Source organism: Allosphingosinicella sp. (assembly GCF_035626655.1).
Classification (GTDB): domain Bacteria; phylum Pseudomonadota; class Alphaproteobacteria; order Sphingomonadales; family Sphingomonadaceae; genus Allosphingosinicella.
Window position 1 is genome coordinate 107674 of record NZ_DASPNF010000002.1, and the last position, 55829, is coordinate 163502.

Below are 55829 nucleotides of genomic sequence, written 5' to 3' on the forward strand. Positions count from 1 at the left end.
TGCCGAGCGCTTCTCCATTTCCAGACGAGCCAGCGGCCTTTACTGGGCGCGTGTTGGATACGTCGGACGGGACCTGCTGCCGGAAGCCGAGGGCCAACTGTTCTCACCGGATAGCCGAATGATCCTTGAGGCTGCCGATCCCACTGCTGAACGAGCTGCTACGCTGTCGCTCTCGTTCGGAAGCGGGAGGAATGTGGCCGAAAGGATTGCTGATTGAGCCGCTCAACTTACTAAGTGGTCGTTAGCGGACCGACTGCTTTTGATCTGATCTGCGGGAGACCTGCCGTCACTCGACCGTCCGCAATGGGTGGAAAGCAGACGCTGTGAAGTAGCAAAACTTGCGAGGGATACTGACGTGGGTTAGCTGGCTCCATGACCCACTACACCCGGGCCGACCTTGATATGGCGGACAGACACATTGCCGAGGGAGAGGCTCATATCCTCCGCCAGGAGAAAATCGTCACCCGACTTCACTCGAACGGAGCGCCCACCGGCGAAGCCGAAAACCTGCTGCGGTTGCTCAACGAAACTCAGGCTGAACATCGCAGGCATCGGAGGGCTATCGTGGAGGCCCTTGAGGGTACAGGGCGCTAAGTCACTTTCCAGGAACCTTGGGTAACGGGTCGCGGACACGCGCCGCGCGATGTGCTGGCAAAATCGTACGCTAATTCATGCGGCTTGCAGCCTTCGCGAGCCAGAGATAAGTCGGGTCGAAGTCCCCCGCGCGGGTCATGCCCGCCCAGTCGCGGACGTGTATCTGACGGTTGTAAAGGTCAACGATCCCCTCCTGGCTGAGCGATTGGAGCGTGCGGTTGACGTGGACCGACGTCAGGCCGGTCATGTCGGCGATGTGCGTTTGCGTGGCCGGGAACGGAATGCTCGACCCGTCCTTGTTGGCCATGCCCTGAGATCGGCATGCAATCTCACACAGGAGATGAGCGATCCGCGCTCTCGCGTTTCGCCGACCGACATTGACGACCCACTCCGACAGCACCGCGGCGTCCACGACACATTCGCGCCAGAACGCTTCGGCGATGGCCGGGAACCGGTGCGCGGCAGCACGAAGGGCCACATGTGGGACCCTCAGGATCGTGGTCACCGACAGCGCTTGCAGGGCCGAGCAGGCGTCCGGTGCCACGACAGAATGAAGGTCGACCATGTCCGCCGGTATATGGACGGCGGTTATCTGCCTGTTGCCGTTGCGACTCTGGCCGAACCTGCCCACGAGGCCCGCGACGACGAAACAGGCATGGTCTGTCCGCTCGCCAAGGCGGACGAAATCGCGATTGGTCTCAATCTGCTCAGGCCGGGCAGGTAGATCGAGGATGGTCTGCTGTTCCTCGGCGCTAAGGTCTGAGCGTGAGAGCAGCTTGTCGAGAAAGGGGTGCAGTGGGGTGGGGTCGGCGAGGCTCATAACGTTGCTCCGGCTGCGCAAGCGGGAGCATGACGATTTGCCCTCGGCCGCCGGTGCCTGCGGGGTGGAACTAACCGGCGATAGGGCGTGAACAAACTAGGTTAGTAAATGTTCCCGCGATCCGACATGGGGTCCAAGCTTCCACCTTGCCCATGTTAGGCCGAGGAACTCGCGTTGCCTAAAATCGTAGTGGCGAGGTTGTGCCCCGATTCTATTTCCATCTCTGCGAGGGGAATGAGCTTCGTGACCTGGAGGGGAGAGGAGCTGCCCGATGCCGAGACAGCGACAGCGAGGGCGTTCCATTATGTCCGCGAAATCGCGGCTGCGGATGTTCGCGCCGGCCGCCTGACCCAGAGCCACAGCATCCGGATCGAGGGGCCGCATGGCGAAGACATTGGCAACATCACCTTTGACGAAGCGGTGGCGATCTCGGATTGATCGCGTAGAGAAGACGACAGCTATCGCTACGGGTCCGTAACGGCTATTATGCTTTCCAGGAGGGCAGCGGGATGGCCGATTACCGGCTCTATCTGCTGAACGATGATGGCCACATCTTCTGGGCCAGGGACATCGATGCGGATTCCGATGAAGCCGCCCTCGAGATGGCCCGGGCGGAAGGGCACCAGCACGATGTCGAGGTGTGGCAGGGGAGGCGTAAGGTGGGCGCGGTTCACCCGGAGGGCTGATCTCCCGATACCTGTCGCCGCTGCGCAAGATCGGCTTCGGCCGCTTCCTGTTGAGCGGCCTCGATCTCCAGCCCTTCCGCCAATTCGATCATGGTCCGCGATATCTCGTCGTCAAAGCCAAGCGCGCACTCGCGGATGCGCTGAGCCCGGGCCCGCTTGTTTGCTGGCGTCACGTGCACCTCCGGCGTCGGCTCCCGCCCTGATGGGAGCATGGGCGGAAAGCCTGTCCCTTCGATAAAATGCGCGTCCTCTATCCGCAACTGCCTGGGTCGAGACGTCCTTTTCCCACACAGGTTTATGTTGCACCAACTGGCTGAGGCCCGGCTGATACTCTGCCGCGAATGTCTGCAATGGGTGATAGCGGCGGGTCTGCAATGGATGGAAATCGGACGTTCAGCGTCCCGGCGCGAGTTCGATATACCGCACCTCTTCGAATGCTCTCGGGCGCCGTCCGGGTTGCTCTACGCGGCCATTCCTGATTCGCACCCTGCCGAGGGTTCGGGCGTCGTCGACCCACACCACGACGTCTTCCGCGACACGAGGATCGGCGAAATGCCCGCCGTGATTATCGGAATGCCTGATGAATCTGACTTGGTTTCTGGGGACAGGCGCTCGCCCCTGGATGGTGAGCAGGCTGTCCGTCAAGGTGATCCACGGCTGGCGGAAGACGACATATTGGCCGCTGACCTCGGACTGTCGGTTCAGTTCGCCGCCGGAAATGCTGATCAGCCCGGGTCGAAGGCTGGCCGCGGTCCGCGCATTCGCACGACCGTAGCCGAATTCAATGCGATCCATATCGAGGAGGGGCCCGACCCTAACCCCGTTCTGCCCCACGGCGCCGCGATAGACAGCGACGACGCCAACGGTATGGCGACCGTCGCGCCAGTAGACCGTGTCTTGGGAGGGGCGTCGCCCCGGCAGAGCGGCGGGGCATCGCGACCTGCAAAAGGCACGGACCTGTCGCCGGTCCAGTGGCGGTCCATTGATCGCCAACGACTCGCCCAGCAGGCTGATCCTCAGGACATAGCTGGTGGCGAGGGTCTGCCTGGTGCCGTCGGCCCTAACCACCTCGAAGCTCGTCGGCGCCTGAGCTGGTTGCAGGAGGGCCGCAGCGGCTGCGAGCAATACCGAAAGCAAATGCATCCATCTGACCTCCACTGTGGTAATTGAGAATGTCGCCCCAAGGCCAGCTGCGCAACATCCGCGAAGTCCGCAGTGGGTGGAAAGCGGACATTGCCCGCCCCGGCGACCTCGGCGGGTGTAGATTTCAGAGCGGCCTGGGCTCTGGCTCCGTAACGGATAACGGCCCCCAATAGGAGCTAGAGATAAATGACGCCGACGACACCCATTGCCAGCAAGCCGAAGGTGAGCAGGACAGGCACTATCAGCATCTGGATGAGCGCATCCTTGCCGCTGGTGTGTCCAGTCAGGGTGTCCATGCCCTGGTGCAGGAAGGCGTCGAGAGTCGGCCGGCGGTTTGCATCGGGCTCGATCGCGAAGAAGATGCGCGGCACCGTAAAGAAGACAGCCATGAACACGGCGCAGATGCAGACTGCAAACAAGGCGAGCGCCGATCCCGCAAAGAAGGTGAAGAAGACGCCGAGCAGTGCCGTATACGCAGTGACGATCAAGCCACCGACTCCCTTGGCCACATCTGGCGCGGCTGGGGTAGGCCCGGCAATTGGCTCAACCATGCTGGCCGGAGCCTCGGCCTCACAGGGCTCGCTCAGCACGAGGCCCTCGAACATCGTCGGCCACGCCGCCGCGATCCTGTCCTGATTGATCCGTTCGTGACGCATTTGTCGCTCCCTTGGTTGAGGCCGCCGACCGGCCCAGATCACGCCTGGAAGCTAGGCCAGCGTGGAAGCAGGTGCGATTTGGATATTCCCCCTAAGGGTTCTTACGGAGGCTCAGCGTCCGGGTGCGGCAATCGCCATTCTGACCAATTCGGAGAGGCTTCGCGCCTGCATCTTCGCCATGACATTGGCGCGATAGACCTCGACCGTGCGCGGGCTGATCCCGAGATCGAAGGCGATCACCTTGTTGGCATGGCCTGCGACGAGCCCGTCCAGCACCTCGCGCTCGCGCCCCGAGAGGCTGTCGAGCCGGGCCGCGATCTCGCGCGTGGCATCGTCCGCCTCCGCCGGCGCCTGCGCCAGCGCGGCGCGGATGGCCCCGATCAGGCGCTGATTCTCGAACGGCTTCTCGATGAAGTCGACAACGCCGGCCTTCATCGCTTCGACCGCGAGCGGGACGTCGGCATGGCCCGTGATCACGATCACCGGGGTGCGCACGCCCCGCGCCTTGAGCTTCTGGACGAGCTCGAGCCCGGTCATGTCCGGCATGCGGATGTCGGTGACGATGCAGGCTTGGTCGAGCCCGTCGATGGCGGCGAGGAAGGGGAGGGCGGAGTCCCAGGTGCGCACGGCGAGCCCGGCGGCATCGAGCATGAAGTCGAGCGAGTCGCGCACCGCCTCGTCGTCGTCGATGACATGGATAACCGGTTCATTCGCCATCTTCGGGCTGCTCCCTTTCGGCCATGGGCAGGGTGAAGGAGAAGGTCGCGCCGCCGTCCGGGTTGGAGTCCGCCCGCAGGCGGCCGCCATGCGCCTCGACGATGGTCCGCGAGATGGAGAGGCCGACGCCCATGCCGGTCCGCTTGGTGGTGACGAAGGGCTGGAAGAGCTGATCGGCGATCTCCGGGCTGATCCCCGGGCCGGTGTCGGCGACTTCGATCTCGGCCAGATCGGGCGCCGCGCGGCGGACCGCGATGGTCAGCCGGCGCGTCGCCGACTCCTCCATCGCGTCGATCGCGTTGCGGATCAGGTTGAGCACGACCTGCTGGATCTGCACCCGGTCGGCGAGGACGAGGTCGACCTCGGGGTCCATCGCATAGCGGACGCTGACGCCATGCTCCTTGGCGCCGACGAGAGCGAGCGCGCTCGCCTCCTCGATCAGCTTCGGCAGGCTCTCGACGTGGCGGTCGGCCTCGCCGCGGGCGACGAAATCGCGGAGGCGCCGGATGATCTCGCCGGCGCGCACCGCCTGGTCGGTCGCCTTTTGCAGCGCGCCCTTGAGCTTGTCCTTCGGCACCGGCTCGCGGTCGAGCAGGTCGCCCGAGCCCTGCAGATAATTGGCGATCGCCGAGAGCGGCTGGTTGAGCTCGTGGGCGAGCGCGGAGGCCATTTCGCCGAGCGCGGTCAGCCGGGAGACGTGGACCAGCTCGCTCTGCAGCTCCTGCAGGCGGGTCTCGGTCTCCTGCCGCTCGGTGAGGTCGCGGATGAAGCCCGTGAAGAAGCGGCCCGATTTGCCGCGCATCTCGCCGACGGCAAGCTCCATCGGGAAGGTCGAGCCGTCCTTGCGCTCGCCGACCACGACCCGGCCGATGCCGATGATCCGCCGCTCGCCGGTGCGGTAATAACGCTGCAAATAGCCGGCATGCTGCTCGCGATAGGGCGAGGGCATCAGCATATCGACATTGCGGCCGATCACCTCCTCGGTGCGCCAGCCGAACAATCGCTCCGCCGCCTGGCTGAAGGACTGGATGAGGCCGGCCTCGTCGATCACGATCATCGCGTCGGGGATGGTCTCGAGTATCGAGCGCAGGTGCGCCTCGCGCTCGGCGAGCTCGGCATGAGCGGCGGCGGCTCGGGCGCCGGCCCGCCGGAACCACCAGAAGCCGGCCGCGGCGGCGAGCGCGGCGAGGAAGATGAGCAGGATGAGCAGGCCCGCGTCCATCGCGCCGCCATAGCCTCCGTCCGCCCGCGATGCGACCTCCGGGAGATTACGTAGGGGGAATATCGGAATTCAGCCGCGGGCGGCGCTGGCCTATCTGGCTCCCACAACAGAACGTGGCTTTGAGGAGTAAGAGAAATGACCGCCCCGCTTGTCGACCTGAGCGTCCATCACCAGCCTAAGGGCCTATCCGACCGCGTGGCGTTCGGCTTCACCAAATTGCTGCGCTTCTGCGCCGACACCTTCTTCGCGAAACGCTACGGCCACCGCGCGGTCGTGCTCGAGACGGTCGCCGCCGTGCCCGGCATGGTCGGTGCGACCATCAATCATCTCAAGTGCCTGCGCCGGATGTGCGACGACCGCGGCTGGATCAAGACTCTGATGGACGAGGCCGAGAATGAGCGCATGCACCTGATGACCTTCATCGAGATCTCGAAGCCGACCCTGTTCGAGCGGCTGGTGATCGTCGGCGTGCAATGGGTCTTCTACGTCGCCTTCTTCGCCCTCTACCTCATCTCCCCGAAGACCGCCCACCGCGTGGTCGGCTATTTTGAGGAGGAAGCGGTGATCAGCTACACCCACTATCTCGCCGAGATCGACGAGGGCCGCTCGCCCAACGTGCCCGCGCCGGCCATCGCCAAGCGCTATTGGGGCCTTCCCGAGGAAGCGACCCTGCGCGACGTGGTGCTCGTCGTCCGCGCCGACGAGGCCCATCACCGCGACGTCAATCACGGCTACGCCAACGAGCTCGGCGGCCTGCCGGAGATCGCGGTGGCGCCCTGCCCGCCCCATGCGGCGCTGGAGCCGACCTGGAAGCAGGCGGCCTGAACGGCAAGAGCGGGCGCGGGGGCTCGCAATCCGCCGCGCTCCGCTCCATATCCATCTGATGAGCAACGGGAATGTCATGGCCGAGGACGAGATCACCGAGGATCGGCTGCAGGCGCTGGTCGCGCTCTTCTACAGCCGCGTCCGCGAGGACGAACTGCTCGGCCCGGTGTTCAACGATGCCATTCAGGACTGGCCGGAGCATCTCGACAGGCTCCAGGCCTTCTGGTCCTCGGTGATGCTGACCAGCGGCCGCTACAAGGGCCGCCCCCTCCCCGTCCACATCAAACATGGCGACCGGATCGGCCCCGCCTCCTTCGAGCGCTGGCTGGCGCTCTGGCGCGAGGCCACCGACGAGCTGCTCCCGCCCGGCGCCGCCGCGGCTATGCAAGAGAAAGCAGCGCGGATCGCTGAAAGCCTGACGCTCGGCATCGCTGTTGCAGCCGGACGATTTACACTGCCGGCCTGATCACTCAGGAACCCTCAGGAGTATCAGACGATGAACCGGTGGGCGATGTTCAGCCTAGGAACGCTGGCTGTCGCGGGGAGCGCCGCGGCAATATGCTTCAGAGCATATCGCAACGCCATGGCCGAAGCCGAGGAGGCCTACGCGGGCCTCGCAGGAAAGCCGCCCCCGCCGCCTACAGAGCGGTTCGATCCCGCTATGATCGCGGATCTTCCCAACGTCGCGCAGTGCTATTTCCATCACGCGATCGCACCGGGGACACGCTCTATTCGACCGCGAAGCTCGAAATGGAGGGCACCTTCCTGCTCGGCGACAAAGACCGGTATCAGACTTTTGCCATGTCGGCGCGGCAAGTGCTTCGGGCGCCTGACCAATTTGTGTGGATGCCCCGGATGCGCTCGAGCGCAATGTCAATTACCGGTTCCGATGCCTTGGTCGATGGTGAGGCGTGGACACGATTCTGGGTGCTCGGCGTGGTTCCGGTCGCGCAGGACCACACATCGCCTGATCTTGTCCGCTCGGCGCAATTTCGCGCAGTGGTCGAGGGCGCCCTGTCTCTGCCGACGAGTCTGCTTCCGGCGAACGACGTCGACTGGGAGCAGCTCAATGAGCACCGGGCTCGTGTCACGTTCCGACGCTTCTCTCCGGCGATCATTCTTGAGATGATCCTCGACTCGTCCGGGGCCGTCCGCGAGGTGGTCGGACAGCGCTGGTCCAATGCAAACCGCGACAGGACGTTTCGGCTCCAACCGTTCGGCGGCACGATGGGCGCAGATCGCACGTTCCAAGGCCTCACCATCCCGACCGAGATCGCCGCCGGCAACCACTACGGCACCGCTGACTATCTGCCTTTCTTCCAGGTGAGGCTAATCAATGCGACCTACTCCTGAAGGTGAGGCTAGGGACCCACGCCAACCTTCTCTGCGGGAACAGCCTGCGCTGACGTGAATGTCCTAAGGGTTGCTTGCCGCTCGCCCCAAACAGGCGCGCATCCCGCACAGCCGCCAAGATGAATACGGACTGCCGGCGAGAATTGGACGCATCGTTGAACTCGCTCGGGCGCACGCCTAGCGGAGACGCGTGAAACCTAAGCTGCTCACCACCTTGCGGGATTATACGTGGCGCGGATTTGCGGCCGACTCCCTCGCCGGCGTCACCGTCGCGCTCGTCGCTCTTCCGCTTAGCATCGCGATCGCGATCGCGTCCGGGGCAGATCCGAAGGCCGGCCTCGTAACCGCGATTGTTGCCGGCTTCCTGATCTCGCTGCTGGGCGGCAGCAGGGTGCAGATCGGTGGTCCGACCGGGGCCTTCATCGTGATCGTCTATGACGTAATCCAGCAGCACGGCTTCAATGGCCTGCTGGTTGCGACGATGATGGCAGGCCTGATCCTGGTCATCGGCGGTTTGCTGAGGGCTGGCCGCCTCATCTCGTTGGTGCCGGAGCCGGTGATCGAGGGCTTCACCGTCGGCATCGCCCTGATCATCGCCGTCAGCCAGCTGAAGGATTTGCTCGGCCTCTCGGCGACCACGGTCCCGGCCGACTTGGTCGAGGCGGTGCCCGCACTCTGGGCCGCGCGCGATGCCGTCAATCCGGCCGCGCTTGGGGTCGGTCTGTTCTCGATCGCCGGGATCGCGCTGTTGCGGCGGCTCGCCCCGTGGTTTCCGGGTTCGCTGCTGATCATCGCCGCGGCGTCGACGGCGGTCGCCCTGCTCGTCTTGCCTGTGGACACGATCCAGTCGCGTTTCGGCGCGCTGCCCGCCGGCCTTCCGATTCCCGCTCTGCCGGAGATCAATATCCAGCTTGTCGGCGAGCTGTTGCCCTCAGCGTTCGTCATTGCCTTCCTGGCCGGGGTGGAGTCGCTCCTCTCCGCAATCGTCGCTGACCGTATGATCGGCGCTGCCCATCGCTCCAACGCGGAACTGCTGGCGCAGGGGGCGGCCAACATCGCGTCGCCTTTGTTCGGCGGGCTGCCTGCCACCGGTGCCATCGCCCGAACGGCCACGAACGTGCGCGCCGGCGGACGCACCCCCGTCGCCGGGATCGTCCATGCGCTCGTCATCCTGTTCATTACGCTGGTTGCGAGTCGCCTCGCAGGCTATCTCGCCATGCCGGCGCTCGCCGGGCTCCTGATTGTCACCGCGTGGATCATGAGTGAGCCGGCCCGCTGGCGCGAGCGAATGCGGCTGCAACGGGTCGACCGGGCGCTTCTATTCCTGACGATGATCCTGACCGTCGTCACCGACCTTACGATTGCGATCGCCGTCGGGACGATCGCTGGACTTGCGATGCGGCTGAGGCGCAGGAAAATCCAGCCGGAGGATTGGTCCCCGTCCGACCGGTCAGAGCTCTAGTGAATGTCCGTAATGGGTCGGTTTCCGCCGGGCAGCTATCGACCCGTAGCGGACATTCTCTGGAAAGCTCCGGGCCCCCCAAAGCTGACATTTCGCGCCAGCTTGCTGGCCGCCGTTTGATTGATCAGAATTTCGTGCTCAGATTCGTGAGCGTGTTTCTGCTGATCATGATCGTGTCCGCGCTGCGGAGGCGCGAATCGGCTAGGACTTTCCCAGTAACCGCCGCACCTCGTCCGCGCTCACGCCGACCTCGGCAACCGCGGCCCTCAGCTGTTGCTCGTTCACGCCGAGCGCTTCAGTCCAGTAACGGACCTCATGCTCCTCGTTGATATTGATCCGCGCCCGGTCCTGGGCGCCTCGGTCCTTAAGATCATCAGCCATTGGTGATTCCTCCCTGCGTGCCAACGGCGACGGAGCTACCCGGTTCCCGCACTGCCTATTTGAACGCTGGAAGGCGCTGACTGCTTACTCCCCAGCCGCGCAGCTTCTTCGATGAGCGTCGCATCAGCAGCGCAGCGTCTCTTATCGTAAAATGATCCGCCCGATCGATCTCAGCCAGCTCTCTCCAGATGACCGGGGCGGCCACACCGGCGCCTTCGCGGGCTCGAGCGGAATAAGGCATGATCGCGGTCGCCGTGCGCTGGTTGCGCAGATAATCGAGGAAGATGCGGCCACGCCGCTCCGCCTTGGGAAGCGCCACCGTAAAGCGGTCGGGCGCGGCGTCGGCCAGTGCCGCGCACACCATGTGCGCGAAAGCGCGAACGTCGTCCCAATCGCCTTCCGGGTGAAAAGGTATGACGACATGGATGCCTTTGCCGCCGGTCAGCAGCGGCCAGGAGTCCAGACCGATGGCGTCCAGCGAGGCTCGGAGCTGCATCGCGCCATTCTTCACCGCTTCAAAGCCGACGCCTTCGCCAGGGTCGAGATCCAGCGCGATCCGGTCGGGCCGCTCGATGTCATCCACGCGGCTGCCCCATGCGTGGAACTCGAACGTGTCGGCGCGCGCCGCGGCCAGCACGCCTTCGGCGCTATCCACATAGAAGTAGCGCTCGGTCTTGCCGTTCTTCTGTAACACGGGAACGGCATGGACCGGCTCCACGATCACTCCACCCGAGGGCGGATGGTTCTCGTTACGCTGGAAGTAGCAGCGGCCCTTCAGGCATCGAAACAGGTTCAGGGGCCGATTAGCCAGCCACGGCAGCATCACGTCTGCCATGCTCTCGTAATAGGCGGCCACGTCGCGGTGATGCACATCGGGCTTCGGGAAAGTCGCCTCGCGCGACGAGGCGCGCGGGGCTGGCTTCGCGGATGGCTCGCCGAGCGTGGCGATGGCTTCCACCGTCGCGTGGCGCAACATTTCCTCACCGCGCAGGTGCTTCACGCGCAATCTCATCACCGGCTGGACCCAGCTCCCCTCGCTCAGCTTCTTGTCGACCGGCAGCGGCGCGCGCCGCACCCTCAAGTCCTCGATGCGCTCCCAAAACCGGTCGCGGTCCTCGGACGGCAGCGTCACCATCGCGCCGCCGGCATAGGTCAGGTTTCCGTCGGCCTCCCACGCGAGCAGCGCCACCGGCGCCCGGTCGCCACGCTCGACGCCGACCACCACGAGCTCGCTCACCCCGAAAGTCTTGGTCTTTAGCCACGCCTTGCCGTAGCCGCTGCGATAACGGCTCCCAAGGCGCTTCGACACGATGCCTTCGAGCCCCATCCGATCGGCGGCCGCAAAGAACTCGCCGCCGCCACCTTGGACGCAGCTGCTGAACTGAATCCGAGAGCTTGCGTCGACTTTGGCAAGTAGATCGCCCAAGCGAGATCTACGCTCTTCCACCGGCAGGGCGCGCAGATCGCGGCCGTCTTGGTGCAGCAGATCGAAGGCCATGAATAGCAGTCGCTCCGGCTGACGCTCGATGACCCCTCGAAAAGCCCGGAAGTCTGAGCGCCCGGTTGGGTCCTGCACTATCATCTCGCCGTCGAGGATTGCTGCCTGGACGCGCAGAGCAGCCGCCGCCTCGATGATCGGCTCGTAGCGCTCGGTCCAGTCATGGCCGCGTCGCGTGAAGGCGCGCGTGCCGCCATTCTGCAGGACCAGCTGGGTCCGGTAGCCGTCAAACTTGATCTCGTGTATCCAGCCGTCGCCCTCAGGTGGCTCGTCCACCAATGTCGGCAGCATCGGGGCGATGAATGACAGCACTGATGTGAATCGACTGGAAGCGATGCTCGTTCCCTGCGCCGGGATCGGCAAGCAACGACACGCACGGGTGGGGATGCGCCGGCACTGTACCGATTGGCCGACAACGGACGGTCCGATTTTGGCGGGCTCCGAGCTAATCGCGGACATTCGTGCCATAGCCTGCACGAGACTCAAATCGAAGGTGCATGGGTGCGAACGCCCGATTGTGCCGTCAGGCTCGAGGCCGGCTAGCCATCCAGGACATCCGTTTACGACAATCGGTCATCATCGGCAAAAGGATCGCATCGATCATGGCTCGCTCACGCCGGATCCCCCGGTACCAACTAGCGACACCGTCGGGAAAGGTCCTTGTCCCCCGTGTTGGCAGAAACCGTCACTATCTAGTCCTTTCGGTCCGTTCCCCATCCGGCCATTGATCGTCCATCGCGCATCGTGGCGACATTGCCCCGATGGCGTTTTGGCCTAGTTGGTTCGTGGAGGTTCCCCTTGGTTCCCAGTCTGAAAAATTCCGAGTCAGGCTCTGGCCTGCGGGAAGATCGTATTCCTTTCCGAGTGGCGATCCTGCTGTTCGATGACGTCGAGGTGCTCGACTTTGCCGGACCGTTCGAGGTGTTCGCTGTTGCTCGCTCGGATCATGGAGATCCCGCCTTCGAAGTGATCACCGTTGCCCTCCGCTCCGGTCCGATCATCGCACGCCATGGCCTGACGATCCTGCCCGCCTGTACGCCCGACATGCTCCACGGCATCGACATCCTGGTCGTTCCCGGCGGGCTCGGAACGCGCCGCGAACTGCACAACCCCGCGATGGTCGAATTCATCAGAGCCACCAGCGGTTCGGCTGTGCTTACCCTGTCTGTTTGCACAGGCGCGCTGCTGCTAGGCGCGGCGGGCCTTCTCGAAGATCGGTCGGCTACGACGCATTGGGCCGCAATGAACGATCTGCGCGCGCTGGACTGCGGCGCCGAGATCCACCCCGATGCGCGGCTCATCGACAACGGAGCGCTGATCACCGCAGCCGGAGTCAGTGCCGGCATTGACGCGGCCCTCCATGTCGTCTCGCGCCTTCATGGCGGCGACGCCGCGCACGAGGCGGCCCGCTACATGCAATATCAGTGGCCCAATGCCGAAACGGCCCGAGGAACGTTGGTCCGCCAGGAATCCTAGTCCCCGATCGGGGCGCTGTGCGGCCCGCTCGTCGGGCGGCCGAACCGCTGGCGAAATTCTCCCGGAGTCACGCCAACCCGCTTGTTGAAGGCGCGATGCAGGCCTTCCACGCCGCCGAACCCCGCCCGCTCGGCCACCCGTCCCAGTGTCCAGTCGGACGTTTCCAGCAACGCCTTCGCCCGGTTCACCCGCGCGATTTCGACGAAAACCGCGGGACTGACCCCCGTCTCCTTCTGGAAGACGCGCGAAAAGGTTCGCTCGGACATGGCGGCGCGCGACGCCAATTCGGGCACTGAGAGGTCGCCGCGGGGGTCCGCGTTGATATCGGTGATCAGCTGGCGCAGCCGGGGCGTGGCGGCCGCCTGGACGTTCAGGCCCTCGCTAAACTGGGTCTGGCCGCCAGGGCGGCGCATGAACAGGACCAGGTTCCGGGCCACCGCCAGAGCTAGCCGCGACCCGCAATCGGCCTCGACGAGCGAGAGGCAGAGGTCGATTCCGGCAGTCACGCCCGCAGACGTGTAATAAGGCGGATCAGCCACGAAAATGGCGTCGGGCTCGAGCTGCACTGCCGGGCGGAGATTTCGCATCTCGTCGCAATAGCCCCAGTGCGTCGTGGCGCGGCGCCCGTCCAGAACGCCGGCTGCCGCCAGTACCAGCGCCCCTGAGCATACGCTGCCGACCCGGCGCGTGGTTTCGGCCCGCAGTTCGAGCCACCCCAGCAGATGATCGTCGCTCGCCCGCCGCAGCGCGTCCCTGCTACCGCCCGCGACGAGGATGGTGTCGAGCGCTGCCGGGAGGTCTTCGAGCGCGAGGGACCCGCCGAGAAGCAGCCCCGAATTGCAGGTGATCGTCCCGCCCTCTGGTGAAGCCAGGATGACGTTGTAGGCCGACGTCTCGGAAAACCGGTTCGCCATCGCGAAGACCTCCAGCGGCCCCACGATGTCGAGCGATTGCGCGCCGGCATAGCCGATCAGGACGACGTTGCGCTGTTGCGAGCCCGGCTCAGTCATTGGCGTAATATGCAATACATCTGACATTTATGCCAGAGCTGATCGCGCGTAGAAAAATGAGGTCCGAATGACCGGACTTGGAAAGGAATGATCAGATGCAAAAGCAGCAGAACAAGAAGTGCGTGTGCAACCCCTGCACCTGCGGCCCAAACTGCGCCTGCAACGGCACCTGCGCCTGCAATCCCGCCCCCCGTCGCTGAGTACGCTTCCCGCCCTCATCCGGAGCCGGCTCCCATTCCGGCTCCGGCCCCTCTCCAGAAAGGACCATGCAATGCGAATGCTCTACATCATGGGTAGCTCGCTCGCCCTGACGCTCGGTCTTCGCATCGTCGATCCCCCCGTTGCGTCGGCCATATCCCCGCCGGCCACCGTGCAGTCGACCGAAACGCTGGTGATCGCGGTCCCCGGCGCAACGAGCCACCGCGCCAGGGTCGCGACGGCCCGGAAATCGTGGAGACCATGATGCCCGTCCTGCCCCTCCTTGCGGGACTGACGCTGGCGCCCGGCGTGGCTGCCTTCGCCCTGCTGGTTGGCTTTGATCGCGACCGCAGCTTCTATCCCTTGCAGCTGATCGTGTTCGCCTTGCTCTATATGCTCTTCGCAGCCATTGCGGGCGGCGGCGCGCTCTTCCTGGCGGAGACGCCCGGCATGCTGCTCTTCGGAGCGGCGGCGGTGATCGGCTTCCGGACCAGCCTATGGATAGTCGTCGCCGGGCTGTTCGGCCACGGCCTGTTCGACGCCGTGCATGGCGCGCTCATCTCGAACCCCGGGGTTCCCGCCTGGTGGCCCGCCTTCTGCGCCGGCTACGACGTCCTTGCGGCCGCCTGCCTCGCCCTGAAGATATGGCGCTCTCAATCGGGATCGACACTGTAGCCTAAGGCGCAAGCCGATCGACCGGCAGAAGGACCTCTATTGGCCGAAAGCGGAAAGGCAGTTCTCGAGCGAAGAGTTCCGGTAGCGGACATCTCCAATTTGGCTTGGCACCTTGCTGATTTGAACGCATGAACCAAGAGTCGCTCGGCAGACCCTTCGGTTATTGGCGGGGGAAGGGCAGATGGTGTGTGAAAAAGATCCTTGGGATGAGATCGATGCTATTGTTACCCTCGTACATGGCACTTGGGCGCGAGGACCAAGCTGGGTCGCACGCCTCCATCCCGACAAGCATGCCACTTGGTGCCGAGAGGATTCACGCTTCGTGCGAGACTTGGAGGAGAGTTTCCGCCACGCGGGGCTGAATGTAGCCCATTCCCGCTTCAACTGGAGTGGCGCGAACTCGATCGAGGAGCGATATTGGGCCGCGGAGAGGCTATGCAGCCACATCGTGGCGATCAAAGGCTACCAGAGGCCCCACCTCATCGTTGGGCACAGCCATGGCGGTAATGTCGCGCTTGAAGCCTTGGAACTATATTACAGACGCGGACACCGAAGCCCTCCGGCCTTGGCCACCATGGCGACACCCTTTCTGTTTATGGACAAAGTGCCCCACCGCCGCGACTTGTGGCTCGCCGGCCCAGTCGAATTCATGTGCCTCGCCGGCTTCGCCTATTCGTTATTGGCAGCGCTTCTGCCGGCATCGGCCGGCACCCAGCCCTATTTCACGATCGCGGTCGCGGCCCTTAGCGTCGCCGTCGCGAGTGCTTGCACTATATCCCTGGGCCTTCCGCCTAAGAATACCTGGAAGTGGAGTGCCTGCTCGAAAGTTTGGGACCCCGAAACCAGGCTGCTAGTGCTTCGAGGAACTGAGGATGAGGCAGGCTTCGCGCTGACTCTAAGCCTGCTCGCGATCCGGCTGATCGACCTCATTGGAATTGTCTACACGCTGGCCAGAGCGCTCATCGATTTCGTGGCAATCCTTTGCTTGCTGGCCATCCCGCTGATGCTGGCTAGCGCATTCCTCATCGACACTCTGATCGGCGGAAACAGGGCAATTTCGGGCTGGATCGTCTCCGGGCTTATCCCGCTCCTACCTGTAGCGGGGACGATTGCTTTCTACATTGGACTGATGGTCGCGATCAGGCTCATCATACCAGCGCTGGCCAAGGCATCATTCGGTTGGGAGTTGGTCAAGGGTTCTGGCGCCCTTTCAGTATCGGCCAATTCTGTTCCCGACGGAGCGGCAAAGCTAACTGTCAAGACACTGAGCCGAGCCCAACATCGCTCGTTGCTATCCCTCCATAGCATCCATGACCACAACGAGGCCGCGCCGGCCATCGCCATGTGGGCGTCGGAGATCTGGTATCCATCTCCCTAAATACCTAGGCGGCAAATAGATGACCTGCGGCAGCCCTTGGCCGAAAGCGGTCGGACCGCTCTCGAGACAAATTCGCGAGTTTGAGCCGAAGGATTTGCGAATCGCGAATCAGTTACCATCGCGCGACCCGGGAAAAGTCCAAGGCGTTCATTGCCGCTCTGGACGCCATCAATGACGGGTTTGGCCGGGAGACGGCGAAGGCCGGCGGACTCATCCAGCCCCGGGATGGAGCATTAAGCGGCGGACTGTCTCGCCATGCTACACCGACGGGCTCAGCGATTTGTCGGAGTTGAGAACTTGATTGGGATCGAGCGGGGTTCCACTTCTGTTCCGAATGGAGGCGAGCTAAGGTTGCCGGATGATAACGGCTAGTCAGATTGCAGATTGGGCCGCCACTGCTACGGCTCAGCGAACGCTGCCTAAATTGGTACGTCGCTTAGTGAACCTCACGGCGACGACAACTCAACTTGCAATGCCCAGCGGCGAGTCAACGGCGGCGCCCGGCTGGGATGGAGAAGTGCATAGCCCTGCCGGAAACGCTTGGGTTCCGGCGGGACACTCTTGTTGGGAAGTCAGCTGCGAGGCCGACGTTGCTGCCAAAGCAAATCGCGATTTCAACAAGCGCACTGAGGGGTATCCACAGGAATATCGATCAACCCGTTCATTCATTTTTGTGACGCCTAGACGCTGGCGAGGCAAAGCAGCCTGGGCGGAGCAAGAACGCGCGAAAGGGCTTTGGGCAGACGTCCGGGCGTATGACGCGGACGATCTTGAGCAGTGGCTGGAAAATTCGCCCGCACTGGCGTTGGCGTTCGCCGAGGAACTTGGACTGTCAGGCCCCGGGGTCGAAAGCCTGAAAGCCTTTTTGCAAAAATGGCTGGCGCAATCCCGTCCTGCACTAAGCGTCGAGGCCTTGCTGACTGGGAGAAGCGCTCAGTCAGACGTGCTGCTCGGCAAGATCGACAAGCTCTCACCGGAAGTGCCTCCGACGCCGATCAGTTTGAAGGCAGACAGTGTTGAGGAGGCGACCGCGTTCGCAGCAGCGGCGATCGGTCAGCGGGAGGAATTGGCGGACGCAGCCGTGGTCATCACGACCCGCGACGGATGGCGCTTTGTCGAGAAGAACGATGAGATCGAAATCGCGATTGCTGCCTCCCCGAAGTTGGCAGAAAGCCCGACTGTGAGAAACGGACTCGCTGTCGTGGTTCCATTCGCCTCTGGCGATATGGCGAGGCAATTCGAGGGTTTGGCCGCGCGCCTCGACGAAGACGAACTTCACCTTGAGCGGCCGGATCACCACGAGTTTGAGGAGGCGCTTAAACAGATCGGTGTCGAAGAGAATGATGCGCACCGATTGTCGGTTCAATGCGGGCGGTCTTGGTCCGTTTTTCGACGGCAGCATGCAATTAATCCCGCGATCCGGCGGCCGGAGTGGCTGGATCACGAGGCGTCTTCCGCGCTTTCGGCTGTGTGTTTGCTGGGTGCATGGTCAAGCGCCAAAGACGCCGACAAAGAGGTCGTCGAGAGAGTAAGCGGCCTGCCATACGAGCAGCTTGAGACAAAGCTGCTGGAATTGGAGAGATTAGACGATTCCCCTGTCCTTCATATCGGGGAGGTGTGGAAAGCGAAGTCAGCTCTCGAACTGCTGGCGCTCTTCGGGGACCGCATAACAGACGAGCAGATCGACCGGTTCTTTGGCGTGTGCGAGGCATTGTTGGGCGCGCCTGATCCTCAGCTCGAATTGCCGGAAGAGGAACGTTATGCCGCCGCGATTCACGGGAAAGTCAGACCCGTCAGCGGCCTCCTTCTCAATGCAATCTGCGACACCCTGATTAAGCTCGCCGTGAGAGGGCCGGAGATACCGTCTCTCGCCGCGAAGAACATAGAGCTGAGGGTGGACAGGGTCGTTCGCAGCCTGCTGAGAGACGCCGATGAAACTCGGTGGCTCTCCCTCTCAAGCCATCTTCCTGCCCTTGCCGAAGCGAGTCCCGAAGAGTTCTTGTCTGCCGTCGAAAGAAGCCTCGACAGCCAGAACTCTCCGGTCCGACGGATGCTAACCGAAAGTCGGACGACGCATATGGGGCGATGTTGGCATGCGGGATTGCTGTGGGCCTTAGAGACTTTGGCCTGGGCGCCGCAGAGGCTCAGCCGTGTTTCAATTATCTTGGCGAGGCTCACCGAGACCAAAATAGAAGGCAATTGGGGAAACAACCCCATGAGCTCGCTGGTAGACCTATATCGATCTTGGTTACCTCAAACCTCTGCCTCCATCCGTCAGCGGATCGCAGCGCTCGATGTCCTGATAAAAAGAGTACCCGAGGCAGCGTATCAATTGCTCAATGCGCTTGTGAATGTCGGACATGATACAGCGAGCCCGACATCACGGCCCAAATGGCGAGACGATGATGCGGGCTCCGGCCGTGGCGTCACGCACGGCGAGCGACATGAAATGGTTATGGCTGCGCTCGATCGCCAAATTGCGATGGCGTCTGGAGACGCGTCGCGCGTCGCGAATTTGCTCAACAAGCTAAGTCACTTTGACGCCGAACTGGCGGATCGAGTGCTCGCCTTGCTGCCTGCATTCGAAACGGGGGAGGACGCGGATAAGGAAACCCTGCGGGACGCCCTGCGGGGAAAGATTCACTGGCACAGAAATTATGATGAGCGTGACATTGCAGTCGTCGACGCTTTTCTGAAGCCGCTTGAGGACGCCTACGCGAGATTGACGCCTGACGACCTTATCGTTCGACATGCCTGGCTCGTAACCGATGGTTGGCCGCGTCCTCCCGTGCGCACGCGAGAGGAGGACTTTAAGGGAAAGCAGGATCTCGTCACGACGCTGAGAAACGAGGCGGTAGCCGAGATATTTGCCGAGCGCGGCTGGGAAGGTCTGCAAATACTCGCCGAGTGCACGAAAGCAGGATGGAACATTGGCCTGGCCATCTCTCAGCAGGGGCTATCCTTGGCTGAGCTGGCAACGTGGATCGTTGAGGCATCAGGCAGCCTGGAATCCGGGGATCAGTTGACCAGTCTGACGGGCGGCATTTTGTGCGGGCTCCCCAATGAACAGCGAGAGGAAGTTCTCGACCGAGTTTTAGAGAAAGCGGATCAAAGCGGACTTTCCTTTGAATGGAAGGTGCGACTGGTTGTTCTTTGTCCGGATGGGCCCGCCATCTGGAAAAGAGTGGCGACTTGGGGCGAGGAAGCGGAATCACTCTATTGGCAATCCTGTCACGCACGCTTTTGGCTGGAGGATGACCCGGACAATCACCGGTTCGCCATTCTCAAGCTAATAGAGGTGAGACGCGGAGCTACGGCATTCGACACGCTGCACGGCAAGTTCTCTCAGTTTGAGCCGGATTTCATCCTTCAAATGCTTGAAGCGATCACTGCGAGTGCGCCGGGCGATCTTCCGCGGATGGAGGGATATTGGATTCAACAAGCGTTCGCTCATCTAGAAAAAGCGGAGGGGATCGACCGGGCTCGCCTAGCTCGATTGGAATTCTCGCTTTTCCCGGTCTTCAGCTACGACGGTGAGGACCAAGCCGTGTCGCTTTATCGGGAGTTGATGTCGACGCCGGCAACATTCATCGAGCTGCTTTCACTCATCTATCGGCGGCAAAACTGCGAACCGAGGGAAGCCGATGAGGCAACAAAGGGCGCGGCGGCAACGGCTTGGCGCGTTCTTCGCGCCTGCAAGCGTCAGCCAGGCGCTGCCGATGATGGTTCGATCGACCCGCAAGAGTTTTCATCGTTCATCGAGGAAACTCGGAGGCTGGCGGAGAGTGTGGATCGGACCGTCGTGTGCGACATCACGCTTGGCGAGATACTGGCGCACTCCCCTGATGGAGCAGACGGCGTCTGGCCTTTTGAATCCGCTCGAGATGTCTTGGAAGGTACACCGGGGGATGACATGCTTAGCGGATTCCAAACAGGCTCGTTCAACAAACGCGGAGCATATTCGAAGGGCGTCTTCGACGGTGGAGTTCAAGAACGTGAACTGGCTGCCTACTATCGCCGGCACGCTGTCGCTCTGGAGGTTTCTCATCCTCGGGTTGCCGCTACGTTGCACAGTTTGGCAAAGTCATATGATCGGCACGGATTGTTAGAAGATTTAGATGTCCGGCTCCGTCGCGAGGGGCACTGACATTACAGTTTATCAAGGCGCTTATGGTCGCCCTTTGATGCGCTTCGACGTCACAGACCGCTGCGCGGGCCCGCGAGGATTTTGACACGGTGGAAAGTTGTGCTCAAAGCTGATGCAGCACAGCGTGGTTAGCGAGGTTTCCAACCTTTAAGATAACGGGTGGAGGCCCGACCTTCGGAATGGGCGGCGGCTCCTCTCCCGAATGCAAAAGCAGGTCCACAGCCTCGACGGTGAAGGCGCCGCGCGTAGGCACAGCGATACGGTACTCGTCTTGCCAAGCGAAGCTTTCGGGCTTTGTCAGCGCCAACCGCTCCGGAAGCGCCCAGTCACCCCCTGGCGGCCTGTCTTTAGCTCGGTAGTCCACGTTGCTGCTTACGATCTGCTCGTAATCGAATTGCGCTGTGGCGTTGGCCCGCTGACGAAGGCGCGCAGTGAGGACTTCAGGGTCCACCTCAACGCAAAACCCACCAAAGCGCTCAGTAAGGTTTGGGGAAATTTGGTTGCTGCCGCAGAGCACAAATATGTTGTGTCGAGGTAGGGCGATGAAGCTACCGTCGAATATTTGGGTTCTTCCGTCCGAGAAGGTGAGGGGCAAACCTCCCTCCATTGCATAGGTTAGCACCCCGTCCTGGCCGTCCCCCCGACCACCTTCCTCCGCCTCTAGAGCGCGGAAATGCGACAGCGAGCGGAGGAGCAGCCGACCGGCCATGAAGGCATTGGCATGCGCTTTTTCGGAGAAGAATTTGAAGACCGACACGGCTCCCCGGAGATAACCGATGCCTCAAATAGCATATCTCGAAGGCTACAGCGCGGGCTAAACGTCCGCTTTCGGGTAATCTGATTATTGTCCGGGATGCCCTTTCTGGGCGCGAAGCGGACGAATTGGGCCACTTGATTGAAAGCACGCGTAGCGGGAGACGTGTAAACGTCGAGCTCAAATCGGGCGCCGGCGCATAGCGAGGTTTCCGCCATCTCCGGAGTGTAAATTTGGTGTAACTACGCACGGAAATTTCGAGAATTTCTCGGAATGTACCGGCAGGCCTAACCATCTGGAAGTCATTGATCTGTCAACAAATAGGGGCTTCCAGGAAGCCACCGGAACCCTTGCCTAGGGGACTGTAAATCTGCCGGAGTTGCTCCTACGCTGGTTCGAATCCAGCCCTGTCCACCACGGCCCGGCGCCAGCCTTCAGTATTAATACGGGAGCGGGCGATACCGCATTGGCATCGTCCTGCGCGCAGATAAGGTGCGGCCGGATTGTCGGCGGAGGTTCGGCAACGGGGGCGCATGCGCAGGCACCTGCAATCTGGATCTGAGCACAAGGCGGCCGGCCGGTGAGCTCGTCGGCGCTCATCCTGGCCGGGCTGGCCGGCGCCCTCGTCGTGCTGCTCGCCGGCGCCTTCCTGCGCGGGCGTTTCCGCGCCAAATCCGCTCTGGTCGCCGAGAGCGACCGCCGCTTCCAGGCGACCTTCGAGCAGGCGGCGGTCGGGATGGCGCATCTCGATCGCGACGGCCGCTGGACCCGGATCAACGCGCGCTTCTGCGGCCTGATCGGTTATTCGCGCGAAGAGCTGATGGCGATGACGATCGACGACATCATCCATCCGCTCGACCGGGAAGGGGACCGGGCCTTGCGCCGGGACCTGCTCGCCGGCGAGGTCGAGATGACCGCGGCCGAGAAGCGCTATGTGCGCAAGGACGGGCGGGTGATCTGGGTCCACGTCACCCGCTCCGCCGTCCGCGACGCCGCGGGCCGGCCGGACTTCTTCATCTCCGTGGTCGAGGAGATCACGCCCCGCAAGGAGGCCGAGGCGCGGCTGGTCAGCGGCGAGGCGCAGTACCGGGCGATCTTCGACAGCGCCGTCGAGGCGATCGCGGTGATCGACGCCGACGGCATCGTCCAGTCGGTCAACCGCTCGGTCGAGCGGGTGTTCGGCTACGGGGCCGAGGAGCTGGTCGGCAGGAACATCAAATTGCTCATGCCCGAGGCGATCGCGCGCGACCATGACGCCTATCTGGCCCGCTACCGGCGCACCGGCGAGAAGGCGATCATCGGCATCGGCCGGGAGGTGATCGGCCAGCGCCGGGACGGCAGCCATTTCCCGCTCGATCTCTCGGTCGCGGAATGGGAGCGGGACGGCGAACGCTTCTTCACCGGCGTGATGCGCGACGTCAGCGCCCGCCAGCAGGCGGAGGCCGCGCTCCGGGCGAGCGAGGACAATCTGCGCGGGCTGCAGAACGAATTCGCCCATCTCGCCCGGGTCAACGATCTCGGCGAGATGGCGGCGGCGATCGCCCATGAGATCAACCAGCCGCTGACCGCGATCGTGAACTTCCTCAATACCGGCCTCTACATGACCGCCGACGGCACCACCGACGCCCGGGCGCTGGAGCCGCTCATGCAGCAGGCCTCCGACCAGGCGCTCAGGGCCGGCGAGATCGTCCGCCGGCTGCGCGAGTTCATCGGCCAGGGCGGCGGCGAGAGGCGGCCGGAAGCCGCCGGGCGGCTGATCGATTCGGCGATGGCACTCGCTTTGCTCGACGCGCGCTCGAACGGCGTCACGGTGGAGCGGGCCGCGGTCCCGGAGGAGCTGCTGGTCGCGGTGGACGCGATCCAGATCCAGCAGGTGCTCGCCAACCTGATGCGCAACGCGGTCGACGCGATGCTGGGCGCGCCGCGCGAGGGTGAAGTGCCGACGCTCCGCATCTCCGCGGCGCCGGCGTCCGGCGACAGGGTGGCCTTCGCCGTGGCCGACAACGGCCCGGGCATCCCGGACGAGATCGCCGACCGCCTGTTCGATCCGTTCGTCACGACCAAGGCGAATGGCATGGGCATGGGCCTTTCCCTCTGCCGGCGTCTCGTCGAGGCGCATGACGGAAGTATCGCGGTCGAAAGCGTTCCGGGCCGCGGCGCGTCATTTACCTTTTACTTGCCGCTATACAGGCCGGTCCTGCACTAGGAACCCTTTTGTCGTGACGAGCATTCCTGCGCCAATGTACTGACGAAGACATGGCGGGGCAGGTCCATGCCGGGTGATTTCCTGATTGCGCTCGTCGACGATGACGATGCCGTGCGGACCTCGACGGCAGGCCTGCTGCGCCACGCCGGCCACCGCGTCCAGTCCTATACCGGCGGCGCCGAATTCCTCGCCTCCGACCTGCCCGAGGATCTGGACTGCATCCTGCTCGACATGCGCATGCCCGGCATGGACGGCCTGTCGGTGATGCGCGCCCTGAGGGAGCGCGGCGACGACAGGCCGGTCCTGGTCCTGACCGGCCATGGCGACGTGCCGATGGCGGTCGAGGCGATGCGGCTCGGCGCCCTCGACTTCCTCGAGAAACCCTATCCGCCGAAGGAGCTGGTCGAGGCGATCGAGCGGGCCTGCACGCTGCGGACGGCTGCGGCCGAGGGCGGCCCGGCGGTGAACCGGCACGCGGTCCAGAAGGTCGCGGCGCTGAGCGAGCGCGAGCGGCTCGTCCTGCTCGGCATGTTGAAGGGGCAACCCAACAAGATCATCGCCTGGGAGGCGGGCCTCAGCGTGCGCACGGTGGAGACCTATCGCGCGCAGATGCTGGCCAAGCTCGGCGTGCGCGGGACGGCGCAGGCGGTGAAGCTGGCGATCGCCGCCGGCCTCGGCGAAGGCTGAGGGGGCGTCGCATGGCCTTGCGAAGGATTTCGGTGATCGCCGCGGCGCTGCTCGGCCTGGGCGCCGGCCCGCTGGCCGCGCTGCCCTCGCCCGAGCGTGCCCTGCTCGCGGAGATGAAGGCGGCCTGCGGCGGCGAGGCCTGGGACCGGCTCCAGGGCTGGCACGAGCGCGGCCGGGCCGAGCTGCCGGGCGGGCAGGTCATGCACTATGAGGCCTGGCACGACATCCGGACGCTGCGGTCGGTCTATGCGCAGCGCCGGGGGGACGTCTTCGCCACCATTTCCGGCTATGACGGCGAGGTCATCTGGAATGCGGGCGCGGGCGGACGGGTGGAGCGGATCAGCGATCCGGCCGCCCTCCGGCGGCGCCTCCGCGATCTCTATGTCAGCGGCTTCGCCTTCTTCTTCCCCGACCGTTTCCCGGCGACCTTCGCCCTGCTCGGGACGCGGCGCCATGAGGGCACGGACTATGACGTGCTGCGGATCACCCCGGCCAATGCGGACAGCGTCGAGCTGTGGGTGAACCGGCAGACGCACCGGATCGGCCGGATCGTCGCGCCGGGCGAGACCGCGGAGCTGGGCAATTATCGCGAGTTTGACGGCCTCTGCACGGCGACGACCGGCCGGCAGGGCGACGGCGATCCGGCGCACACGATCGTGCTGCATGTCGAGAGCGTGGAAACCGGCCCGCTGCCCAACGAATTGTTCTTCGCGCCGGCGCCCGCCTCGCCGCCTTCTAGCCCGCAGCCCTGAACCCCCGTTCGAGATCGGCGATCAGGTCGCCGACCTCCTCGAGCCCGACGGAGAGGCGCAGCAGGTCCGGGTGGATGCCCGCCTCGGCCTGCGCTTCGGGCGGCATGCCGCGATGGGTCATCGTCGCGGGCACGCAGATCAGGGTCGCGAAGCCGCCGAGCGAGGAGGCGAGGGTGACCAGGCCAAGCCCCTTCAGGAAGGCCGCGGTGTCCCCGCTGGCGCGGAAGGCGATCATGAAGCCGGGGCCGGCCTGCTGGCGCTCGGCCAGCGCCCGGTCCGGGTGGCTGTCGAGGCCGGGATAATGGACCTCGCGCACGCCGGGCTGCGCGGCCAGCCAAGTGGCGATGGCCTGCGCACTCGCCTCCTGCCGGTCGACGCGCAGGGGGAGGGTGCGGAGGCCGCGGAGGATCTGGCTGGCATCCTGGGCCGAGCCGTTCAGGCCGCCGGCATTGGCCCACCAGTGCAATTGCTCGACGAGCGCCGCATCCCTGGCGAGGAGAGCGCCGCCGAACAGATCGGCATGGCCGTTCAGCGTCTTGGTGGTGCTGTGCAGGACGAGGTCGCAGCCCAAAGCGAGCGGCTGCTGGCGGAGCGGCGTCGGCAAGGTGTTGTCCGCGATCACCAGCGCGCCCGCCGCCTTCGCCTCGGCGGCCCGCTGCGCGATGTCGACGAGGCGGAGCAGGGGATTGCTCGGCGTCTCCAGCCAGACCATGGCCGGCCGTCGCGCCATCGCTGCGGCGAAGGCCCGGTCGTCCTTCTGGTCCACGAACAGCGCCTCGAGCTTGCCCTGCGCGGCGAGGCCGGTGAGCAGGCGGTAGGTGCCGCCATAGCAATCGTGCGGCGCCACCACGAGCGCGTCGGCGGGGAGGAGCAGGGTTGCCAGCAGGGCCGCCGCCTGGCCGCTATTGACGACCGCGCCGCCCGCCGCGCCCTCCAGCTCGGCCAAAGCCGCGGCGAGCAGGTCGCGATTGGGGTTCACGGTGCGCGAATAATCGTATTCGGGCCTGGTCTCGGGATCGTCCCATTGGAAGGTGTCGGAGACTTGCACGGGCGGGACGATCGCACGCCGGTGCGGATCGGCGGCGACGCCGGCCGAAGCGAGGATGGTCGAGGGGCTGCGCTTTCCGGTCATTGCAGGAAGGGCCGGATCAGGGCGGACAGCGCGGTGGCCTCCTTCAGGAACATGTCGTGGCCGTAGAGCGAGGGCAGCAGAGCAAGCCGTGCGGGGCCAGCGAGGGCGCGCTGCAGCGCCCTGAGCTGGCCGGGCGGGACGAGCTGGTCGCTCTCGGCGCCGACCAGGAGCACGGGCTGCGGGATCGAGGCGGGGTCGACGCGGTGCCGGTCGATCGAGGCGGAGAGGGAGAGGAAGCGCTCGGGGCTCATCACCCGGCGGAAGGCGTCGCCGCGTGCGCGCAGGTAGGAGCCCGGCTCGGAGCAGCAGAGCACCTCCTCCTGCCCGATCCCGCCGGCGAAGCGTTCGGCGAACTCGTCGGGCGTGCGGTAGGTGAGCATGGCAAGGCCGCGCGCGATCGACAGCGCCTCGTCGGCGGCGCCATGTTCGAGGCCGAGCGCGACCACGCGGCGCTGCAGCTCGCGGATGGCGGTCGCGGCCGGATGCGGCGCGGCGGCGGCGGAGACGGCGACGAGCCGCTCGACCCGGTCCGGGAAATGCTGGCCGAAGGCGAGCGCGATCATCCCGCCATAGGAGGCGCCGACGAAGGCGAAGGCGCGCGCCGCGCCGATCGCGTCGAGCACCGCGGCGATGGCGGCCGCCTGGTCGGCGGTGGTGGGGGCGCGGCGGCCCTGCCGGTCGGCGATGAAGTCGACGCCGAGAACGCGACAGCGGGTTGGGTCGACGACCATGTCCTCGCCGGCCACGCCCGGCCACCAGTCGCAGGGAAAGCGGTGTGCCGAGATGCCGCCGAGCACGACGATGAGCGGCGCCCCTTCGGGCCCGGCAAGGCTGGCGCCGATTCTGGTCCCGAACCGGGCGAGCGCCGGCGGCAAGGCCACCTCGAAGGGCAGGGCCGCGCAGGATGCGTGCCCGAGCGTCTGTACGGGAATCGGCGACAGCTCCATCGTCACTCCTTTTCCGCCGGGGTGAGATGCTGCCGTAAGACCCGCTTGTTTGCCGGACCGGCCGCATCGTCCCGTCGGGACCGCCACCTTGCCCGGGGAGGCAGGTTGGCGTGGGCGCGAGGCCCACTCTTGATGCTTCGCGGCGCATCCTGGGATGCATCGCTTAACAAGGCCCTATCATGGCGACCGGCCTTGGCAAAGCCTCTTCCTCCGGGCAGAGGCGGGGCATGGACCATGCCCGTTTCGCCGCCTTCGCCGGGACCCTCGCCGATGCGGCGCGCGCCGTGACCCTGGGCGCGGCGGACCGGGTCGCGGAGAACAAGAATGAGGACGGGACCTACGACCCTGTCACCGCCGCCGACCGCGAGGCGGAACGGGTGATCCGCGCGCTGATCGAGCGGGCCTGGCCGGACCACGGCATTTCCGGCGAGGAATTTCCGGAGAAGATCGGCGCCGGCCGCTTCGTCTGGAGCCTCGACCCGATCGACGGCACCCGCGCCTTCATCTGCGGGCTGCCCAGCTGGACGACCTTGATCGCCTTGCTGGACGAGGGAAAGCCGGTCGTCGGCCTGATCGACGTGCCGACCCTCGACGAGCGCTATCTCGGCTTTCCGGGCGCGCCGGGCCTGAAGGCGAGCGAGTGCCGGACGCTCGGGGACGCGCGGCTTGCCACCACCGACGTCCACATCTTCTCTGCTGCGGAGCGGGAACGCTTCGACCGCCTGCGCACCGGCGCACGGGTCACGCGCTACGGGCTCGACGCCTATGCCTATGCGCGGCTGGCCGTCGGGAGCATCGACCTGGTCGCCGAGAACAGCCTGAAGCCCCACGATTACAATGCCCTGATACCGGTCGTGCGCGCGGCCGGCGGCGTGATCGGCAATTGGCGGGGCGAGGACGAATATCGCGAGGGGCAGGTGCTGGCCGCGGCGACGCCCGAGCTGTTCGAAGAAGCCGTCAGGCTGCTCGGCGCCTGAGCATCCGGGCCGGGCCTATTCCGCCTGCAGCCAGGGCGGCAACCGGTCCGCGCCGATCAGGGCGTCCAGGTCCTGCCGCTCGCGCACCACTGCCCATTGCCCGCCGCGCACGATCACCTCGGCAGTGAGCGGGCGGCTGTTATAGGTGCTGGCCATGGTCGCGGCATAGGCGCCGGCGGTGCGGAAGACGACGAGGTCGTCGGCGCCGACCCTGCCCATCGCCCGGCCGGTGGCGAAGGTGTCGCCGGTCTCGCAGACCGGGCCGACGACATTGGCGCTCATCGTCTCCGCGGTCGGCCGGACCGGATCGATCTCGTGATGTGCGTCGTATAGCGCGGGCCGCATCAAATCGTTCATTCCCGCATCGACGATCACGAAGGGATCGGGCAGGCCCGGCTTCACCCGGATCACGCGGCTGAGCAGCACGCCGGCATTGGCGACGATCATCCGCCCCGGCTCGAAGATCAGGCGCAAATCCCAGTCCTTCACCACCCCGGCGACCATCGCGCCATAGGCGTCGGGCGCGGGCGGCGCCGGCAGGTCGCGGCGATACGGCACGCCGAGCCCGCCGCCGAGATCGGCATGGGTGATGACGTGCCCGGCGCCGCGCAGATCGGCGATCAGCCCGCCCAGCTTGCGGAAGGCCGCCTCGAGTGGGGCGAGGTCGGTGATCTGGCTGCCGATATGGACGGCGACGCCCTGCACCTTGAGGCCAGGCAGGCGCCGGGCATGGTCGTAGGCGGCCGGCGCGGTGTCGAGGGCGATGCCGAACTTGTTGTAGGAGGCGCCGGTCGAGATCTTGGCATGGCTGCCGGCCTCCACGTCCGGATTGATCCGGAAGGCGACGGGCGCCTCCACGCCGAGGCCGGAGGCGACCGCGGAGAGCATCTCCGCCTCCTCGATCGATTCGAGGTTGAGCTGGCAAAGCCCGCCGCCCAGCGCCTCCGCCATTTCCGGCGCGGTCTTGCCGACGCCCGCGAACAGGATGCTGTCCGGCCTGATTCCCGCCGCCACCGCGCGCCGATATTCCCCGATCGAGACGACGTCGCCGCCCAGCCCCTCGGCGGCGAGCGTGGCGAGCACGGCGGCATTGGGATTGGCCTTGACCGCGAAGGCGACCAGCGGGTCCGGTCCGGCGCCCGTCACCGCTTCCCGGAAAACGCGCGCATGGCGCTGCATCGTCGCCGTGGAATAGACATAGACCGGCGTGCCCACCGCGGCGGCGATCTCGGGCAGCGCCACGTCTTCGCAATGCAGCACGCCGTCGCGCAGCTGGAAATGGTCCATCTTGTTACGCCTCCGCCCCTGCGGCCAGGCGCTGCCTGTCGAGGAAATCGGCGACGTCGTCCAGTGCCACGTCGCTGGCGACGAAGGCCTGGCCGATGCCGCGGGCGAGAATGAAGGGCACGCGGCCGCCGCTGGCCTTCTTGTCGTGCGACATATGGGCGGTCAGCGCGGCGCCGGTGCCGATGTCGAGGCGGGTGGGGAGGCCGACGGCAGCCAGATGAGCGGCAACCCGGCCCGCATCTTCGGCGCTGCACAGACCGCGCTCGGCGGAGAAGCGGAAGGCGAGGGTCATGCCGAGCGCCACCGCCTCGCCATGGAGGAGCGCATCGGAAAAGCCGGTCTCCGCCTCCAGCGCGTGGGCGAAGGTATGGCCGAGATTGAGGAGGGCGCGGCGGCCTGAGGTCTCGCGCTCGTCCTCGCTGACGATCGCGGCCTTGAAGGCCACGCTCATCGCGATCGCATAGCGGCGGGCCTCCGGATCGCCGGCGAGCAGGGCGGCGCCATGGGCCTCGCACCAGGCGAAGAAGTTCGGGTCGTCGATCAGGCCGTTCTTGACGATCTCGGCATAGCCGGCGCGCAGCTCCCTCGCCGGCAACGTGTCCAGGCAGGACGGATCGATCAGCACGAGCGACGGCTGGTGGAAGGCGCCGACCAGATTCTTGCCCGCTTCGGTGTTGATCCCGGTCTTGCCGCCGACGGCGCTGTCGACCTGGGCCAGGAGACTGGTGGGGATCTGCACGAAGTTGCAGCCCCGCTTCAGGATGGCGGCGGCGAAGCCCGTCAGGTCGCCGATCACGCCGCCGCCGAACGCGACGATATGGTCGGACCGCTCGACGCCCGCTTCCAGGAGGCGCTCGGCGAGCACGGCCAGCTGGGCCCAGCTTTTCGTGCTCTCGCCCGGCGGCAGGATGATGATTTCCGCCTCTATCCCGGCCAGCCCGTCGAGGAAGCGCGGCCCCAGTGCGGCCCACACATTCTCCTCGCTGACGACGATCAGGCGGTGCTCCCGGGCCAGCGGGGCGAGCAGCTCCCCGGTCCGGTCGAGCAGGCCATGTTCGATCAGCACGTCATAGCTGCGGTCGCCGAGTCCGACCTCGATTCTTGTCATCGGACATCCCCGCATTGCGCGCGGTGGAGCAGTTTCTGGTCGGCGAGGACCAGGGCGACCATGGCCTCGATCACCGGCGCGCCGCGGATCGCGACGCAGGGGTCGTGGCGGCCCCTGGTGGAAATCCCGGTTTCCGCGCCGGAGGCGGTCACCGTCTGCTGCGGGGTCAGGATCGAGGAGGTCGGCTTGAACGCGGCGCGGACCACGATCGGCTGGCCGGTCGAGATGCCGCCGAGCACGCCGCCGGCATGGTTGGAGAGGAAGTGCGGGGCGCCGTCCGCCCCGGCCCGCATCGCGTCGGCATTTTCCTCGCCGCGGAGGCGCGCCGTGGCGAAGCCGTCGCCGATCTCGACGCCCTTCACCGCATTGACCGACATGCAGGCGGCGGCCAGCGCGGCGTCCAGCTTGGCATAGAGCGGGGCGCCCCAGCCGGGGGGCGCGCCGGTGGCGACGCATTCGACCACCGCGCCGAGCGAACTGCCCGCCTTGCGGGCGTCGTCGACCAGCCGCTCCCAGCGCGCGGCGGCTGCGGCGTCGGGGCAGAAGAAGGGATTGGCGTCGATCTGCGCGTCGTCAAAGGCGGCGCGGTCGATCGCGTCGCCGCCCAGCTCGACGAGACAGGCCCGGATCGTCACTCCGGGAATGACCAGCCGCGCGACCGCCCCCGCCGCGACCCGCGCCGCCGTCTCGCGCGCCGACGCCCGTCCGCCGCCGCGCCAGTCGCGGTGGCCGTATTTGGCCTGGTAGGTGTAATCGGCATGGCCGGGGCGCCATGCCCCGGCGACCTCCGCATAATCCTTCGCGCGCTGGTCGACATTGTCGATCATGAGGCTGATCGGCGTGCCGGTCGTGCGGCCCTCGAACACGCCGGACAGAATGCGGACCTGATCCGGCTCCTGCCGCTGGGTGGTGAAGCGGCTTTGCCCGGGGCGCCGCCGGTCGAGCCAGGGCTGGATATCGGCCTCGCCGAGCGCCAGCCCCGGCGGGCAGCCGTCCACGACCGCCCCGATCGCCGGCCCGTGGCTCTCGCCCCAGGTCGAGAAGCGGAAGACATGGCCGAATGTATTGAGGCTCATGGCTTGAAAAGCCCCTCCCCTTCAGGGGAGGGGACGGGGGTGGGGAAGGTCGAAAGGCGAGGCGCTGGTTGGACGGGCCCCACCCCAACCCCTCCCCTGAAGGGGAGGGGCTTAAGGGGGCTCATATCAGTCCGCATCACTCTCCGCCTCCCGCGCGACGATGCAGAAGGTCGTCGCATTGTCGGGCCGGTCATGGACGTTGCGGCACAGGATCGTCAAACCGTTCGCCAGTGCCGCGGCCTCCGAGGCGACCGCCGCCTTCCTGCGGTCGCCGCTGTCGGCGAGCAGCCGTGCCCCGACCGCGGTGTTAACCGCCTCCTCGGGCGTCGCGGCGAGGCGCTCCAGCACCTCGTGGCACTGGGCGAGCGCGATCGGGTGGCTGACCACCGTCTCGATCTCCTCCAGCCGCGCGCCGGCCACGGCCATGAGGTGGAGGTGGATGGGCAGGTCGACCTCGGCCCGCACCCTCAGGCCCTTGCGCGCGATCAGGGCGCGATTGCCGGGGACGGCGCCGGCTGTGTTGTTCTCGACCGGCAGCATGCCGAGCTCCGCCTCGCCGGCGAGGACGGCGTGGGCGACCGCCTCGAAGCTTGGCCGGCTGAGCCGCTCATGTGCGGGGAGGAAACGGCGGCAGGCCTCGTGCGCATAGGCGCCCGGCTCGCCCTGATAGGCGACGACGCCCTTCACCGCGCCGCTCCGATGCGCGCGCCGAGCGAGGCCATGAGCGGGACGAAGCCGGGGAAGCTGGTGCCGATCATCTCCGCCTCGTCCACCGCCACCGCCCGGCGGGCGGCGAGGCCGAGGACGAGGAAGCTCATCGCGATGCGGTGGTCGCCATGGCTGCGCACCCTGGCGCCGCCCGGCGGCGGGCCGTCGCAGCCGTCGATCATCAGGGTGTCGCCCTGGCGGGCGTCGCCGATCAGCCCCGCCGGGACGCCGCAGGCCCTGAGCCCGGCGATGATCGCGGCAAGCCGGTCGCTCTCCTTGACCCGCAATTCGCCGAGTCCGTGCAGCATGGTCTGGCCCGCGGCGAAGGCGGCGGCGACGGCGAGGACCGGATATTCGTCGATCATCGCCGGAACGCGCCCGGGATCGACCTCGACGGCGTTGAGCAGGCTGTGGCGCGCGGTGACGTCCGCCACCTCCTCGCCGCCGACGATCCGGCGATTGGCGAAGCCGAGATCCGCGCCCATTTCCAGCAGCGTCTCGAAGAGGCCGGTGCGGAGCGGGTTCATCAGCACGCCATGGACCGTGACCTCGGAGCCGGGGACGAGCAGCCCCGCGACCAGCGGGAAGGCCGCCGAGGACGGGTCGCCGGGGACCATGATGTCGGTCGCGGTCAGCCGGCGGTTCGCGCCCAGCCGGACGAGATTGCCCTCGACCTCGACGTCGCAGCCGAAGGCGCGGAGCAGCTTCTCGGTATGATCGCGGCTCTTCGCCGGCTCGATCACCTCGACCGCGCCCTTCGCATGGAGGCCGGCAAGCAGGATCGCCGACTTGACCTGCGCCGAGGCGTGCGGGCTGTGCCAGCTGATCCCGGAGAGGCCGCCGCCGCGGATCGTGACCGGCAGCCGGTCGCCCTCGCCGGCGCGCGCGCCCATGTGGCGGAGCGGCTCCAGCACGCGGGACATCGGCCGGGAGCGGAGCGACGCGTCGCCGGTGAAGGTGGCCTCGATCGGGAAGCCCGCGGCCGCGCCCATGAGCAGCCGCGCGCCGGTGCCGCTATTGCCGAGGTCGACGGGTCGATCCGGGGAGCGCCAGCGCCCGCCGCGCACGATCCAGGCGCCGTCGCCGAGCCGGGTCAGCTGCGCGCCGAGCGCGTGGGCCGCAGCGGCGGTGTCGAGCACGTCACGCCCTTCGAGCAGCCCCTCGATTCGCGTCTCGCCCTCGGCAAGCGCGCCGAGGATCAGCGCCCTGTGCGAGATCGACTTGTCGCCCGGGACGGCGACATGGCCCTTCAGCGCGCCGCCGGGCGAGGCCCGCAACAGCGCCCTGTCCGTTACCGCGCTCATGCCACGGCGGACGCGGCGCGCGTCCCCTCCAGGATCAGCCGGGTGACCTCGGCGGCGACGTCGAGCGCCTGCGCGCCGTTCAGCCGCGGGTCGCAATGGGTGAGATAGTTGCGGCCCAGATCCTCCTCGCGCAGCCCGCGCGTGCCGCCGAGGCACTCGGTCACGTCCTCGCCGGTCATCTCCAGATGCACGCCGCCGGGATGGACCTGCTCGGCCCGCGCGACCTCGAAGAAGGTACGCAGCTCGGCGATAATGTCCGGCAGGATCCGGGTCTTGCGGCCGGCCGCGGTGACCGTGTTGCCGTGCATCGGGTCGATCGCCCAGAGGGCCTTGCGCCCCGCCGCCCGGGTCGCGCGCATCAGGGCGGGGAGGCGCCCGCCGGCCGCGGCGGCGCCGAAGCGGCCGATCAGGACGAGCCGGCCGGGGCGATTGTCGGGATCGAGCCGGTCGATCAGGCGGAGCAATGTTTCCGCGTCCAGCGTCGGCCCACATTTCAGGCCGATCGTGTTGGCGATGCCGCGCGCATATTCGACATGGGCGCCGTCGAGCTGGCGGGTGCGCTCGCCGATCCAGATCATGTGCGCCGACGTCGCCCACCAGCTCTCCGTCAGCTCGTCCCAGCGGGTCAGCGCCTGCTCGTAATGGAGCAGCAAAGCCTCGTGGCTGGTGAACATCTCGACCGGCGTGGCGGCGTCGCCCGGCGGCGTCGCATGGTCGAAGGCCAGGCCGAGCCGCCGCCGGGCGAGGCGGTGGATCCCGGAGAGATCGGCATAGGCCGCGGCCGCATAGGCCTTGATGAGGTCGAGCGTGACGCGGGACTGGCGGTGCGCCTCCAGCATGCGCAGGGGATCGGGCATCCGGCTCGCCGCGTCGAAGTCGGGCCCGTTGACGATGTCGCCGCGATAGGAGGGCAGGGTGAGGCTCCCGATCGTCTCCGTCTCCGCGGAGCGCGGCTTGGCGAACTGGCCGGCCATGCGCGCGACCCTGACGACCTCGCCGCCTGCGCCCTCGCCGATCATTGCCGCCATCTGCAGCAGCAGGTTGAAGCTTCGCCGGACCTTGTCGGCGCCGAACTCGGCGAAGGTCTCGGCGCAGTCGCCGCCCTGGAGCAGGAAGCCCCTGCCCTCGGCGACCTCGGCGAGCCTGGCGGTCAGGCAGCGATTTTCGGCGACCGAGCCCAGGGGCGCGCTCGCCTCGAGGCAGGATTCGGCCATGGCCAGCGCCTGCGCGTCCGGATAGGCGGGCAGCTGCAGCGCGGGCTTCGCGCGCCAGGAGGCCGGGGTCCAGCTCATCGCCTTGCTCCCGCGCCGGTGCTGACGCAGAGCCGGAGCCTCCCGCAAATCGCGAGCGTCCTCAGCTGCTCCCCGGCCTCGATCCGGCGGCGGAGCGCGCTGTCGCCGAGCACGAGGAAGGCCTCGTCCCCGGCAGCGGCGACGCGGCCGACGACGAGAGCCGCGATCCGCCCGTGCCGGTCGCGCAGGCAATCGAAGATGGCGAGCTGCCCGTCATGGAAGAGCTGAACCCACCAGCGCGAGAGCGGGCTGAACTCGATCACCGCGATCGCCGCGCGGTGGCGGGCGCCGTCGAGCGCGTCCTCGGCCGTGCCGGCGGCGATGATCGGCGCCGCGCCGCCGAAGTGCCGCCGCGCCAGATCGGTCACCAGCACCGGCTGCGCGGGGCAGTGGACGACGATATGGATTTGCTGCTGCGCTTGGAGGTTGGCGCCCATCAGCTCGCGCCAGATGGCGGCGACGGCGGGTGCGGGCATGCGGCGCGCGCGGGCGGTCAGGCGGTCGATCACCTGCTGCTCGCGCGCCGGGCGCAGGGGCAGGGGGCTATCATCCTCGCCGGCCTTGCAGGCGGCGATGGCGGCGGCGCGGCAGAGCCGCTCCTCCATCAGGTCGAGAAGTTGCGCGTCGATCCGGTCGATCTGGCTCCGCAGACTCTGCAGATCGGGCCCGGCAGATGGCGCGGCGAGCGCGGCTTGCGGCATTTTTCGGTCCTCGAACGCTGCGCCGCCTCGGGCGGTCCTGCAGCGTATCAGCTCAAATTTCGGGAAAGGGGCGAAGCGTCAGTCTCCGGCACGCCGCATGGCGTACCGGCCCCTAAACGAGCCGAAAAAGCCGAAAAAAGAGGGAGCGCACGCATGCAGCGAGGGGATACGGAAATCCTGCCCTTTGCTCATCGGTCTGCTCCTGCGGACGGGAATCCCGCCGTCCCCTAAAGGCTGACGGGCGGGCTCCTGCCTGTCAAGGGGCCGCGGGGAAGGCGAAAATTTAACCCGGTTGACGGATAGGATTTCCGCCTGTCTTTTAAGGGCAGGAAGACCCGATGCTGATCGACGCACCCGCCCCGAGCTCTGCCGCCGCCTCCGGCGCGGCCGCCGGCGCGCGCGCTTCCACGATGATGATGTTCACCATGACCATGACCCGAATGCGGGGCGGCAGCGGCTGAGCACAAGCATCAGGATCAGACCGACCGACCCGCTCCCCGACCCGGCGAGCGGGTTTTTTATTGCCCCAAAAGAAAGCGAAGAAGATGGCGAAAGTGGAATGTCTCGGCGACCGGCAGCGCAGGCTGTGCGTGCTGAAGTTCGGCAGCTCGGTGCTCGAGCGGATCGAGGATTACCGGATCGTCGCGCAGGAAGTGTATCGCCACGTCCGCGACGGCGAGAAGATCGTCGCGGTGGTCTCGGCGCTGGCGGGGGAGACCGACCGCCTGCTTGCCCAGGCGGCGGAAGCGGGCGGCAATCCGGCGCCGGCGCTGGTCGCGCGGCTGGCGCGGACCGGGGAGCTGCACTCGGCGGCCCTGCTGGCGCTGGCGCTGGCGCGGATGGGGATGCGCGCCTGCACGCTCGACCCGCACGAAATGGGGCTGGTCGCGACGGGCGCGCCGCTCGATGCCGATCTGGCGGCGCTGGACGCCGGCGCGGTTCACCGGCGCTTCGCCGACCATGACGTGGTCGTCGTGCCGGGCTTCACGGCCGGACATGAAGAGCATGGCGTGGTCACGCTGGGCCGCGGCGGCACCGATCTCAGCGCCGTCTTCTTCGCCGCCCGGCTGGGCGCGAAGCGCGTGCGGCTGCTGAAGGGCGTGGACGGGGTCTATGCCGAGGACCCGGCGAAGAATCCCGAAGCCGAGCGCTATGGCGCGCTGGGCTACGACATGGCGGCCGGGGCCAGCACGGGGCTGATCCAGCCCAAGGCGATCGAGGCGGCGAAGGCCGAGGGGATCGCGATCGAGATCGCCGCCATCGGCCATCACGAGGCGACGGTGATCGCCGCCTTGCCACCGCGCAAGGCGGTGCCGGTCCGCTTCCCGCGGCTGCGCGTCGCCCTGCTCGGCTGCGGGGCGGTCGGGGGCGGGATGCTGTCCTGCCTGCGCCAGCGGCCGGATCTGTTCGCGGTCAATCCGGTGCTGGTCCGCGGACCCGGGAAGCATCGGAGCGGAGCGTTTGCGGAGCAGGCGTTCACGACCAGCCTCGCCGAGGCGCTGGCCGGCGGGGTCGACCTGCTGGTCGAGGCGATCGGCGGCGCGGACGGGGCGGCCCGGGTGATGCGCGATGCGCTGCGCCTGGGCGTCCATGTCGTCACCGCCAACAAGGCCGCGGTCGCGCGCCATTTCGACGCGCTCCAGGTCGCGGCGAAGACCGGCGGCGCCTCGCTTTCCTGCAGTGCGGCGGTCGGCGGCGGCGCGCCGGTCCTGGAGACGATCCGGCGGCTCCCGGCCCCGGTCGCGGTCGAGGGCGTGATGAACGGTACGGCCAACTTCCTGCTCGACCGGCTCGCGGAGGGCTGGGCCTTCGCTGACGCCGTCGCGAGGGCGCAGGCGCTGGGCTTTGCCGAAGCGGATCCGGCGGCGGACGTCGACGGCGATGATGCGGCGGACAAGCTCTCCATCCTCGCCCGCACCGCCTTCGGACTCGCGCTGCCGCCGGAGCGGATCGCCAGGGAATCGCTGCGCGACCTGACCGCGGCGCAGGTGCAGGCGGCGCTGGCCCGGGGCGAGGTGCTGAAGCAGGTCGGCCGCTGCCGGCGGCTCGCGAACGGCGCGGTCCAGGCGGAGGTCCGCATCCTCGCTCTGCCCGCCGCGCATCCGCTGGCCGGTGCCCGGAACGAGGAAAACCGGTTCCTCGTCACGGACGCGGATGGTCATGTCCACGCGGTCTGTGGCAAGGGGGCCGGGCGCTGGCCCACGACCGCGGCGATGGTCGCGGACATCATGGACCTGCAGCGCCGGCTCGCCGCGGGGCGGCCGGGCGAGACGGTGGAGCTGCGCCTGACGGCGTGAAGGGAGCAGGGATGGCCGGACGGGCGAGGGCGAGTGCGAGCGCGCCGGCCAGCATCGGCAATGTCGGGGTCGGCTTCGACGTGCTCGGCCTGGCCTTCGATGCGGCGCGCGACCGGGTGATTGCGGTGCGCGAGCCGGCGCCGGGCGTCCGGCTCGGGGACGTGAGCGGCCTCGTCGACACGCTGCCCGATACGCCCGAGACCAATACGGCGCTCGCCGCTGCCCAGGCGTTGCTGGCGGCGGTGGACGCGGATTTCGGGGTCCGGCTCTCGATCGACAAGGGCGTGCCACTGAGCGCGGGCATGGGCGGCTCGGCTGCCTCGGCGGTTGCCGCCGCGGCCGCGGTCAATGCGCTGCTGCCGGAGCCGCTCGCCACCGGGGACCTGCTGCCGTTCGCGCTGGCGGGCGAACGCATCTCGTCGGACCCGCCGCCCTGGGACAATGTGGTCGCCGCTTTGCATGGCGGGCTGGTGCTGGTGGCACGGGAGGCGCCCGGCCATGTCCAGCGCCTGCCCGCGCCCGCCGGCATCGTCTCGCTTCTCTTCCATCCGCCGGTGCAGATCGAGACCAGGGCGGCGCGCGGCGTGCTCGCGGCCGAGGTGCCGATGCGCATCGCGGTCGAGCACAGCCGGCGCCTCGCTGCCTTCGTGGCGGGGTGCACGACCGGCGATGCGGCTTTGATCCGCGCCGGCCTCGAGGATCTGCTCGTCGAGCCGCAGCGCGCGCATCTGCTGCCCGCGCTCGCACCGGTGAAGGCGGCGGCTTTGGGCGCGGGCGCGCTCGGCTGCTCCTTTTCGGGCTCGGGGCCCTCGGTCTTCGCCTGGGCGCTGGAGCACGACGCGGATGCGGTGGCCCGCGCCATGGACGCGGCGTTTCGTGCCGAGGGCCTGACGGCGACGGCCTGCCGGGCACCGGTGGAATCCGGGGGCGTGCGGCTGGAACCGGCATGAGGTTCGTCAGCACGCGAGGTCAGGCGCCGGCCGTCGGGCTGAGCGAGGCGATCCGGAGGGGCGCGGCGCCCGACGGCGGCCTCTATGTGCCGGAATCCATTCCCGGACCCGTGCCCGATGCCGGCCTCCCGCTCCCGGACTTTGCGGCGGCGATGCTGGCGCCCTTCTTTGCCGGCGACCCACTGGAACCCGCGCTGCCCGCAATCTGTGCGGAGACCTTCGACTTCCCGCTGCCGATCGTCACGCCGGATCCGGCGCGCCGCGACATGCGGGCGCTGGAGCTGTTCCACGGCCCCACCGGTGCCTTCAAGGATTTCGGCGCGCGCTTCCTCGCGGCCTGCTTCGCCCGGCTCGGCGAGCCGCTCACCATCCTGGTCGCGACCTCGGGCGACACGGGCGGCGCGGTCGGCGCCGCGACCGAGGGCCGGGCGAACCTGCGCACCCTGATCCTCTACCCCAGGGGCCGCGTCTCGCCCTTCCAGGCCCTGCAACTGGGCTGCTGGGGACCGCCCGTGCAAGCGCTCGAGGTCGAGGGCGACTTCGACGACTGCCAGCGGCTGGTGAAGGCGGCCTTCGCCGATCCGGACCTGTCGGCACGGCACCAACTGACCTCGGCCAATTCGATCAACGTCGGCCGGCTGCTCCCGCAAATGGCTTTTCTCGGCTGGGCGGCCGCGTGCGTTCACGCCGAGACCCGCATGAATCCCGGCCTGATCGTGCCGACGGGGAATCTCGGCCACGGCTTCGCCGCCCTCTATGCGCGCGCCATGGGCCTGCCCATCGGCCCGGTCCGCCTGGTCACCAACGCCAATCGCACCCTCAGCGACTGGGCGGAGAGCGAGATCTATGCGCCGCGGCCGGCCGTCGCCACGATCGCCAATGCGATGGACGTCGGCGCGCCGAGCAATTTCGAGCGGCTTTCGGCCTTGCTCCGCCCGTTCCACATCTTCACCGTGGAGCGGGTCGAGGATGACGCGCTACGGGCGCGGATCCTGGCCGATTACCGGTCGTCCGGCTACGTCTGGTGCCCGCACAGCGCCGCAGCCGCCGAAGCTTATGCGCGGCTCGATCCCGGGACGCGGGAGGAGCGCCCCTGGCTACTCTGCGCCACCGCCCATCCCTTCAAGTTCGCCGAGATCGTCGAGCCCCTGCTTGGCCGGGCCATCGACCCGCCGCCTGCCCTGGGGGCGATCATCCACCGGGAGGCCCGCGCCCTGCCCGTCCCCGCCTCGCTCGCCGCGCTGGCGGAGGCCCTCGACCGCCCTATTGCTCCCTGAGGGCAGTCTCGCTCAGCCGGGCGATGGGCGACAGGATGTACTGGAGGATGGTGCGCTTCTCGCCGAGCAGGTCGACCTCCGCGGTCATGCCGACGCCGATCGGCATCTGCCGGCCGTTGACGTCGCGCAGATAGTTGACGTTGGTCCGGACCTTCACCGTGTAGAAGGTCTCGCCGGTGCGCTCGTTCAGGGTCGCGTCGGGCGAGATGGTGGTGACGGTGCCGTCGAGCACGCCGTAGATCGAGCGGTCATAGGCGGTGATCGCGACGTGCGCGGGCTGGCCGATCCGGACGAAGGCGATGTCGGACGGGTGGACCTGAACCTCGATCAGCAGGGTCTCGTTGGAGGGCACGATCTCGACCACCGGCTCGCCCGGGCGGATCGTGCCGCCGCGCGTGGTGACGAGGACGCGGTTGATCCGCCCGGCGAGCGGTGCCCGCAGCACGGTGCGCTGGGCCCGGTCGGCAAGGGCGGGAAGGGCGCGCTGCCGGGCGGCGAACTCGGCCTGGGCGGTGGCGAGCTCGGTGCCGGACTGGGTCCGCCATTCCTGCCGCTGCTGGGCCAGCGCGGAGCGCGCCTCGGCGAGCGCCTGGCGGGCGCGGCCGATCGTCTCGCTTGCGGCCTGCATCTCGCTCTGCGCGATATTGGCCTGGGCCTCGGCCTGGACGAGGGCAAGGCGTGGCTCGATGCCGCGCTCGACGAGCGGGCGGATCATCGTGACCTCGGTCTGCCGCTGCCGGTAGGCCGACTGGCGCGACTGATAGTTGGACAGCGCCTCGCCGACCGCGCGCTCGGCCTGGCCCACGCGCGCCGTGCCGGCGCTGGTGATCGCGGAGAGGTCCGCCATGCGGGTGGCGTGGAGCGCCTGCTCGACCCGGATCTGGTCGGCGATCGCGGCGTCGGTGGCGGCCGGATAGCGCGGCGTGCCGCCGGTCACCTCGGCGGTCAGCCGGGCGATCTTGATCTCCAGCGCGGCGAGCGTGGCCGAACCGCTGCCGAACTCGGCGCCGGTGGCGGTGCGGTCGAGCCGGATCAGCTCGTCGCCCTGGCGGACGACCTGGCCGGAGCGGACCAGAATGTCCTGGACGACGCCGCCCTCGAGATTGGAGACCACCTGCAGCTGCGAGCTCGGCACGACGCGTCCCTGGCCGCGCACCGTCCGGTCCAGCTCGGTGAAGGCGGCCCAGACGAAGAAGGCGACGACGAAGGCGACGATGATCCAGAGCAGCATCGAGGATGCCGCCTTGGGCTTGATCCTGGTGACCGTGTCTTCGAGGTGCGTGCCGTGCATGGTCTTATAACGCTCAGGCCGCCGCCTGCGGGCGCATGATCTGCTTCAGCACCGTGTCGCGCGGGCCGTCGGAGATGATCTTGCCCTGGTCGAGCAGGATGATGCGCTGGGCGAGCTGGAGCAAAGGCGGGCGGTGCGTGATCAGGATGACGGTCCGGTCCTTCAATTCCTCCTGCAGGCGCTGGATGAGCGCGCCCTCGGTCTGCGCGTCCATCGCGCTGGAGGGCTCGTCGAGCAGCACGATCGGCGGCCGCCCGGCCAGGGCGCGGGCGATGGCGATGGACTGGCGCTGGCCCCCCGACAGGCCCTCACCGCGGTCGGCGAGGCGCAGGTCGTAGCCGTTGGCGATCTGGCCCATGAACTGGTGGGTGCCGGAAATCTGGGAGACGCGGAGCAATTCCTCGTCATTGACCCGGGGGCGGCCGAGCTGGATATTCTCGCGCACCGAGCCGGTCAGCAGTACGCTCTCCTGCATCGCCGCGCCGATATGGGCGCGCAGATCCATCGGATCGAGCTGGCGGATGTCCGTCCCGTCGATCATGATCAGCCCTTCCTCGGGCGGATAGAGGCCGAGGACGAGGCGGGCGATGGTCGACTTGCCGGAGCCGACCCGGCCCAGCAGGGCGACATGCTCGCCCGGCTTGACCGTGAAGCTGAGCGCGTCGAGCGCCCGCTCCGGGGCGCCGGGATAGCGGAAGCCGACATTGCGGAACTCGATCCTGCCCTGCACCTTCGACAGCTTCAGGGCGTCGCCTTCCGGTCCCTCGGGAGGCAGCTGCATCATCTCGTTGATCTGCCGGTAGGCGGTGCGGGTCGAGGTGAGGCGGGACAGGAGCTGCGAGATCTGGGCGAGCGGGGCGATCGCCCGGCCGGCGAGGATCGAGCAGGCGATCAGCCCGCCCATGGTGAGCTCGCGCTCGGCAATCATGGCGACGCCGACTATCACCACGCCGGCATATGAAATCGTACCCGCGGACGTGGCGAAGGTGACGCCGATCGAGGCGACGAGACGCTGGCGGAGCGAGCTGTCCGAATGCTGCTCGACGGCCTTGTGCCAGCGCTGCGTGAGGAGCGGGGCCGCGCCAGCGGTCTTCACCGTCTCCAGCCCGCCGATCGCCTCGACGAGCACGGACTGCTTGAGCAGGCCCTCGCCCATCGCCCGCGCGGACAGGCGCTCCAGCGCCGGATGGGTAAGCCAGCCGATCAGGATGACGAGCGGCACCATGACCGCCGGAACGATCACCACCGGCCCGCCGATCAGCCAGACGATGAACAGGGTGAGGATGATGAAGGGCACGTCGACGACCGCGGTGAGCGTCGCCGAGGCGAAGAAGTCGCGCAGCGCCTCCAGCTCGCGCAGCAGCCCGGCGAGCGCGCCGGTCGAGCCCTTTTTCAGCTCGAGCCGCATGGCGAGCATCCGCGCGAACACCGCATCGCCAATGTCGCGGTCGATCTGCGCGCCCGCATGGTCGACGAAATAGGCCCTGAGCAATTTCAGCACGAAGTCGAAGACGACGACGATGGCGAGGCCGATGCTGAGCGCGACCAGCGACGAAGTGGCGTTGTTCGGCACCACCCGGTCGTAGACGGTCATCGTGAACAGCGAGGTCAGCAGCCCGAAGATGTTGATGAAGACGGCGGCGAGCGCGACCTTCCAGTAGGTCGACTTGTTCGCGCGCATCGGCTCCATCAACCAGGCGGCGAGCCGGGGCTGCGGGACCTTGATGAGTCTTTCGTCGCTCACCCTTCACCTCTGAGCCGGTCCGGATCGACCTCCAATATGTCGAGCAGCCGGCCCATACGGGATAGCAGGACGTAACGGGCCGCGTCCAATTCCGAGAGCGCCTGGATATAGGCGGTGGCGCTTTCGAAATAGGCGTCCTCGGCGGCGACGACGTCGAACAGGGTGCCGCGGGCGACGCGGAAGCGCTCGAGGATCGCGTCGCGCGAGCGGCGGCTGGCGATATAGGAAGCTTCGAGCGCCTCCAGTTGCTCCTGCAGCGCGCGCACGTCCGACCAGGCGATGGCGGCGTCGCGCTCGGCTTCCTCGCGGATCCGGTTGGCGCGGGCCTCGGCGCCGCGGGCGCGAGCCTCATATTGCTCGGCCCGGGCGTCGGCGGCGCCGAAAATGCGGTAGCGAAGCGCCACCCGGCCGCGAATGTCGTAGTCGCGGTCATTCTCGATCACGCCGTAGCGGCCGGCGTCGACGCCGGCGGTGATCTGCGGCAGCCGGTCGGCGCGGGCGGCGCGCGCCTCCTGCGCGCTCGCGGTCGAGTTCGCCTCGGCGCTGCGCACATTGGCGGTGCCGGCGGCGGCGAGCACGGCCTGGTCGCGGCTGGAGACGATTCCGCCCGGGACGGGCGCGCGCTCCAGGCCGGCGGGCACCGGATTGCCGGTCAGCTCGGCGAAGCGCGCCTCGGCGCCGGCAAGCTGGCGCCGGAACTGGGCGAGGCGGGTATCGGCCTGGGCGATGTAGGAATCGACCCGGCTGAGGTCGCTCTCCGCCGACACGCCCTGGCGGACGCGGAGCTCGACCGCCCGGCGCAGCTCGCGCTGGTTGGCGGCGAAGGCCTGGGTCAGGCCGACCATCGCGCGATAGGCGAAGACGTCGTACCAGGCGGCGATGGCGTTGATCGCGATACGGTCGGCCTGCGCCTCCAGGTCGGCGCCGGCGGCGCGGAGCCGCGCCCCCGCGGCGCTGACCCGCCGGTTGGTCGCGCCGAAATCCCAGAGCGTCTGGGTGACGCTGAGCAGGGCATCGGTGCGCTGGCGCGGGCGCGAGCGTTCGATGATGTTGAACGGGTCGTTGGAGAAGTCGCGCGACAGCACGCGATAGGAGGTGATGTTGAGGTCGACGGTTGGCAGCTGGCCGAGCCGCGCCTCCTCCAGCGCGCCGAGGGCCTCGTCCTCGCTGGCGGCCGCCTCCAGCGTGCCCGGATGATTCTCGACGGCGCTGGCGATGGCGGCGCGGAACGGCTCGAAGCTGCTCTCGATATGGCGCAGCCGGAGCACCGGGTCGGAGCGAAAATCGATCTCCAGCGGCCGGCCCGTGGGGGCGGGCAGGCCCTGCGCGCCGCCCTGAACCCCGTAAGGCGAGGGGACGAAAGCCGGCGCCTCGCGCGGCGGCGTCACGGCGGCACCCGACGGGCGCGGCGGCGGGATGGGAGTGGGGGGCGGCGAGGGCGGCTGGGCCGGGCCGCCACTCGACGTGACGGGCTGGGCGAGCGCGGACGCGCTCACCGCAAGACCAAGCAAGGCCGCAATTGTCGTCAGGCCGCGCACCAATCCCCACCCATAAGGCCGAGCGGCGCGGTTTAGGGGGCCGGGCGCCGCAATTCCAGTGCTAAAGCGGTGCGCATGGCTGTTTTGTGAACGAGGTCAAGCGCTTGCATCGCGCTCGTCCTGCTCCGGCACAGGCGTCGCCCGGGGTCTTGCCGGCCGGGGCGCGGAACGGAGCAGGAGATAGCCCGCCAGCGCCGAGAGCAGGGAGCCCGCGAGCGTGCCGAGCTTCGCCTGCTCGGCGAGCGCCGGATGGCCCGGAAAGGCGAGCGTGCCGATGAACAGGCTCATCGTGAAGCCGATCCCGCAGAGCAGGGCGACGCCGTAGATCTGCAGCCAGCTGGCGCCGCGCGGGCGGCTGGCCAGACCGAGCGCGACCGAGAGCCGGACGGCGGCAAAAATGCCGATCTGCTTGCCGAGGAAGAGTCCGGCGGCAATGCCCAGCGGCATTGGCGAGAGCAGCGACGCCGGGTCGACGCCGCTGAAGTCCAGGCCCGCATTGGCGAAGCCGAACAGGGGGACGATGGCGAAGGCGACCCAGGGCGCGAGCTTGTGCTCCAGCCGGTGGAGCACCGAATGCTCGTCATCGGGGGCGCCGGGCGTCGGGCGCAAGGGGATGATCGCGGCGACGAGCACGCCCGCGACGGTCGCGTGGACGCCGGACAGCAGGACCAGATACCAGACCAGGGCGGCCCCGGTCAGATAGGGCCAGAGCGCGGTGACGCCGCCTTTGCCCATGGCCCAGAGGCCGAGCAGGACCGCCGCCGCCGTGCCGAGCGCGAGCAGGTTCAGCGTATCGGTATAGAAGAAGGCGATGATCGCCACGGCGCCCAGATCGTCGGCGATGGCGACGGTGGTGAGGAACAACTTGAGCGAGGCCGGCGCGCGGCTGCCGAGCAAGGCGAGCACCCCGATCGCGAAGGCGATGTCGGTCGCGGCAGGAATGGCCCAGCCGCGGGCGAGCAGAGGATTGCCGCCGGCCAGCCCCAGGTAGATCAGCGCCGGCACCGCCATCCCCGCCGCCGCCGCGATCAGCGGCAGGCGCCGCTTCTCCGGCGCCGCGAGGCTGCCGTCGAGGAACTCGCGCTTTATCTCCAGCCCGACCAGCAGGAAGAAGACCGCCATCAGGCCGTCGTTGATCCAGAGATGGGCGTTCATCGGGCCGAGCTTCGCCGCGAGCACGGGACCCGTCTCGGCGTGGAGCAGGTGGCGATAGGTCTCGCCGAGCGGAGAATTGGCGACGATCAGGGCCAGCGCCGCGGCCGCCATGAGCAGCAGGCCGCCCGCCGCCTCGCTGTCGAGGAAGTGGCGAAGCGCCGAACGGCGAGTCTTCCGTTGCCTGTTGTCCGTCATCGGCAGCCGCTTAGCGGGGATGGTCGCGGAAATCGAATGATCCAGGCAAGGCGTTGAATTTAAAAGGCGACCAAAATTATCCTCCGAAACGGCGAAAGAAACGCGGTTAACCGGAGACTAATGGAGCGGAGGAGATGCCTTGCGTCGATATCGCTATCGCACATCCGTCCTCACTGGTCCCTGGCGGGAATCCGAGCTCGAAGCCGCCAACGATGCCGTGCGCGCCAAGCAGGCCGTCGGCGACAATAAGGAAACCTCCGGCATCCGCTGGACCGTTCCCGGCCGCATCGAGGAACGGATTACCGCGGAGACACCGCGCGCGAAATAGCCGGTAGCGGCCTAACGCTCGATCCAGTGCCGATGGGCGGCGAGGCGCCGGGCTTCCAGTGCGCTCATCGCCGCGACGAAGGCGTTGGCGCTGTCCCGGCCGCGGCCGAGCCGCTCCAGCTGCGCGTCGACGTCCGGTTCGGCGGCGGCGAGCTCGCGCAGCGCCGCGAACTGGAGGCGGTCGCAGGGATGATGCGCGGCGAAGCCCTCCACCAGGTCGCGCCCGTTGCCGCCGCCATGATGGGCGGCGAGCGCGAGGAGGGCCTCGGCCGAGGTGCGGCTGAGGATGCCCGCGATCTTCTTCTCCTGCACGTCGAACCGGTACTGGCTGAGGAAAAGCAGGCTGGGCGCGGCGTGCATGATGTTGATCGAGATGGACATGTCGTCGGCCGGCAGCTGGTCGTGCACGTCGCGGTGCGCGCGGTAGAGCATCACCTTGCCGGGCTCGAGCCGGGACTTCTCGACGAATTTCAGGTCGACCACCTCGCCGGGGATGCCGACGACGCTCTCATAATCATATTCGTAATAGTCGCTCCAATAGCCGGGCCCGAGATAGCCGACGGTCAGGAACGAGAAATTATGGTCGTGCGGCACGTGATAGAAGAAGGGCGAGGTGCCGCTCGTCCGGAACACGCTGTCCTTCGGACTCGGCCAGAAATTGGCGCGGATGTAGAATTTGGCCGATGCCTGGTGCAGCATGAGCACCTGGCTGGAATAGCGGTTGGTGGCGCTCTGCCCGTGGCAGCGGTCCTTGAGCTCGGCGAGCGCGATCTCGGCGAGGAAGCCGCGATTGTTGGCGAGCCGCTTCAGCAGCGGCCCGGCGGCGGCGAAGCTGTCCTCGTCGGCCGGATCGAAATGCGGATCGTTGAGCGCCTCGATCAGCTCGGGGAGCGTGATCGCATCCTCTTCCGGGCAGGCGATGATGCGCGGCATGTCAGGCGGCCCGTTTGCCGCCGGGGCGGGCGGGCGCCTCGATCCGGTCCAGCACGGCGCGGGCGGCGCGGCGCGGATCGGGATGCGGGTCGGTCGCGGCCATGCGCTTCAGGTGCGGCAGCGCCGCCTGGAGGTCGAGGCCGAGCAATTCCTTCATCACGTGCCAGCGGACGAAGAAATCCGGATGGTCGAGAAAGCCTGCGATCGCCTCGAAGGCGGGCTGATGGTCCAGCTTGCGGAGCAGGGTGGTGATCATCTGGATCCGCGAGGAGGTGTCGCCGGTCGCGCTGCAGCCGACGAACCGGCCGGTCGCGCTGTCATATTCGACGCTGAGCGGGGCCTGATCGACCGCGATCGAGGCCTGGAGCAGGACGAAGCTGCCCTGGAGCCCCTCGACCACATAGGATTCGCGGCGGCCGTCGATCACCAGGATCTCGCCGTCGGCGATCCGGCGCTCGCCGGTGCGACGGCAGAGACCCGCCCCCGCGGCGGTGAAGCCCGGGCCGATCGGCGGCGCTTCCCAGAAGGAGAGAGTGGCGCCGCCCGCCTTCACGAAACGGTAGACGCCGAGCTGGCCGTTGAACCCTACGGAGGTGGCGCCGCGCGGCTGGTTCTTCCTGACCGCCATCTGCAGCGCGCTGGTCACGCCGACGGCGATCGAGACCCGTTCGTCCTCGAAGACGAGCAGGCCGGCATGGAGGTCGGTGCTGAGATTGCGGAAGGGCGGGTCGAAGAACGGATCGGCCTGCATCCGGCGGGCGAGCGCGGCGACGAGCTCGTCCACCCAGTCATGGTCCGCGAACAGGGCGCTGACCGCCTCGGCGACCTGAGCGGCCGTCGTCGGCACGGGCAGCGAGGCCATGGCGTCTTCGAGCCGGCGGTGGACCGGCCCCCTGTTCCAATCCTGTGCGAAAGCGTCGACATCGGCCCGGGTGACGCGCTGGGCGTCGCGGTCCCGGGTCCAGGCTTTGAGCTCCTCGCCGACGATCATCCTTCAGTCCACCGGATCCAGAAACGACCTGGCCCGGCGGCGGCGGAGTTCGCTCCGTCTCGCACGCCGGGCCATGATTTGGTCGGGCAGGTTTAAGCCCCCAGCACGATACCCGCAGCAATGGCGAGGCAGATCACGCCGCCCACTTCCTGCTGCTTGACCGAGCCGGCGACAGCAACTTCGGTCTCGAGCTCGGGCAGCTCCTCGACCGTGAGACGAATCTTTTCCATTTTTCTTTGCCTTCCCTGCGAATAGCTTCGACTGGGCGGCCTTTACCGAACAGGCGTTGAAACTTTGCTAAAACGCCGGCCAGATTCCGTTTACCAGAATAAAACGCAAATCACTGGGCGGACTTTTCTCTTTCCTGGCGATAGGCTTCGCGCATCGCCCGCAGCCGCCCCAATTCCCTGCGGCCGCGGCGGATGGCGTACAGCAGATAGGCGGCGACGCCGGCGAGCGCGGCGACCGCCAGGATCCGCAGGGCCGGCGAGTGCATGGCGGCCTGGAAGGCCGAATCGACGTCGCTGTTGGCGGCGGTCATGAAGATCGCGCCGACGAGCACCATCGGCCCCATCAGGATCAGCGAGAGGCGGTTATGCCTGAGCGTCGCCTCGATCCGCTCGATCGACTGGTCCAGCATGTCCTCCGTGCCCCCGGTGAGGCTCTTCAGCTCCAGCTGCCGCAGCCTGCGCTGGCGGATATTGCTGCCCAGCAGGAAGATCAGCGCGGCGCCGCCCAGCAGGAAGGTCCTGCCGGTGGGGTTGGACAGGACGAGCACGATCACCGCCGTCCCCACCGCGATCGCCGCCCCGACGTCGACGATCTGCGCCAGCCGCGCCCGCCGGGCCACGGCCGCCGCGCTCTTGCGCAGGCGCTCCAGCTCCGCCGGATCGGGCTGCTGGCGCCAGACGTCGCCGAGGCGGTCGAGATCGAAGTCGTTCATTCGCTCCGCTCCAGCATCGACTTCAGCGCCGCCTTGGCCCGCGACAGCCTCAGCGCCAGGGCGTTCGCGGGAATCTCAAGCATCTCCGAAATCTCGGGATAAGTAAAACCCTCCAGGACGAGGATGATGACTTGCCGCTGCGGCAGCGGCAATCGCCTTGTTGCTTCCATCAACATCTCGCGTTCGTTCATTTGCATCACCTGCTCCTCCGGATTGGGAGCATCGGCTTCGATTCTCTCCGGCAATTCGGCGACCGGCCCCTGCCGCACCTGCCTGGTGACGAAGGAGATCGAGCGGTTCTGGGCGACCCGGGCGATGAAGGTCTTCAGCGAGGATTCGGCGCGCCAGGTCGGCAGCGCCTGCCAGACGGCGAGCAGGATCTGCTGGGTCAGATCCTCGCGCAGGCTCGGGTCCGCCTCGTAGGACGAGGCGATGCGCGAGATGAGCGGACCGTAATCGGAGACGATCGTCTCGAAGGGCGGCGCAGCGCTCGCCGCGGCGTTCATGACGGCTGCCATGGAACTCGTTTCAGCCCCCGCATGCCCCGGCAAAATCCTCGTCTTTCCCCCGATGCTTATAGCGCGAACCTGCGACGGAGTCGCCTCCCACGGCGCCGGCCCCGGCGGACTGTCCCAAGGTCGATCAACGGCAGCGTGAATGTTGACGGCGCGGCCCCCCTCCGGCAGGGAAGCGGGCCGGAAACGCGGGTGTAGCTCAATGGTAGAGCAGAAGCCTTCCAAGCTTACGACGAGGGTTCGATTCCCTTCACCCGCTCCAATCCTCTCGGGCCAGGCGCTGGGAGATTAAGCGCTGGCCGACATCTTCATCTCCTATTCGAGCAATGACCGGCCGGTCGCGATGCGCGTGCGCGACGCCCTGGAGCAGGCGGGCTATGCCGTATTCTGGGACCAGTCGACACCGCCGGGGAAGGACTGGGACAGCTGGATTCGCGACCAGCTGACCGGGGCGAAGCTGGTCGTCGCGCTCTGGACGAAATCCTCCGTCGCCTCGCCCAATGTCCGCCACGAGGCGATCATCGCCCGCGAGGCCGGGAAGCTGCTCCCCGTCATGGTGGACGCGCTGGCGCCGACCGATTTCCCGATGGGCCTGTTCATGGTGCAGGCGCTCTCGATCGGCCGGAGCGCGCGCGAGTTCAATGCGATGCGCGAGAAGTTCCTCGCCGAGGTGGCGGCACGGATCGGCGCCGGCGACGAGGCGCGCGCCGCCGCGCAGCCGAAGCCCTCGCCCACGCGGCGCAACCGCCGCCTGCTGATCGCGTTCGCGGCCGGACTGATCGCCGTCGCGGTGCCGGTCTGGCTGTTCTGGCCGCAGCTCATGTCCTGGCTTGATCCGGACGCGCCACCGGTTTCGCCCGACCAGGTGAGGGCCTCCGTCGCCGGCGAGCAGGTCGCGCGAGCGCGGGTGGCGAGCCGGGCGGACGCGACCTTGTCGGGCGATCCGGCGATGATCGGATCGACCTGGGCGTGGGGCGCAGGCCAGCTGATCGCGGGCGCGCCGGGCGAAGCGCGCGGACTCGGCCAGCGCTATTTCGATTATCTGGCCTCCGTCGTGAATGCGGATTGCCGCTGCTATTATTCGGACTCGATCCCGCACACGATCGCCAATGCCTGGGCGCTGATGGCGGCGGCGAAGCTCAGGCATCCGATCCCGCCGGGCCTGCTCGAAGCGGTCCTCAACGGTCAAAGCCCGGACGGCTGGTGGATGATCAGCCTGAACGCGGTACCTGCCAATGAGAATGGCGCGATCCATCCGACCGCCTTGCTCACCATCGCGCTTGCCGAGGCGAGGCGGGCGGGAATCGTCCCCGCTGACCAGCGCGCCCGCGTCGACGCGGCGCTGCGCCGTGCGGTGGCCTGGCTCAATCGCGGCCCGCAGAACGGCGCCGACTGGTCGGACTATCCGGCCAATGAGCGGCGGACCGAGAATCTGCTGTTCGCGGCCTATGCCGCGGTGGCCAGCCATGTCGCGACCAATGGCGAGCCGAGCGCGGCGGCGGGCGCCTTTCTTCGTTCAGTGCGGCAATTGCCGCCGGCGACCGAACAGATTCCCTCAGGCGCCTATATCTCGCTGACCACCGGTGTCCGTTTCTTCGACGATTACCGGCACCCGACGGCGCCCTGGATCGGCGCGGCGGCGGTGATTGCATGGCGACAGGCCGACAGCAGCCAGCGCCGCGTGCTGCGCGAGATCATCCGGCAATGGGTGGAGACGAACCTGGCGGACGATGCGATCCTCAGGCAGGACTGGCTTACCGCCGAAACCCTGTTCCTTCGCGCGCTCGCATTCCCCGCGCTCGAGCGGCGCTAGGGTCAGCCCTGCTTCAGCCAGTCGATCAGGTCGCCGAACGGGATCAGCTGGTTGAAGGAGACGCCGCAGCGTCCCTCCGCTGCCCAGCGCACGACGCCCGGCAGCGGACGGAAGCCCTCCAGGGTGACGACCACTTCCTCGCCGACGGCGGGCGCGGTCTCGGCTTCTGCTTCGGACCCGCTCTCGGTCTCGAGCTTCACGCCGCTCTGGGAGATGTCGCGGGCATGGACCCAGAAGGTGCGCGCGCCGGCGCGGAGCGTCGCCATGCGGTCGATCTCGACCCGGGGCGTGCGCGGCCGCCAGCCATTGTCGACCCCCTGCGGCGTGGCCAGCAATTCGGCGACGTCGACCGGGGCATCGAACTGGATGCCGGCATTGCCGCCGCGCGTCCAGACGACCCGGCCGGTCACCGGCTGGCTGGTCTTCAGCTCGATCGAGACGTGCTGGCCCGGCATGAGCTGGCTGTAGACATGCGCCATCACGCCGCCGGCCGAGATGTTGCGGATCAGACAGAGTTCGCGGCGGCCGTTCACGACGACGGTGCCGACGCGCAGGATCTTGATGTGACGCTCGCTGGAACGGCGCTCCGGCGGCTGCGGAACGTCGTTCGAAAAGGAGAAGCCAGTCTCCACGACGCGATCCTCTAAGTACATCTTTCCCATATCCCTGCACGAGAGCTTGGCTCTTCGATCAGGACGAACTTGCGCCCAAAGGGATTTAAGAAGTCCTTACTTGGAGCACCGTTTGTACCGCAATTCTGGTGAATGTTTTTTCACCAAAAATCCAATGCGTGACCGCTGCGCGGGACCGCGGCCGGACGTTCACCTGATGCTTACGCTTTGTCTTTAGGGCGCGTTTCCCATGAATGCGCCGCTTCCCTCCGATCTCGCCATCGAGCCCAGGGCCAGGCCGTACGATCCCCGCCCCAAATCGGCGGTGAGCGCGATGACGGGCGTGGTCGGCCTCGCGGGCCTGTTCACATGGGTTGCGGTCGCGCGAGTCTACGGCATGGTCGGGCCGCTGGCGGCGCTGTGCGGTCTGCTGGCCTGCGGCGTGCCGATGGTGCTGTGGGCGATCTTCGTCGACAAGGTCCATCGCAACCCCTCGACCGGCATCGACTGGGAAAGCCCGCCCCGCACGCTCAGGGAGATTGCCGACATCAGCATCGCCAAGCTCGCCGGGCTCTGGGGCATCTGGGCGATCATCGGCGGGCTCTATTGCGTCGGCCGCTGGTATTGGGACGGCCAGTATCTCTTCGCCATGTACGTGCTCGGCTATTCCATCGTGCCGGTGCTGATCCTCTCCGTGCCCTATGTCTTCTGGCTGGACCGGCGGCTGAAGGAGCCGAAGGACGGCGCCTGGCATTTCGGGCAGCTGCTGATCGGCCGCCCCGAGCGCGCCGACAAGGCGCAGCTCGCCGATTTCTACCGGGCCTGGGCGGTGAAGGGCTTCTTTCTCGCCTTCATGATCTCGATCGTGCCCGGCAACTGGTGGGACGCGATCGTCGCCACGCCCGAGCAGATCACCGAGAGCCCCGTCCGCATGGCCGCCTGGCTGATCTCGATCATGTTCATGATCGACGTGACCTTCGCGACGGTTGGCTATGTGCTGACCCTGAAGCCGCTCGACGCCCATATCCGCCGCGCCAATCCGTTCGCGGCCGGCTGGGTCGCGGCCCTGATCTGCTATCCGCCCTTCATCCTGATGAACGACGGCGGCCCGCTCGATTATTCGCCGGGCGGCGCGGCCTGGGACTATTGGCTGCAGAACTACCCGGTGGTGATGGCGATCTGGGGCATTGTGCTGGTGGTGCTCACCGCCATCTACGCCTGGGCGACGGTGGCCTTCGGCATCCGCTTCTCGAACCTCACCCACCGCGGCATCCTGACCAACGGCCCCTATGCCTGGACGCGGCATCCCGCCTATGTCTCGAAGAACCTGTTCTGGTGGCTGTCCGCCTTGCCGTTCCTCGCGACCACCGGCTCCTATACGGACATGATCCGCAACACCGCGATCCTGGCCATGGTCGGCGGCGTCTATTACTGGCGCGCGAAGACCGAGGAGCAGCATCTTTCCGAAGACCCGGCCTATGTCGAATATAGCGAGTGGATGGACCGCAACGGGCCCGTCACCCGCTTCCTCGCTGCCCTCAAGCCGGGCGGCGGACGGCGGGACCGGCCCGAAGCCGATCCCGTCGCCGCGGAGTAGGGCGCCTACCGCTCGCTGACGCGGAGCCGGTAGGTCCCGCGCCCGCCCGCGCCGAGCGAGGTGACGCGGACGATATAGTCGCCCTCCGTCTCCGCCCTGAAGCGCAGCAGCGAGTTCAGGCTGTTGCCGCCGTCGTCGTTCGAGGCGAGCGGTTCGCCGCGCTCGCGCCCGTCCACGCGCAGCACCTGCACGACCGCGTCGAAGTCGGCGGCCTCGAGGGCGATGAAGCGCTCCTGGCCCGCCTCGAAGCGGACGAGATAATCGTCGACCTTGGTGCCGTCCTGGCCGTCGCCGTCGCCATTGGTGAGCGCGCCCTCATAGTCCCGCCAGACCGTCGCCGACATGCGCTGGAACATGGTGAGCGGCGCCGGCAGCGGCGGGGCCACCTCGGCGCTCGCCCGGTACGAGCCGCGCCCGTCATTGGCGAGCGGCGCGACCCGAAGCGCATAGTCGCCGGTCGTCTCGGGGACGAAGGAGATGCGCGAGTTCAGGCCGTCGCCGCCATCGTCATTCTCGGCAAGGACGGTGTCTTCCCCGGCGGCGTAGAGCCGGGCGATCGGGTCGAAGTCCGAGGCCTCGACCCGCAGGATGTAGCGGCGGCCAGCCTCGAGCCGAAGCATATGCTCGTCATAACGATAGCCGTCCGCGCCGGTGGATGAATCGTCATTGTCGATCCGGCCCCGGGCCGACCAGGGCACGGCGGCGCCGGGCGCGAGCGGCGGCAGCGGCGCCACGCCCGCCGTATAGGCGCCGCGGCCCTCGGCCGAGAAAGCGAGCACGCGCAACGTATAGGCGCCGCTCTCGGTCGGCGTGTAGGTGATGCGCGGGTTCAGGCCGTCGCCGTCGTCATTCTCGGCGACCGCATTGGTCGAGCCCTGGCGGTAGAGCCGGGCGACCGGATCGAAGGCCGATGAATCGACCGAGATGCGGTAGCGCGACCCGGCCTCCAGCTGCAGGATGTGGTCGTCATACCGGTGGTTTTCCGCCCCGGTGCTGTCGCTGTCGGTGAGCTCGCCCGAGCCCGCCCAGGCTTGTTGCGTCGATGGGGACGCAGCAACCTGCGCCGAGGCCGGCGCGGCCATGAGGGTGAACGCCATCGCGGCCACCGAAGCAGTCCAGAACTTCCGCATGTAAGTAACTCCCCGTCGAAACCGTTGGCACGACGAACCGTGCCGAATCAGCGATAGACCGATGATGCTTGCGCCGAAATGAACCGCCTCGCAAGGCGATTGAAAGCTTCCCGCCGGAGCGACGGGAGAGGGAAGGGTGCCTACTTGCCCGCGAACCGGTCGGCGGCGCGGATCAGGCCGTCGAGCACGCCCGGCTCGGTGAACAGATGGCCCCCGTCGGGGACGATCTGCAGCTCGACCTCGGGCCAGGCCTGCTTCAGGTCCCAGGCCGAGACGGGCGGGGTGCACATGTCGTAGCGGCCCTGGACGATCACGCCGGGAATGTCGCGGAGCCGGTGCGCATTGGCGAGCAGCTGGCCTTCCTCGAGCCAGCCCTTGTGCGCCATATAATGATTCTCGATCCGGGCGATGGCGATCGCGAAATCGTCGCTTGTATGCTCCTCGATCACATGCGGATCGGGCAGCAGGGTGACCGTTTCCGCCTCCCACTTGCTCCACGCCTTGGCGGCCGCGAGCTGGACGGCCGCATCGTCGCCGGTCAGGCGGCGCCGATAGGCCTCGACGATGTCGCCGCGCTCGGCCTCGGGAATCGGCGCGAGGAACTCGCCCCATTTGTCCGGATACACTTCCGAGGCGCCGAACTGGTAGAGCCAGTCCAGCTCCTTCTGGCGGAACAGGAAGATGCCGCGCAGCACCAGCTCGGTGGTCCGCTCGGGATGGGTCTGGGCGTAGGCGAGCGCCAGCGTCGAGCCCCAGGAGCCGCCATAGACCATCCATTTGTCGACGCCGACATGTTCGCGGAGCCGCTCCATGTCCTCGACCAGGTGCCAGGTCGTGTTCGCCTCGAGCGAGGCGTGCGGCGTCGAGCGGCCGCAGCCGCGCTGGTCGAACAGGGTGACGTTGAAGCGGTCGGGATCGAACTGGCGGCGGTGCGCCGGGCTGCAGCCGGCGCCCGGCCCGCCGTGCAGCATCACCGCCGGCTTGCCGTCGGGATTGCCGCATTGCTCCCAGTAGAGGACATGGCCGTCGCCGACCTCCAGCCGGCCCGTCCGATACGGCTCGATCTCGGGATAGAGGGTGCGGCGGTCGGGGAAACGAGGGTCGGCCATCAGAAGCTCTGCTCCGCGTAGATACGGTCGATATCGCCCGCCCATTCACCATTGTACAGATCGAGCAGCCGCTCGGCCGGAGTCCGCCCCGCGGCGAGGACCTCGCGCAGCGGATCGAGGAAGCCGGATTCGTTGTCGCCCGACGCGTTGAAGCGGGCGCGGGCGTTGAGGCCCGACGCGGCGATGGCGAGGATCCGCTGGCCGAGCTGCTGCAGGCTTTCCCCGTCGGGCGTCTCGGCCC

General features: G+C 67.4%; 55 protein-coding genes, 2 tRNA genes and 1 riboswitch (2 of these 58 only partly in view). Of the genes, 25 read left to right on the top strand and 32 right to left on the bottom strand.

The window, feature by feature from the left end; translation table 11 throughout:
- Positions 1–217, top strand: partial view of a serine hydrolase domain-containing protein gene (locus VEC11_RS01275; protein ID WP_464128441.1) — the final stretch only. It extends 1232 nt beyond the left edge of the window; the window shows 217 of its 1449 coding nt (coding positions 1233–1449); its start codon lies off the left edge, out of view; its stop codon occupies positions 215–217.
- Between the two features lie 143 nt (positions 218–360).
- On the opposite strand, the gene VEC11_RS01280 is transcribed toward VEC11_RS01275, so the two are convergent.
- Both VEC11_RS01280 and VEC11_RS01285 read right to left on the bottom strand, forming a co-directional pair.
- Entirely contained in the window at positions 361–552 is a 192-nt protein-coding gene (locus VEC11_RS01280) for a hypothetical protein (RefSeq protein ID WP_464128443.1), read from the bottom strand.
- Between the two features lie 112 nt (positions 553–664).
- Positions 665–1414 carry a Crp/Fnr family transcriptional regulator gene (locus tag VEC11_RS01285; RefSeq protein ID WP_464128444.1) on the bottom strand — a complete coding sequence of 250 codons (750 nt, stop codon included), beginning with the start codon at positions 1412–1414 and terminating at the stop codon, positions 665–667.
- A 234-nt stretch (positions 1415–1648) separates the two neighbouring features.
- Here VEC11_RS01285 and VEC11_RS01290 point away from each other — a divergent pair, with 234 nt between their 5' ends.
- Both VEC11_RS01290 and VEC11_RS01295 read left to right on the top strand, forming a co-directional pair.
- Positions 1649–1852 carry a DUF6894 family protein gene (locus tag VEC11_RS01290; RefSeq protein ID WP_464128446.1) on the top strand — a complete coding sequence of 68 codons (204 nt, stop codon included), beginning with the start codon at positions 1649–1651 and terminating at the stop codon, positions 1850–1852.
- Positions 1853–1923: 71 nt separating this feature from the next.
- Complete coding sequence (locus VEC11_RS01295; RefSeq protein ID WP_464128447.1) at positions 1924–2100, top strand: hypothetical protein; 177 nt, start codon at positions 1924–1926, stop codon at positions 2098–2100.
- 393 nt (positions 2101–2493) lie between these two features.
- Here the strand turns inward: VEC11_RS01295 and VEC11_RS01300 are convergent, their stop codons facing one another.
- From VEC11_RS01300 to VEC11_RS01315, 4 genes are all read right to left on the bottom strand, one after another.
- Positions 2494–3243, bottom strand: a complete 750-nt coding sequence (locus tag VEC11_RS01300; RefSeq protein ID WP_464128449.1) for a hypothetical protein — start codon at positions 3241–3243, stop codon at positions 2494–2496.
- 176 nt (positions 3244–3419) lie between these two features.
- Positions 3420–3899, bottom strand: a complete 480-nt coding sequence (locus tag VEC11_RS01305; protein WP_464128450.1) for a hypothetical protein — start codon at positions 3897–3899, stop codon at positions 3420–3422.
- Between the two features lie 111 nt (positions 3900–4010).
- Positions 4011–4616: a response regulator FixJ gene (gene fixJ, locus VEC11_RS01310; protein ID WP_464128452.1), complete on the bottom strand. Its 606-nt coding sequence runs from the start codon at positions 4614–4616 to the stop codon at positions 4011–4013.
- The gene (locus VEC11_RS01315; RefSeq protein ID WP_464128453.1) at positions 4606–5838 is read right to left on the bottom strand and encodes a sensor histidine kinase; all 1233 of its coding nucleotides are present in this window, start codon (positions 5836–5838) and stop codon (positions 4606–4608) included. Before VEC11_RS01315 ends, fixJ begins: the two co-directional genes overlap by 11 nt.
- 135 nt (positions 5839–5973) lie before the next feature.
- Here VEC11_RS01315 and VEC11_RS01320 point away from each other — a divergent pair, with 135 nt between their 5' ends.
- The 4 genes from VEC11_RS01320 to VEC11_RS01335 all read left to right on the top strand — a co-directional run bounded on the left by VEC11_RS01320 (position 5974) and on the right by VEC11_RS01335 (position 9478).
- Positions 5974–6663 (top strand): alternative oxidase, encoded by a 690-nt coding sequence (locus VEC11_RS01320; protein ID WP_464128455.1) that lies wholly within the window; start codon positions 5974–5976, stop codon positions 6661–6663.
- A gap of 58 nt (positions 6664–6721) precedes the next feature.
- The gene (locus VEC11_RS01325; protein ID WP_464128456.1) at positions 6722–7129 is read left to right on the top strand and encodes a group III truncated hemoglobin; all 408 of its coding nucleotides are present in this window, start codon (positions 6722–6724) and stop codon (positions 7127–7129) included.
- A 92-nt stretch (positions 7130–7221) separates the two neighbouring features.
- Positions 7222–8016 carry a DUF6544 family protein gene (locus VEC11_RS01330; protein WP_464128458.1) on the top strand — a complete coding sequence of 265 codons (795 nt, stop codon included), beginning with the start codon at positions 7222–7224 and terminating at the stop codon, positions 8014–8016.
- A 190-nt stretch (positions 8017–8206) separates the two neighbouring features.
- Positions 8207–9478: a SulP family inorganic anion transporter gene (locus VEC11_RS01335; protein ID WP_464128460.1), complete on the top strand. Its 1272-nt coding sequence runs from the start codon at positions 8207–8209 to the stop codon at positions 9476–9478.
- A gap of 201 nt (positions 9479–9679) precedes the next feature.
- Here VEC11_RS01335 and VEC11_RS01340 read toward each other — a convergent pair whose 3' ends face one another.
- Both VEC11_RS01340 and ligD read right to left on the bottom strand, forming a co-directional pair.
- Positions 9680–9859, bottom strand: coding sequence for a DUF3606 domain-containing protein (locus tag VEC11_RS01340; RefSeq protein WP_464128462.1), 180 nt, complete (start codon positions 9857–9859; stop codon positions 9680–9682).
- A gap of 55 nt (positions 9860–9914) precedes the next feature.
- Positions 9915–11669 (bottom strand): non-homologous end-joining DNA ligase, encoded by a 1755-nt coding sequence (gene ligD / locus VEC11_RS01345; RefSeq protein ID WP_464128463.1) that lies wholly within the window; start codon positions 11667–11669, stop codon positions 9915–9917.
- A 552-nt stretch (positions 11670–12221) separates the two neighbouring features.
- Here ligD and VEC11_RS01350 point away from each other — a divergent pair.
- Positions 12222–12833, top strand: a complete 612-nt coding sequence (locus VEC11_RS01350; RefSeq protein ID WP_464128465.1) for a DJ-1/PfpI family protein — start codon at positions 12222–12224, stop codon at positions 12831–12833.
- On the opposite strand, the gene VEC11_RS01355 is transcribed toward VEC11_RS01350, so the two are convergent.
- On the bottom strand, positions 12830–13843 hold the full coding sequence (locus tag VEC11_RS01355) for a GlxA family transcriptional regulator (RefSeq protein ID WP_464128466.1): 1014 nt from the start codon (positions 13841–13843) through the stop codon (positions 12830–12832). The genes VEC11_RS01350 and VEC11_RS01355 overlap by 4 nt on opposite strands.
- A 271-nt stretch (positions 13844–14114) precedes the next feature.
- On the opposite strand from VEC11_RS01355, the gene VEC11_RS01360 reads away from it, so the two are divergent.
- The 4 genes from VEC11_RS01360 (at position 14115) to VEC11_RS01375 (ending at position 20241) form a co-directional block, all read left to right on the top strand.
- Positions 14115–14306 carry a hypothetical protein gene (locus VEC11_RS01360; protein WP_464128468.1) on the top strand — a complete coding sequence of 64 codons (192 nt, stop codon included), beginning with the start codon at positions 14115–14117 and terminating at the stop codon, positions 14304–14306.
- Positions 14306–14716 carry a hypothetical protein gene (locus VEC11_RS01365; protein WP_464128469.1) on the top strand — a complete coding sequence of 137 codons (411 nt, stop codon included), beginning with the start codon at positions 14306–14308 and terminating at the stop codon, positions 14714–14716. Before VEC11_RS01360 ends, VEC11_RS01365 begins: the two co-directional genes overlap by 1 nt.
- A gap of 448 nt (positions 14717–15164) precedes the next feature.
- Entirely contained in the window at positions 15165–16094 is a 930-nt protein-coding gene (locus VEC11_RS01370; RefSeq protein WP_464128471.1) for a hypothetical protein, read from the top strand.
- Between the two features lie 439 nt (positions 16095–16533).
- Positions 16534–20241: a hypothetical protein gene (locus VEC11_RS01375; protein ID WP_464128472.1), complete on the top strand. Its 3708-nt coding sequence runs from the start codon at positions 16534–16536 to the stop codon at positions 20239–20241.
- 103 nt (positions 20242–20344) lie between these two features.
- Here the strand turns inward: VEC11_RS01375 and VEC11_RS01380 are convergent, their stop codons facing one another.
- A complete protein-coding gene (locus tag VEC11_RS01380) occupies positions 20345–20998 on the bottom strand; it encodes a hypothetical protein (RefSeq protein ID WP_464128474.1) in 654 nt (217 codons plus the stop codon).
- 340 nt (positions 20999–21338) lie between these two features.
- Between VEC11_RS01380 and VEC11_RS01385 the strand changes: the two genes are divergently transcribed.
- The 4 genes from VEC11_RS01385 (at position 21339) to VEC11_RS01400 (ending at position 24640) form a co-directional block, all read left to right on the top strand.
- Positions 21339–21412: transfer RNA gene (locus tag VEC11_RS01385), tRNA-Tyr, on the top strand.
- A gap of 163 nt (positions 21413–21575) precedes the next feature.
- On the top strand, positions 21576–23201 hold the full coding sequence (locus VEC11_RS01390; protein ID WP_464128475.1) for a two-component system sensor histidine kinase NtrB: 1626 nt from the start codon (positions 21576–21578) through the stop codon (positions 23199–23201).
- Between the two features lie 66 nt (positions 23202–23267).
- On the top strand, positions 23268–23888 hold the full coding sequence (locus VEC11_RS01395) for a response regulator transcription factor (RefSeq protein ID WP_464128477.1): 621 nt from the start codon (positions 23268–23270) through the stop codon (positions 23886–23888).
- Positions 23889–23899: 11 nt separating this feature from the next.
- Positions 23900–24640, top strand: coding sequence for a hypothetical protein (locus VEC11_RS01400; protein ID WP_464128478.1), 741 nt, complete (start codon positions 23900–23902; stop codon positions 24638–24640).
- Here the strand turns inward: VEC11_RS01400 and VEC11_RS01405 are convergent.
- Both VEC11_RS01405 and metX read right to left on the bottom strand, forming a co-directional pair.
- The gene (locus VEC11_RS01405) at positions 24624–25772 is read right to left on the bottom strand and encodes a PLP-dependent transferase (RefSeq protein WP_464128480.1); all 1149 of its coding nucleotides are present in this window, start codon (positions 25770–25772) and stop codon (positions 24624–24626) included. The genes VEC11_RS01400 and VEC11_RS01405 overlap by 17 nt on opposite strands.
- Positions 25769–26719 carry a homoserine O-succinyltransferase MetX gene (metX, locus tag VEC11_RS01410; protein ID WP_464128482.1) on the bottom strand — a complete coding sequence of 317 codons (951 nt, stop codon included), beginning with the start codon at positions 26717–26719 and terminating at the stop codon, positions 25769–25771. Before metX ends, VEC11_RS01405 begins: the two co-directional genes overlap by 4 nt.
- Positions 26720–26754: 35 nt before the next feature.
- A riboswitch (SAM-I-IV-variant riboswitch) is annotated at positions 26755–26860 on the bottom strand.
- Positions 26861–26946: 86 nt separating this feature from the next.
- Between metX and VEC11_RS01415 the strand changes: the two genes are divergently transcribed.
- A complete protein-coding gene (locus VEC11_RS01415; RefSeq protein WP_464128484.1) occupies positions 26947–27696 on the top strand; it encodes an inositol monophosphatase family protein in 750 nt (249 codons plus the stop codon).
- Between the two features lie 15 nt (positions 27697–27711).
- Here the strand turns inward: VEC11_RS01415 and lysA are convergent, their stop codons facing one another.
- From lysA to VEC11_RS01450, 7 genes are all read right to left on the bottom strand, one after another.
- A complete protein-coding gene (gene lysA, locus VEC11_RS01420; RefSeq protein WP_464128485.1) occupies positions 27712–28983 on the bottom strand; it encodes a diaminopimelate decarboxylase in 1272 nt (423 codons plus the stop codon).
- Positions 28984–28987: 4 nt separating this feature from the next.
- Positions 28988–30091 (bottom strand): 3-dehydroquinate synthase, encoded by a 1104-nt coding sequence (aroB, locus tag VEC11_RS01425; RefSeq protein WP_464128487.1) that lies wholly within the window; start codon positions 30089–30091, stop codon positions 28988–28990.
- Entirely contained in the window at positions 30088–31167 is a 1080-nt protein-coding gene (gene aroC, locus VEC11_RS01430) for a chorismate synthase (RefSeq protein WP_464128488.1), read from the bottom strand. Before aroC ends, aroB begins: the two co-directional genes overlap by 4 nt.
- Before the next feature lie 126 nt (positions 31168–31293).
- Positions 31294–31854: a prephenate dehydratase domain-containing protein gene (locus VEC11_RS01435; protein ID WP_464128490.1), complete on the bottom strand. Its 561-nt coding sequence runs from the start codon at positions 31852–31854 to the stop codon at positions 31294–31296.
- Positions 31851–33179: a 3-phosphoshikimate 1-carboxyvinyltransferase gene (gene aroA / locus VEC11_RS01440; protein ID WP_464128492.1), complete on the bottom strand. Its 1329-nt coding sequence runs from the start codon at positions 33177–33179 to the stop codon at positions 31851–31853. The genes VEC11_RS01435 and aroA overlap by 4 nt, the downstream gene beginning before the upstream one ends.
- Positions 33176–34471 (bottom strand): 3-deoxy-7-phosphoheptulonate synthase, encoded by a 1296-nt coding sequence (locus VEC11_RS01445; protein WP_464128493.1) that lies wholly within the window; start codon positions 34469–34471, stop codon positions 33176–33178. The genes aroA and VEC11_RS01445 overlap by 4 nt, the downstream gene beginning before the upstream one ends.
- A complete protein-coding gene (locus VEC11_RS01450; protein ID WP_464128494.1) occupies positions 34468–35172 on the bottom strand; it encodes a chorismate mutase in 705 nt (234 codons plus the stop codon). Before VEC11_RS01450 ends, VEC11_RS01445 begins: the two co-directional genes overlap by 4 nt.
- A 338-nt stretch (positions 35173–35510) precedes the next feature.
- Here VEC11_RS01450 and VEC11_RS01455 point away from each other — a divergent pair, with 338 nt between their 5' ends.
- The 4 genes from VEC11_RS01455 to thrC all read left to right on the top strand — a co-directional run bounded on the left by VEC11_RS01455 (position 35511) and on the right by thrC (position 39696).
- On the top strand, positions 35511–35633 hold the full coding sequence (locus VEC11_RS01455) for a hypothetical protein (protein ID WP_464128496.1): 123 nt from the start codon (positions 35511–35513) through the stop codon (positions 35631–35633).
- A gap of 84 nt (positions 35634–35717) precedes the next feature.
- The gene (locus VEC11_RS01460) at positions 35718–37469 is read left to right on the top strand and encodes a homoserine dehydrogenase (RefSeq protein ID WP_464128498.1); all 1752 of its coding nucleotides are present in this window, start codon (positions 35718–35720) and stop codon (positions 37467–37469) included.
- Between the two features lie 11 nt (positions 37470–37480).
- The gene (locus VEC11_RS01465; RefSeq protein WP_464128499.1) at positions 37481–38419 is read left to right on the top strand and encodes a homoserine kinase; all 939 of its coding nucleotides are present in this window, start codon (positions 37481–37483) and stop codon (positions 38417–38419) included.
- Positions 38416–39696: a threonine synthase gene (gene thrC / locus VEC11_RS01470; protein WP_464128500.1), complete on the top strand. Its 1281-nt coding sequence runs from the start codon at positions 38416–38418 to the stop codon at positions 39694–39696. The genes VEC11_RS01465 and thrC overlap by 4 nt, the downstream gene beginning before the upstream one ends.
- Here the strand turns inward: thrC and VEC11_RS01475 are convergent.
- From VEC11_RS01475 to nhaA, 4 genes are all read right to left on the bottom strand, one after another.
- Positions 39683–40987, bottom strand: coding sequence for an HlyD family type I secretion periplasmic adaptor subunit (locus tag VEC11_RS01475; RefSeq protein WP_464128502.1), 1305 nt, complete (start codon positions 40985–40987; stop codon positions 39683–39685). The two genes, thrC and VEC11_RS01475, sit on opposite strands and share 14 nt — an antisense overlap.
- Positions 40988–41000: 13 nt before the next feature.
- Positions 41001–42731 carry a type I secretion system permease/ATPase gene (locus VEC11_RS01480; protein ID WP_464128503.1) on the bottom strand — a complete coding sequence of 577 codons (1731 nt, stop codon included), beginning with the start codon at positions 42729–42731 and terminating at the stop codon, positions 41001–41003.
- Positions 42728–44227, bottom strand: coding sequence for a TolC family protein (locus tag VEC11_RS01485; protein ID WP_464128505.1), 1500 nt, complete (start codon positions 44225–44227; stop codon positions 42728–42730). Before VEC11_RS01485 ends, VEC11_RS01480 begins: the two co-directional genes overlap by 4 nt.
- Positions 44228–44365: 138 nt before the next feature.
- Entirely contained in the window at positions 44366–45619 is a 1254-nt protein-coding gene (nhaA, locus tag VEC11_RS01490) for a Na+/H+ antiporter NhaA (RefSeq protein ID WP_464128506.1), read from the bottom strand.
- A gap of 139 nt (positions 45620–45758) precedes the next feature.
- On the opposite strand from nhaA, the gene VEC11_RS01495 reads away from it, so the two are divergent.
- Positions 45759–45947: a hypothetical protein gene (locus tag VEC11_RS01495; RefSeq protein ID WP_464128507.1), complete on the top strand. Its 189-nt coding sequence runs from the start codon at positions 45759–45761 to the stop codon at positions 45945–45947.
- A gap of 11 nt (positions 45948–45958) precedes the next feature.
- Here VEC11_RS01495 and VEC11_RS01500 read toward each other — a convergent pair whose 3' ends face one another.
- From VEC11_RS01500 to VEC11_RS01520, 5 genes are all read right to left on the bottom strand, one after another.
- Entirely contained in the window at positions 45959–46879 is a 921-nt protein-coding gene (locus VEC11_RS01500) for a transposase (RefSeq protein WP_464128509.1), read from the bottom strand.
- A gap of 1 nt (position 46880) precedes the next feature.
- Positions 46881–47870, bottom strand: a complete 990-nt coding sequence (locus VEC11_RS01505) for a HEAT repeat domain-containing protein (protein ID WP_464128510.1) — start codon at positions 47868–47870, stop codon at positions 46881–46883.
- Between the two features lie 92 nt (positions 47871–47962).
- Positions 47963–48100 carry a hypothetical protein gene (locus tag VEC11_RS01510; protein WP_464128511.1) on the bottom strand — a complete coding sequence of 46 codons (138 nt, stop codon included), beginning with the start codon at positions 48098–48100 and terminating at the stop codon, positions 47963–47965.
- Between the two features lie 110 nt (positions 48101–48210).
- Positions 48211–48813, bottom strand: a complete 603-nt coding sequence (locus VEC11_RS01515) for a hypothetical protein (protein WP_464128513.1) — start codon at positions 48811–48813, stop codon at positions 48211–48213.
- A complete protein-coding gene (locus VEC11_RS01520) occupies positions 48810–49331 on the bottom strand; it encodes an RNA polymerase sigma factor (protein ID WP_464128514.1) in 522 nt (173 codons plus the stop codon). Before VEC11_RS01520 ends, VEC11_RS01515 begins: the two co-directional genes overlap by 4 nt.
- Before the next feature lie 185 nt (positions 49332–49516).
- Between VEC11_RS01520 and VEC11_RS01525 the strand changes: the two genes are divergently transcribed.
- Together VEC11_RS01525 and VEC11_RS01530 are read left to right on the top strand one after the other, a co-directional pair.
- A tRNA-Gly gene (locus tag VEC11_RS01525) sits at positions 49517–49590 on the top strand.
- Positions 49591–49638: 48 nt separating this feature from the next.
- Positions 49639–51141 carry a toll/interleukin-1 receptor domain-containing protein gene (locus VEC11_RS01530; RefSeq protein ID WP_464128597.1) on the top strand — a complete coding sequence of 501 codons (1503 nt, stop codon included), beginning with the start codon at positions 49639–49641 and terminating at the stop codon, positions 51139–51141.
- Positions 51142–51143: 2 nt separating this feature from the next.
- On the opposite strand, the gene VEC11_RS01535 is transcribed toward VEC11_RS01530, so the two are convergent.
- Positions 51144–51773 (bottom strand): PilZ domain-containing protein, encoded by a 630-nt coding sequence (locus VEC11_RS01535; RefSeq protein WP_464128516.1) that lies wholly within the window; start codon positions 51771–51773, stop codon positions 51144–51146.
- Between the two features lie 229 nt (positions 51774–52002).
- Between VEC11_RS01535 and VEC11_RS01540 the strand changes: the two genes are divergently transcribed.
- On the top strand, positions 52003–53349 hold the full coding sequence (locus VEC11_RS01540; RefSeq protein WP_464128517.1) for a methyltransferase family protein: 1347 nt from the start codon (positions 52003–52005) through the stop codon (positions 53347–53349).
- Between the two features lie 5 nt (positions 53350–53354).
- Here the strand turns inward: VEC11_RS01540 and VEC11_RS01545 are convergent, their stop codons facing one another.
- From VEC11_RS01545 to VEC11_RS01555, 3 genes are all read right to left on the bottom strand, one after another.
- Positions 53355–54479 (bottom strand): PPC domain-containing protein, encoded by a 1125-nt coding sequence (locus VEC11_RS01545; RefSeq protein WP_464128519.1) that lies wholly within the window; start codon positions 54477–54479, stop codon positions 53355–53357.
- A gap of 140 nt (positions 54480–54619) precedes the next feature.
- A complete protein-coding gene (pip, locus tag VEC11_RS01550) occupies positions 54620–55588 on the bottom strand; it encodes a prolyl aminopeptidase (protein ID WP_464128520.1) in 969 nt (322 codons plus the stop codon).
- On the bottom strand, positions 55588–55829 hold the 3' end of the coding sequence (locus VEC11_RS01555; protein WP_464128522.1) for a glutamate--cysteine ligase. 1135 nt of this gene lie beyond the right edge of the window; only the last 242 of its 1377 coding nucleotides appear in the window; its start codon lies off the right edge, out of view; it ends in the stop codon at positions 55588–55590. The genes pip and VEC11_RS01555 overlap by 1 nt, the downstream gene beginning before the upstream one ends.

Bases quoted from the DNA above. Each gene is read 5' to 3' on its own strand.
- VEC11_RS01280 (WP_464128443.1), bottom strand. From the start codon at position 552: ATGCCTGCGATGTTCAGCCTGAGTTTCGTTGAGCAACCGCAGCAGGTT.
- VEC11_RS01285 (WP_464128444.1), bottom strand. From the start codon at position 1,414: ATGAGCCTCGCCGACCCCACCCCACTGCACCCCTTTCTCGACAAGCTG.
- VEC11_RS01290 (WP_464128446.1), top strand. From the start codon at position 1,649: ATGAGCTTCGTGACCTGGAGGGGAGAGGAGCTGCCCGATGCCGAGACA.
- VEC11_RS01295 (WP_464128447.1), top strand. From the start codon at position 1,924: ATGGCCGATTACCGGCTCTATCTGCTGAACGATGATGGCCACATCTTC.
- VEC11_RS01300 (WP_464128449.1), bottom strand. From the start codon at position 3,243: ATGCATTTGCTTTCGGTATTGCTCGCAGCCGCTGCGGCCCTCCTGCAA.
- VEC11_RS01305 (WP_464128450.1), bottom strand. From the start codon at position 3,899: ATGCGTCACGAACGGATCAATCAGGACAGGATCGCGGCGGCGTGGCCG.
- fixJ (WP_464128452.1), bottom strand. From the start codon at position 4,616: ATGGCGAATGAACCGGTTATCCATGTCATCGACGACGACGAGGCGGTG.
- VEC11_RS01315 (WP_464128453.1), bottom strand. From the start codon at position 5,838: ATGGACGCGGGCCTGCTCATCCTGCTCATCTTCCTCGCCGCGCTCGCC.
- VEC11_RS01320 (WP_464128455.1), top strand. From the start codon at position 5,974: ATGACCGCCCCGCTTGTCGACCTGAGCGTCCATCACCAGCCTAAGGGC.
- VEC11_RS01325 (WP_464128456.1), top strand. From the start codon at position 6,722: ATGAGCAACGGGAATGTCATGGCCGAGGACGAGATCACCGAGGATCGG.
- VEC11_RS01330 (WP_464128458.1), top strand. From the start codon at position 7,222: ATGCTTCAGAGCATATCGCAACGCCATGGCCGAAGCCGAGGAGGCCTA.
- VEC11_RS01340 (WP_464128462.1), bottom strand. From the start codon at position 9,859: ATGGCTGATGATCTTAAGGACCGAGGCGCCCAGGACCGGGCGCGGATC.
- VEC11_RS01355 (WP_464128466.1), bottom strand. From the start codon at position 13,843: ATGACTGAGCCGGGCTCGCAACAGCGCAACGTCGTCCTGATCGGCTAT.
- VEC11_RS01360 (WP_464128468.1), top strand. From the start codon at position 14,115: ATGCGAATGCTCTACATCATGGGTAGCTCGCTCGCCCTGACGCTCGGT.
- VEC11_RS01365 (WP_464128469.1), top strand. From the start codon at position 14,306: ATGCCCGTCCTGCCCCTCCTTGCGGGACTGACGCTGGCGCCCGGCGTG.
- VEC11_RS01395 (WP_464128477.1), top strand. From the start codon at position 23,268: ATGCCGGGTGATTTCCTGATTGCGCTCGTCGACGATGACGATGCCGTG.
- VEC11_RS01400 (WP_464128478.1), top strand. From the start codon at position 23,900: ATGGCCTTGCGAAGGATTTCGGTGATCGCCGCGGCGCTGCTCGGCCTG.
- VEC11_RS01405 (WP_464128480.1), bottom strand. From the start codon at position 25,772: ATGACCGGAAAGCGCAGCCCCTCGACCATCCTCGCTTCGGCCGGCGTC.
- metX (WP_464128482.1), bottom strand. From the start codon at position 26,719: ATGGAGCTGTCGCCGATTCCCGTACAGACGCTCGGGCACGCATCCTGC.
- VEC11_RS01415 (WP_464128484.1), top strand. From the start codon at position 26,947: ATGGACCATGCCCGTTTCGCCGCCTTCGCCGGGACCCTCGCCGATGCG.
- lysA (WP_464128485.1), bottom strand. From the start codon at position 28,983: ATGGACCATTTCCAGCTGCGCGACGGCGTGCTGCATTGCGAAGACGTG.
- aroB (WP_464128487.1), bottom strand. From the start codon at position 30,091: ATGACAAGAATCGAGGTCGGACTCGGCGACCGCAGCTATGACGTGCTG.
- aroC (WP_464128488.1), bottom strand. From the start codon at position 31,167: ATGAGCCTCAATACATTCGGCCATGTCTTCCGCTTCTCGACCTGGGGC.
- aroA (WP_464128492.1), bottom strand. From the start codon at position 33,179: ATGAGCGCGGTAACGGACAGGGCGCTGTTGCGGGCCTCGCCCGGCGGC.
- VEC11_RS01445 (WP_464128493.1), bottom strand. From the start codon at position 34,471: ATGAGCTGGACCCCGGCCTCCTGGCGCGCGAAGCCCGCGCTGCAGCTG.
- VEC11_RS01450 (WP_464128494.1), bottom strand. From the start codon at position 35,172: ATGCCGCAAGCCGCGCTCGCCGCGCCATCTGCCGGGCCCGATCTGCAG.
- VEC11_RS01455 (WP_464128496.1), top strand. From the start codon at position 35,511: ATGCTGATCGACGCACCCGCCCCGAGCTCTGCCGCCGCCTCCGGCGCG.
- VEC11_RS01460 (WP_464128498.1), top strand. From the start codon at position 35,718: ATGGCGAAAGTGGAATGTCTCGGCGACCGGCAGCGCAGGCTGTGCGTG.
- VEC11_RS01465 (WP_464128499.1), top strand. From the start codon at position 37,481: ATGGCCGGACGGGCGAGGGCGAGTGCGAGCGCGCCGGCCAGCATCGGC.
- thrC (WP_464128500.1), top strand. From the start codon at position 38,416: ATGAGGTTCGTCAGCACGCGAGGTCAGGCGCCGGCCGTCGGGCTGAGC.
- VEC11_RS01475 (WP_464128502.1), bottom strand. From the start codon at position 40,987: ATGCACGGCACGCACCTCGAAGACACGGTCACCAGGATCAAGCCCAAG.
- nhaA (WP_464128506.1), bottom strand. From the start codon at position 45,619: ATGACGGACAACAGGCAACGGAAGACTCGCCGTTCGGCGCTTCGCCAC.
- VEC11_RS01500 (WP_464128509.1), bottom strand. From the start codon at position 46,879: ATGCCGCGCATCATCGCCTGCCCGGAAGAGGATGCGATCACGCTCCCC.
- VEC11_RS01505 (WP_464128510.1), bottom strand. From the start codon at position 47,870: ATGATCGTCGGCGAGGAGCTCAAAGCCTGGACCCGGGACCGCGACGCC.
- VEC11_RS01510 (WP_464128511.1), bottom strand. From the start codon at position 48,100: ATGGAAAAGATTCGTCTCACGGTCGAGGAGCTGCCCGAGCTCGAGACC.
- VEC11_RS01515 (WP_464128513.1), bottom strand. From the start codon at position 48,813: ATGAACGACTTCGATCTCGACCGCCTCGGCGACGTCTGGCGCCAGCAG.
- VEC11_RS01520 (WP_464128514.1), bottom strand. From the start codon at position 49,331: ATGGCAGCCGTCATGAACGCCGCGGCGAGCGCTGCGCCGCCCTTCGAG.
- VEC11_RS01540 (WP_464128517.1), top strand. From the start codon at position 52,003: ATGAATGCGCCGCTTCCCTCCGATCTCGCCATCGAGCCCAGGGCCAGG.
- VEC11_RS01545 (WP_464128519.1), bottom strand. From the start codon at position 54,479: ATGCGGAAGTTCTGGACTGCTTCGGTGGCCGCGATGGCGTTCACCCTC.
- pip (WP_464128520.1), bottom strand. From the start codon at position 55,588: ATGGCCGACCCTCGTTTCCCCGACCGCCGCACCCTCTATCCCGAGATC.